The sequence below is a fragment of the Confluentibacter flavum genome (assembly GCF_002843175.1).
In the GTDB taxonomy this organism is placed as follows: Bacteria; Bacteroidota; Bacteroidia; order Flavobacteriales; family Flavobacteriaceae; genus Confluentibacter; species Confluentibacter flavum.
Genome location: NZ_PJEO01000016.1, coordinates 173,014 through 221,710 on the forward strand (window position 1 = coordinate 173,014; position 48,697 = coordinate 221,710).

Annotated in this window: 39 protein-coding genes and 1 tRNA gene; 19 read left to right on the plus strand and 21 right to left on the minus strand. The window is 33.6% G+C overall.

Annotation, left to right across the window (positions count from 1 at the left end):
• Positions 1-122 precede the first annotated feature (122 nt).
• Positions 123-341, minus strand: a complete 219-nt coding sequence (locus CSW08_RS05890; protein ID WP_106658975.1) for a helix-turn-helix domain-containing protein — start codon at positions 339-341, stop codon at positions 123-125.
• 118 nt (positions 342-459) lie between these two features.
• On the opposite strand from CSW08_RS05890, the gene CSW08_RS05895 reads away from it, so the two are divergent.
• The 5 genes from CSW08_RS05895 to CSW08_RS05915 all read left to right on the plus strand — a co-directional run bounded on the left by CSW08_RS05895 (position 460) and on the right by CSW08_RS05915 (position 3,861).
• Positions 460-1,335, plus strand: coding sequence for a hypothetical protein (locus CSW08_RS05895; protein WP_106658976.1), 876 nt, complete (start codon positions 460-462; stop codon positions 1,333-1,335).
• 18 nt (positions 1,336-1,353) lie between these two features.
• Positions 1,354-1,707 carry a hypothetical protein gene (locus tag CSW08_RS05900; RefSeq protein WP_106658977.1) on the plus strand — a complete coding sequence of 118 codons (354 nt, stop codon included), beginning with the start codon at positions 1,354-1,356 and terminating at the stop codon, positions 1,705-1,707.
• A 675-nt stretch (positions 1,708-2,382) separates the two neighbouring features.
• A complete protein-coding gene (locus CSW08_RS05905) occupies positions 2,383-2,601 on the plus strand; it encodes a helix-turn-helix domain-containing protein (protein WP_106658978.1) in 219 nt (72 codons plus the stop codon).
• Positions 2,598-2,933 carry a HipA N-terminal domain-containing protein gene (locus tag CSW08_RS05910; RefSeq protein ID WP_106658979.1) on the plus strand — a complete coding sequence of 112 codons (336 nt, stop codon included), beginning with the start codon at positions 2,598-2,600 and terminating at the stop codon, positions 2,931-2,933. The genes CSW08_RS05905 and CSW08_RS05910 overlap by 4 nt, the downstream gene beginning before the upstream one ends.
• Positions 2,923-3,861 carry a HipA domain-containing protein gene (locus CSW08_RS05915; RefSeq protein ID WP_106658980.1) on the plus strand — a complete coding sequence of 313 codons (939 nt, stop codon included), beginning with the start codon at positions 2,923-2,925 and terminating at the stop codon, positions 3,859-3,861. Before CSW08_RS05910 ends, CSW08_RS05915 begins: the two co-directional genes overlap by 11 nt.
• A 62-nt stretch (positions 3,862-3,923) precedes the next feature.
• On the opposite strand, the gene CSW08_RS18180 is transcribed toward CSW08_RS05915, so the two are convergent.
• The 12 genes from CSW08_RS18180 to CSW08_RS05970 all read right to left on the minus strand — a co-directional run bounded on the left by CSW08_RS18180 (position 3,924) and on the right by CSW08_RS05970 (position 19,336).
• On the minus strand, positions 3,924-4,100 hold the full coding sequence (locus CSW08_RS18180) for a MerR family transcriptional regulator (protein WP_162495542.1): 177 nt from the start codon (positions 4,098-4,100) through the stop codon (positions 3,924-3,926).
• A 29-nt stretch (positions 4,101-4,129) separates the two neighbouring features.
• Complete coding sequence (locus CSW08_RS05920) at positions 4,130-4,648, minus strand: glycoside hydrolase family 15 (RefSeq protein WP_106658981.1); 519 nt, start codon at positions 4,646-4,648, stop codon at positions 4,130-4,132.
• A 1-nt stretch (position 4,649) separates the two neighbouring features.
• Positions 4,650-6,836 (minus strand): AAA family ATPase, encoded by a 2,187-nt coding sequence (locus CSW08_RS05925; protein WP_106658982.1) that lies wholly within the window; start codon positions 6,834-6,836, stop codon positions 4,650-4,652.
• Complete coding sequence (locus tag CSW08_RS05930; RefSeq protein ID WP_106658983.1) at positions 6,833-7,063, minus strand: hypothetical protein; 231 nt, start codon at positions 7,061-7,063, stop codon at positions 6,833-6,835. The genes CSW08_RS05925 and CSW08_RS05930 overlap by 4 nt, the downstream gene beginning before the upstream one ends.
• A 10-nt stretch (positions 7,064-7,073) precedes the next feature.
• A complete protein-coding gene (locus tag CSW08_RS05935; protein ID WP_106658984.1) occupies positions 7,074-9,281 on the minus strand; it encodes a DEAD/DEAH box helicase family protein in 2,208 nt (735 codons plus the stop codon).
• Entirely contained in the window at positions 9,274-10,416 is a 1,143-nt protein-coding gene (locus CSW08_RS05940) for a cysteine desulfurase family protein (RefSeq protein WP_106658985.1), read from the minus strand. The genes CSW08_RS05935 and CSW08_RS05940 overlap by 8 nt, the downstream gene beginning before the upstream one ends.
• Positions 10,417-10,427: 11 nt before the next feature.
• The gene (locus tag CSW08_RS05945) at positions 10,428-11,363 is read right to left on the minus strand and encodes a hypothetical protein (protein ID WP_106658986.1); all 936 of its coding nucleotides are present in this window, start codon (positions 11,361-11,363) and stop codon (positions 10,428-10,430) included.
• Positions 11,364-11,367: 4 nt separating this feature from the next.
• Positions 11,368-12,480, minus strand: coding sequence for a hypothetical protein (locus tag CSW08_RS05950; protein WP_106658987.1), 1,113 nt, complete (start codon positions 12,478-12,480; stop codon positions 11,368-11,370).
• 6 nt (positions 12,481-12,486) lie between these two features.
• Complete coding sequence (locus CSW08_RS05955; RefSeq protein WP_157831431.1) at positions 12,487-14,079, minus strand: hypothetical protein; 1,593 nt, start codon at positions 14,077-14,079, stop codon at positions 12,487-12,489.
• Between the two features lie 64 nt (positions 14,080-14,143).
• On the minus strand, positions 14,144-15,247 hold the full coding sequence (locus tag CSW08_RS05960) for a phosphoadenosine phosphosulfate reductase family protein (protein WP_106658989.1): 1,104 nt from the start codon (positions 15,245-15,247) through the stop codon (positions 14,144-14,146).
• Positions 15,244-18,465: a hypothetical protein gene (locus tag CSW08_RS05965; RefSeq protein ID WP_106658990.1), complete on the minus strand. Its 3,222-nt coding sequence runs from the start codon at positions 18,463-18,465 to the stop codon at positions 15,244-15,246. The genes CSW08_RS05960 and CSW08_RS05965 overlap by 4 nt, the downstream gene beginning before the upstream one ends.
• The gene (locus CSW08_RS05970; RefSeq protein ID WP_106658991.1) at positions 18,455-19,336 is read right to left on the minus strand and encodes a DUF4007 family protein; all 882 of its coding nucleotides are present in this window, start codon (positions 19,334-19,336) and stop codon (positions 18,455-18,457) included. The genes CSW08_RS05965 and CSW08_RS05970 overlap by 11 nt, the downstream gene beginning before the upstream one ends.
• Before the next feature lie 390 nt (positions 19,337-19,726).
• Between CSW08_RS05970 and CSW08_RS05975 the strand changes: the two genes are divergently transcribed.
• Positions 19,727-20,773 carry a hypothetical protein gene (locus tag CSW08_RS05975; protein ID WP_106658992.1) on the plus strand — a complete coding sequence of 349 codons (1,047 nt, stop codon included), beginning with the start codon at positions 19,727-19,729 and terminating at the stop codon, positions 20,771-20,773.
• 172 nt (positions 20,774-20,945) lie between these two features.
• Here the strand turns inward: CSW08_RS05975 and CSW08_RS05980 are convergent.
• Positions 20,946-21,019, minus strand: a tRNA-Ile gene (locus tag CSW08_RS05980).
• Between the two features lie 55 nt (positions 21,020-21,074).
• A complete protein-coding gene (gene mce / locus CSW08_RS05985; protein WP_106658993.1) occupies positions 21,075-21,476 on the minus strand; it encodes a methylmalonyl-CoA epimerase in 402 nt (133 codons plus the stop codon).
• 101 nt (positions 21,477-21,577) lie between these two features.
• On the opposite strand from mce, the gene rbfA reads away from it, so the two are divergent.
• Both rbfA and CSW08_RS05995 read left to right on the plus strand, forming a co-directional pair.
• Positions 21,578-21,982 carry a 30S ribosome-binding factor RbfA gene (gene rbfA, locus CSW08_RS05990; protein ID WP_106658994.1) on the plus strand — a complete coding sequence of 135 codons (405 nt, stop codon included), beginning with the start codon at positions 21,578-21,580 and terminating at the stop codon, positions 21,980-21,982.
• Between the two features lie 86 nt (positions 21,983-22,068).
• Positions 22,069-23,283, plus strand: coding sequence for an ABC transporter permease (locus CSW08_RS05995; RefSeq protein ID WP_106658995.1), 1,215 nt, complete (start codon positions 22,069-22,071; stop codon positions 23,281-23,283).
• Between the two features lie 17 nt (positions 23,284-23,300).
• Here the strand turns inward: CSW08_RS05995 and dusB are convergent, their stop codons facing one another.
• Positions 23,301-24,296: a tRNA dihydrouridine synthase DusB gene (gene dusB, locus CSW08_RS06000; RefSeq protein WP_106658996.1), complete on the minus strand. Its 996-nt coding sequence runs from the start codon at positions 24,294-24,296 to the stop codon at positions 23,301-23,303.
• Positions 24,297-24,430: 134 nt separating this feature from the next.
• Between dusB and lepA the strand changes: the two genes are divergently transcribed.
• The gene (lepA, locus tag CSW08_RS06005; protein WP_106658997.1) at positions 24,431-26,227 is read left to right on the plus strand and encodes a translation elongation factor 4; all 1,797 of its coding nucleotides are present in this window, start codon (positions 24,431-24,433) and stop codon (positions 26,225-26,227) included.
• Between the two features lie 217 nt (positions 26,228-26,444).
• On the opposite strand, the gene CSW08_RS06010 is transcribed toward lepA, so the two are convergent.
• Both CSW08_RS06010 and CSW08_RS06015 read right to left on the minus strand, forming a co-directional pair.
• Positions 26,445-27,119 (minus strand): response regulator, encoded by a 675-nt coding sequence (locus CSW08_RS06010; RefSeq protein ID WP_106658998.1) that lies wholly within the window; start codon positions 27,117-27,119, stop codon positions 26,445-26,447.
• Positions 27,120-27,128: 9 nt separating this feature from the next.
• Positions 27,129-29,174 carry a tetratricopeptide repeat-containing sensor histidine kinase gene (locus tag CSW08_RS06015; RefSeq protein WP_106658999.1) on the minus strand — a complete coding sequence of 682 codons (2,046 nt, stop codon included), beginning with the start codon at positions 29,172-29,174 and terminating at the stop codon, positions 27,129-27,131.
• 308 nt (positions 29,175-29,482) lie between these two features.
• Here CSW08_RS06015 and CSW08_RS06020 point away from each other — a divergent pair, with 308 nt between their 5' ends.
• The 4 genes from CSW08_RS06020 to CSW08_RS06035 all read left to right on the plus strand — a co-directional run bounded on the left by CSW08_RS06020 (position 29,483) and on the right by CSW08_RS06035 (position 36,624).
• Positions 29,483-30,889: a glycogen synthase gene (locus tag CSW08_RS06020; RefSeq protein ID WP_106659000.1), complete on the plus strand. Its 1,407-nt coding sequence runs from the start codon at positions 29,483-29,485 to the stop codon at positions 30,887-30,889.
• A 6-nt stretch (positions 30,890-30,895) separates the two neighbouring features.
• On the plus strand, positions 30,896-32,161 hold the full coding sequence (locus CSW08_RS06025; RefSeq protein WP_106659001.1) for a glucose-1-phosphate adenylyltransferase: 1,266 nt from the start codon (positions 30,896-30,898) through the stop codon (positions 32,159-32,161).
• A 3-nt stretch (positions 32,162-32,164) separates the two neighbouring features.
• Positions 32,165-34,075 carry a 1,4-alpha-glucan branching protein GlgB gene (gene glgB, locus CSW08_RS06030; RefSeq protein WP_106659002.1) on the plus strand — a complete coding sequence of 637 codons (1,911 nt, stop codon included), beginning with the start codon at positions 32,165-32,167 and terminating at the stop codon, positions 34,073-34,075.
• Positions 34,076-34,218: 143 nt separating this feature from the next.
• Positions 34,219-36,624 (plus strand): glycoside hydrolase family 31 protein, encoded by a 2,406-nt coding sequence (locus CSW08_RS06035; RefSeq protein ID WP_106659003.1) that lies wholly within the window; start codon positions 34,219-34,221, stop codon positions 36,622-36,624.
• A 179-nt stretch (positions 36,625-36,803) separates the two neighbouring features.
• On the opposite strand, the gene CSW08_RS06040 is transcribed toward CSW08_RS06035, so the two are convergent.
• Positions 36,804-38,642, minus strand: a complete 1,839-nt coding sequence (locus CSW08_RS06040) for a cation:proton antiporter (protein ID WP_106659004.1) — start codon at positions 38,640-38,642, stop codon at positions 36,804-36,806.
• A gap of 148 nt (positions 38,643-38,790) precedes the next feature.
• On the minus strand, positions 38,791-40,548 hold the full coding sequence (locus CSW08_RS06045; protein ID WP_238987209.1) for an SLC13 family permease: 1,758 nt from the start codon (positions 40,546-40,548) through the stop codon (positions 38,791-38,793).
• A 107-nt stretch (positions 40,549-40,655) separates the two neighbouring features.
• Between CSW08_RS06045 and CSW08_RS06050 the strand changes: the two genes are divergently transcribed.
• Positions 40,656-42,440: a cation:proton antiporter gene (locus CSW08_RS06050; RefSeq protein WP_106659006.1), complete on the plus strand. Its 1,785-nt coding sequence runs from the start codon at positions 40,656-40,658 to the stop codon at positions 42,438-42,440.
• Here CSW08_RS06050 and CSW08_RS06055 read toward each other — a convergent pair.
• Positions 42,437-42,769 carry a DUF202 domain-containing protein gene (locus tag CSW08_RS06055; protein WP_106659024.1) on the minus strand — a complete coding sequence of 111 codons (333 nt, stop codon included), beginning with the start codon at positions 42,767-42,769 and terminating at the stop codon, positions 42,437-42,439. The genes CSW08_RS06050 and CSW08_RS06055 overlap by 4 nt on opposite strands.
• A gap of 211 nt (positions 42,770-42,980) precedes the next feature.
• Between CSW08_RS06055 and CSW08_RS06060 the strand changes: the two genes are divergently transcribed.
• From CSW08_RS06060 to CSW08_RS06075, 5 genes are all read left to right on the plus strand, one after another.
• Positions 42,981-43,841 (plus strand): MBL fold metallo-hydrolase, encoded by an 861-nt coding sequence (locus tag CSW08_RS06060; RefSeq protein WP_106659007.1) that lies wholly within the window; start codon positions 42,981-42,983, stop codon positions 43,839-43,841.
• 30 nt (positions 43,842-43,871) lie between these two features.
• Positions 43,872-45,476, plus strand: coding sequence for a S8 family peptidase (locus CSW08_RS06065; protein ID WP_106659008.1), 1,605 nt, complete (start codon positions 43,872-43,874; stop codon positions 45,474-45,476).
• A gap of 13 nt (positions 45,477-45,489) precedes the next feature.
• Positions 45,490-47,319, plus strand: a complete 1,830-nt coding sequence (locus tag CSW08_RS06070) for a M1 family metallopeptidase (protein ID WP_106659009.1) — start codon at positions 45,490-45,492, stop codon at positions 47,317-47,319.
• A gap of 108 nt (positions 47,320-47,427) precedes the next feature.
• Positions 47,428-47,862 carry a transposase gene (locus tag CSW08_RS18235; protein ID WP_203226826.1) on the plus strand — a complete coding sequence of 145 codons (435 nt, stop codon included), beginning with the start codon at positions 47,428-47,430 and terminating at the stop codon, positions 47,860-47,862.
• On the plus strand, positions 47,862-48,697 hold an 836-nt coding region (locus CSW08_RS06075; protein ID WP_203226825.1), incomplete at its 3' end, for an IS3 family transposase. The genes CSW08_RS18235 and CSW08_RS06075, both read left to right, overlap by 1 nt.

The following is a 48,697-nucleotide window of genomic DNA, read 5'->3' on the forward strand; positions in this document are numbered from 1 at the left end:
TAGTTTTAAGAGTTAATTATATGATTTTAAAAGTATTAGTGAAATTAAAGACTAGTTTTTAAACTGCGTTAAGAAAAATGGAGTCGTTATTAAAAAAGGGAAGTTCATCTCTTTCTATAACCTCATTCAAAAAAGGAAATTACTTCCACTCCGATTGCCTCTGAAATTTTCAACAATGTCAGTGAAGTAACATTCTGTCTCCCATTTTCAATACTTGATAAATTGGGCTTCTCCATTTTAATTATGGAGCACAAATCTAACTGACTAAAACCTTTCGCCTTTCTCAGTTTAGCGATATTTGCTCCAATTTTTTTAAGGAATATTTTCTCTTCTTCAGTCATATAAAGTTCAATTTCTATAAAAAAAGAACACAAAAGGTTATGATATATCATAACCTTTTTTTAAATTTGAATATCCTTCGAATTTAGAAATATAATCTACCATCCTAATACAAAAGTCATGAAAGCAAATACACAAACAAAATTCTATTTAGAGTCAAAACTCATAGGTTTATTGAAAACAATATTACCATTACATTCTGTATATGTCATCGGTGTGAATAAGGAGAAAAAAAATAGAGCTGTTTTTTTATCCCCTGTATATGCCGATAAACAAAAAACGGTCATTTATACTTTGTTGATTATAGGTGACAAACCCATGTCCAAGGGGTTGAATGAATTTATGGACGGTATCTATAACCAAATGCAGCAAAGTTGTAAGGTCTATGTCATTTATTACACATTGGCAAATGCGATCAAGCGATTGGATTATGGCAATAATTTTTTGTTAAAGACCATTTTCCAAACGCCCTGTATATATAGGGCGGATGACACCCTTTTAAGATTTAAAAAGTATCAGATATTGATCCACCCAAAGGTCTATGAAGACATCCAAAAAATATGGGACGCTAGAATGAAACGTGCAGCTTATCTACTGTCCATTTTGGATAGCATTGAACCCACAGAAGATGTCACTTCCAGACTGATGACCATGCACTATGCCATTGAACAAATATGTTTAGGACTGTTGTATGCATTTTGGGAATTTAAGCCACAGCACTACGCCCTTACTTATATGTTGCACCTTTGCAGCCATTTTAGCAATTTGCCACAGACCATATTCCCAAAAGAGACTTATGGACTGCACCGGATGCACTATATCCTATGCAATGCCCACCACATCATGCGCTTTAAGGCAGAAAATGAATTCTCGAATAGGGACTCGGACAAAGCCTTTAACCGCTGTGAACGGTTTTTCGAAGAAGCTATGGACATCGGAGACAAACACCTAGAGGAGCTTAAAAAAATCCATTGCCATACCAACAAATTAGATTAACACAATAATTCGAAGCTCATGAAAAATAAAAAAAAGAAATTAAAAGCTATAAAAAAGTTGATGGGTCAATTTTCTGGTGTACAAAAAGAAACCTATGGAAAAAGGATTAGAAAAACCATAAACTTTGAAGTAGAAGATAATGAGGATATCACAAGCTCAATTTCTGCTCTTTTAGAAGTATGCTATTATGCATTAGATGGTAATGGTGGTTTTGTATCACCAAAACATGAAAACAAAACCCAAATATCAAGCGTCACAAAAGTGTTAGAAATAATCATAGACCTATTACCTCACGACCAAATGTTTTGTCTGCAAAGGATAGAACAGCTTCTGTCTGAACAACAAAACGTCAAACCAAACAAACAAGCTTAAAGCAGGTCATAATTGATTTTAAAGTTATAAAATCATTTACTTATTATATCTTGAGCGTTTTCCTTTTCTTTTTTAATCTTAAGTAGAAATAACAATGAAAAAGAAAAAGGAACACCATGAAAAGGCATTATAGCATCCTTTCCATATCATTTACTTCCCATAGCGCCCTCGCTGTTACCTTTTCCAAACTGTTACAACTTAAAATTTGGAGCTCATAAAGATTTATAAAAAGAGCGAAGTATGAGCCTGATTATGCAATCTGTTGAGAAACAAATTTTATAACTTTCTTTGGAAAAGTTCCAAGCTCATTGGAATAATTAGGATGCCATTTCTAAATTTCAATAGAAATTCTAAATTGCGGGCGGGCTAAAAATATTGGTTATGGCATTTTAGGTTTTATAAATGAAATATCCTAAAATGCCATAACTAATATTGCGCGGAACTGTAAGCTCTTATTTTTTATAGAATGAAGTTTTTTTTGCTGAATGAAAGAAAAAATATGTGCTGGAAGTAGGGCTTATTCAACTTGGATTAATAGCTTTAAGACTTATTTTATATAACACAAACATATATATTTATACGTATAAACATATAAAAACATATTTTATACACTAAATATACGCATTTGCATATAATTTCATTATATTTGGCTAAAATTATATTTAAAAACATATAATGAACGAGTTGTCAGAATTTGTAAAAACCCGTAGAAAAGACGTCAATCTTACTCAAGAAGAGTTTGCAGAGCGTGCTGGCGTTGCATTAACAGTGGTTAGAAAAATAGAACAAGGTAAAACCAATCTAAACATGGACAAGGTAAATCTTGTATTAAGCATGTTTGGACATGAGCTTGCGCCCGTAGATTCAAAAGTGCTTAAAAATCATTTAAAATGAGAAAAGCATCCATATATTACAACGAAATAGTTGCAGGTATTCTCACAGAAACTGATGATGGTGATTACCTGTTTGAATACACTAACAATTACATTAAAAATTATAGCAGTCAATTTATAACCTTTTCAATGCCAGTTAGAACAGAGCGTTACAAAAGCAATCGTTTATTTCCGTTTTTTGAAGGTTTAATTCCCGAAGGTTGGCTCTTAAGCATTGCCACTAAAAATTGGAAATTAAACCCTAACGATCGTATGGGTTTATTACTTGCTTGTTGCCAAAACTGCATAGGAGCCGTTAGTGTACAACCAATAATAGAAGACAATGAAGCATAATTGTTTATACTGCTACAAACCACTTGACCATGAAACAGACTTTCATAAAGCATGTAGCTTGTCTTTTTTTGGAACAGAAACACCCCCTAAACTAGAATATTCATTAGACCAAATGTCCGAACTCGCAAAGGACGTTATTGAACGCAGTGTCGCTGTTCCAGGCGTACAGCCGAAATTATCTCTGTCAATAGTAAATGATATGACCCAAAATACCAACTTTCGATTAACAGTTGTTGGAGCTTTAGGCGGAAATTTCATTTTTAAACCCCCATCAAAAGACTATCCCGATATGCCTCAAAATGAACATGTAACCATGCGTATTGCAGAAGCCTTTGGTATACAGACAGTCAAGTCTAGTTTAATTCGTTTGCAGTCTGGAGAGTTATCTTATATTACAAAACGCATTGATAGAACAGATGATAATGAAAAGATTCATATGCTTGATATGTTTCAAATTACCGAAGCATTTGACAAATACAAAAGCTCCATGGAGAAAATTGGGAAAGCTTTAGGCTTGTATTCAAGTAATACAGTATTGGATAAAATTTTCTTTTTTGAATTAGCAGTATTTAGTTTCCTAACTGGCAATAATGATATGCATCTTAAAAACTTCTCGATGATACAGTCTAATTCTGGCTGGTTATTATCCCCTGCCTATGACTTGCTGAATGTAACCATAGTAAACCCTGATGATAAAGAAGAAATGGCGTTGACTATTGAAGGTAAAAAAAGCAAGCTTACACGTTCTAATTTTGAAGCTCTAGGTCAAAGCTTAAATTTGACCAATAAACAAATCGCTGGTGTTTTTAATCGTTTTAATAAAAAGAAAAGCATTGTTATAAAATGGATTAAAAACTCATTTTTATCAGATGATATGAAGGTCAGGTATATTGAGTTAGTATTACAGCGTTATACAAAAATCGAATAAATTTGTTATCTAAATTTTATTTAAAAGCATAAAAATACTTTTAAGTAGTGGATAAACAGAACCTATAACAATGCCTTTTTATAAGCTTCTAAAGATTCTCTTTTATAAAGGAAAGCATTTCCTTTTTTTATGAATTTTAATTTTCCAGAATTTCTTATATGAGCCAACTCACAATCTTGAATTTTAAGAAATTCCTTGGCTTCTTTACTTGTTAAATTTTGCTCATCCCTCGACTTCATCTTTTTTACCTTTTCTTATTTTTAAGATTTCAGAGGTTTATATCAAGTATCATATTCAAAAATGAAGTCGGTTGAAGAAAATAGTTTGGGTTTTCCTCTAATTTTTCCTTTATCAAAATCAATCCTCCATTGGTATAAGATTCCATTGTTTTGATTAAAGATTTTACTGCTTCATCTTCTTCCAATTCCCCTTTTTCAAGTGCAATTAAGTCTATGTCCGTTTCTGCTACAAGTGCAATAAACATATTTTCTTGTAAGTTGGTAAAGTCTTGTCGTGTTGTCACAGTTGATTTGCTGCCCCAATACTGAATATGATGACTAAAATCCGTTTTCTTTTCCCCATCAGCGATTGGAGCAAATTCATTATTGTAAAGTCCTAAAAAGAAAGCATACATATATAGTTCATAGTTAGTGCTGAAATGCTTACCAAAGTTAATTTTCTTCTCACCTTCTGCCCCAAATTTTTGAGAAAGTGATATAAATAAGTCTTTATGAACCTCACTGTATTTTGGGATTTTAGTTTTCCATTTTTCAAATAGATTCTTCATATTATAATGAGTTTACTTCAGTATTAATAGTTGATAATTCTCTTTTATCAAATGGTCTTTCTAATTTGACCCAAAAAGCCTTATTCCGCTTTATAGAATTAAATTCTTCTTTGATAAATAGATCTTTAATTGTACCATCAGAATTTTTAATTGAACCAATGAAGTCTTTTAGGAGTATAATTTTTTGATTTGAAGTATCATTAATTAGATTTAAAAAATCTCCTGTCTTAGTTTCTCCAAAAGAAGAGGTTGGTGCATCAAATATCATTGGATAGGTTTCATCCCTAACTTCGTTAGCAAGTTCTGAAATTGCCAGCAAAATAGAAATATTCATCGAAGTTCGGACAGCCGTACCTGGAACAAAGTATCTGCCGCCTGACTCTAAAAGTGAAACTTCAATTTTTATTCTATCGCCACCAATTTTCTTTTTTGAAAATTTAATCTGTCCTGTAAATGCTTCAACATTAATTTGATTTAAATATTTATTTGATTTACTCTCTAGCTTGTCAATAAATTCTTCAAATTTCTTTTCTTTAGTTTGGATAAATATTGTTTCAATATGTCGCATGAGATCTCTTGTTTTTAACAAGAATGAACTGGCAGAATTTAGATCAATCTTATCTTTTTCATCTTGTTTTAACTTGATTTGGCTTTGAATATCTTGAAACTTTGTATTCAGTTTATAATAGTCTTCATTAATAGACTTCAAGTCTTCTTGCCAAAAGGTATAATTCTTAAATACATTTAACAATTCAGATTCATTAGCGATTGTTGAATTACCTAATATTCGATTTCTATCCTCCTTTTCTTTTTCTAAAAGTTCCTCAAGTTCCCTCTTTTCTTTTTCTCGTTCATTAATCAACTCAAATTTGTCTTTAATGTCAGATTTAATTGATCTTAGGTTTTTAAGATTGTCTTCATGACTAACGCTCAAATTCTCAAGCCTATTGGTATAATCAAACTTAAATAATGGCTCATTTTTTTCAGATTCACTTTCTTTAACAACTTGACTTTCCAAATAGGATTTTAGCCTTTCCATCATAAAATTATAGGCTTTAATTTCTTCTTCCGAGCCTTTTGCGTGGGCAGGTCTATTACAAACTTTACAAATTTTCTCTTTGAGCATTTCCTCCATATGCGATTTTGATGGTACACCAATTGGAAGAGGAACGGCATTATTTAATAATTCTGCCTTGGCTTTCCTCTCTCCTTCTTTAAAGCCTAAATGTTTGTCATATTCAGATTGTAACTCTCTATGCATTATACTGTGGGAAGACACTTTATCCGCAAATTTTTTATGGAAAGGTTCGAAATTCACTAAAATCCAATTTTCATCAAAAAGTGATGTAGTGAAATTGTAGTCAATTATTCTATCTGATAATGAAATTTTATTTTCAATATTTTCTATTCTTGTATTTATTGTTTGAAGTATTTGGGCATTATTAGCATACTTTTCGGCTTCTTTAATATTTTTTTCTAATTTGTTTTTTTCTTCTTCAGTACTATTAAGATGAATCTTTAATCTGTCTCTTTCTCTATGGAGTTGCATTATTTCTCCTTCTAATAAATCATAAGCTCTTTGATTTTGTTGATTTTGCCTTGTCGATTGCTCAACAGCTTTTTCAGCCTTATCTCTTAAGAATAAACCTTTTTCAGTATATTTTTCATAGTGTCTAGCATCTGAAAAGAGGTTTATTAAATTGGCTAAAGCTTCGTCATTGTCAAAAATATTAAGTTTAGTTTCACCTTTGAACATTGAATACTTCCGAATTTGAAATGGAAAAACTCTATCAAGTAAATTTTGTGCGTTTTTCGGTATTCTTTCTCCTGTATTTTTATCTTTTTCTTCACCCTCGAAAACAACAACTGAAGTTTCAACATCATTATTCAATTTTTTTTTAACTGTAAAACTTCTTGTAATCTTAGATTCAGTATCATATTGTTCAACAATCATTGAGACGCTTACCTTAAAGCTATCACCTGAACTTATTTCATTAAGTTTTTTAGCTGATATTAAATTGATTACATCAATAAAATTACCATTAAATAACCATTCAACCGCTTCAAAAAACTTAGTTTTCCCTTCATTATTTTCACCTAAAATAATGTTTAGGCCATCCTCAAACGGGAATGAATTTACACTATGGTAACAAAGATAATTCTCTATTTGTATCTTTTTAATAATCATATTGCAGTATTTAAAAACTGAAGAACACTGTTTCTTAATTCATTATCTGAGGCAGTGGGCGATTTTTCTAAGCCTTCTACGATCAATGCAATTGCCTTAACAATAGGTTTATCTGAGTTTAATGCTTCCCTTACCGTATTAGGGAGTTCTTCTTTTTTAAGTTCATACTTGGATTCAAGTAACTCGTGGGTTAAAAAACTTTTGAGTATATCGTCTTTTCTTGCCATAAGAATATTATTATAAATCGTTTAGGTTCAAATTATAGTAGTCCAAAATATTTTTAAGCGTTTCGTAAGTATCGGTTTTATTCATTGCTAAATTAGCAAAGTCGACTACTCGTTCAAGTTCTTTCCCTACTAAACCTCTTTCCATTTCAAACGTATTTTCTTCACCCCCGACTTCGGGAACTACTACTAAATCGTGAATAGTCGCATGAATTTTATCTTTGTGCAATCGCAAAACCCTACCTCTTCTTTGGATAAATTGCCTTGGATTTCCAGTACTAGCACAAAATATGGCTAGTTCGGAACGAGGTACGTCAACACCTTCATCCAAACATTTCATTGAGGTCAAAACGTGAATTTTTCCATCTTCATAGTTCTTTAAGATATCCTCCCGGTTTTCTGAATTAGCTGTAAATTGTTTCACCATCACGGAATCATCTGTATTGCTAACCGCTTTTGTGTATTCATTTATCAATCTATTTTCATCATCCGTTTCAACACTAAAATCTGTTTCGTCAAAATTTGCTTCTATGCCCTCAGGAACATATATCAATGTATATTTCAGATTCTTGCGTTTATCAAATTCACTTCTTAGAATCGCTTTGAATGCTTCTAATTTATTGGCTGCTTTGTGAATGATTCGTTTTCTTTCTAGGAGTTTCTTTTCAATTTCAGGAGTACTTCTGAAATTGCCAGTTTCTTTATCAAATAAGCCCATTCGTAACAGTTGGAGAGAAAGTTCCTTGTATTTTTCCATCTCTTGGTCTGTTAGCTTTACAATGTGAGGATGATAGGTGTATTTACACAACCAACCAATATTCAACGCTTCTTCCATTGAATACGAAACAATATAAGGCGGCTCATCATTGAAAAACTCTTGAATGGCTTGATTACCTGCCTCATCAAATTTTCTGTGTGGCGTTGCAGATAATCCAATTCGTTTTTCAAGTTGGATATTTGGCAACAATCTTAAATGTCCTTGCGAACCTAAGTTGTGCGTTTCATCAGCAATTAAAATAGTGTCTTTAGGAAGTTGCGTAAAGTAGCTTTGAAACTTAGGTCTTGGTAATGAAGCATAAGTAACAATGACGATATACGAAGTGTCAATCAGTTTTGAAGCGGTATTGAAAAACGCAAGATTCTTATCCCAATTCTCTTTTGAACTGACCGTAATAATGTTTTTAAAATTGAATTTGGCACATTCATTTTTCCATTGTTCAACCAACGCTGTTGTTGGTACTGTAATAATCGCTCTATAAATTCCTGTTTTTTTGTATTCGTTCAGCAGGCAGTTGAGGGAAGTAATCGTTTTACCTGTTCCTGTTGCCATTGCAAACATTCCCTTGTAATTATTGGCTACCCAACTGTTGTAAGCATTAATCTGATATTCTCTTGGGCCTTCTGAATATGGGAATTTTGGAGTTCGTCTAATAATCTCAATTTCACTAAAAAGCTTGGTAATTGTTTTTTTGAGCTTGGGGTTTGAAATCAAACTCTGCTTTTTCCTTAGTAGTTGTTCTTCCTGCACTAACAATTCATTGATATCCTTTTTACCAAATCTGTCTTTTAGTACAACTTCAATGTCACTAACGGAGATATATTCAACATCTTCATCTTTTTCAGTAAAATAGTCGTCAATTAATTTAAGTTGCTTTCTGATAAGCTTATTTGACCTGCCATTTTCCCAACTCAAAAAAGCTTCAAGTTGTTCTATGTTTTCAGAAAGTCCATAATAGGTAAAATTGCAAGATGCTTGATAGCCGACAGCATCTTGACCATCACTAAAAACCCCTGATTTATAATGTGCTATTCCCTTTCCGTTTTTGGGCTTGACAACTTTTATCTCAATTCTCTTTTCAGAAATGAGATAAGCCAAACATTCAAAAAAGTGTGTGTCATATTCATCAAGAACTCTACCTAGCGAAACAATATCGGTTAAATCAAACACTCTTATTTCATTGGGATTTTCTTCTACTCGGGAAATTGCTTCTTTATCCTTTGCCGAAAGCAAATGATTGATAACCATTTTCATTTTGCCACCTTTGCTGATAAAAGTTGCGAAACCAACAGAAAGCAGATTGATAGCGGAAGAACTGAAATAACCCAACAACAAACTAAACTCATTGCTATTGGCTAATCCGTCCAAATAGAATTGCAAGGGTTCGTTTTCTGAACCAGTTTTGTAATCTCTATCTAATGACCAATCGCAATCTTTAAGCATAATTAAAATTTGGTTGTGTAAGTTCTTTTATTTTTTGAATCACAGTTTCGACATCTTCTATTGTGTTGAATTTACCTAGTGAAAATCGTAATGATGCAAAAGCATCATCATCACTTAATCCCATAGCTTTCAAAACGTGTGAGGGCTCAACAACTGCTGATGAACAAGCAGAGCCATTGGAGATTGCAATATTTTTCATTCTGCCAATCAAAACATTGGCATCCTGTCCTTTGAAACAAATGTTGGCCGTGTTGTAAATTCTATTTTGTGAAACACTATTTAGAGAAGTGTTAGGTAGCTTTAGTAATTCTGCTTCCAAACGATCTCTCAATTCAGAAATAGTATTTTGATTCTGTGTCATTTCTTGATTGGCTAATTCACAAGCTTTTGACAAAGCAATAATTCCAGGAACATTTAATGTTCCACTTCTTAAACCTTGTTCGTGACCACCTCCGTGAATTTGTGAGGTGAGTTTTGTTTTATTTCTTACATACAAGGCTCCGATTCCTTTTGGAGCATACATTTTATGGCCACTAAAGCAAAGTAAATCAATGCCTAAATCATTAACATCAATCTCTAATTTACCGACCGCTTGTGTGGCATCTGTCATAAATAAAGCCCCCATGTCGTGAGCTATGGTTGCAATTTCTTTAATGGGTTGAATTACTCCAGTTTCGTTATTGACATACATTACAGAAACTAAAATAGTATCGGGTCGGATGGCTTTTTGAAGTTCTGCTAAATCAATCAAACCACTTTGTAAAACTGACAAAAAAGTAACTTCAAAACCTTTTCGTTTTAAGTCTTTGCAAGTGTCTAAAACCGCTTTGTGTTCAGTTGAAACCGTGATGATGTGTTTTCCTTTATTAGAATAGCTTTCTGCAACTCCTTTAATGGCAATATTGCTAGCTTCGGTTGCTCCACTTGTAAAAATAAGTTCATTTGAATCTGCATTGATAAAATCAGCTATTTGTTCACGAGCTTGTTTTACTTTTTCATTAATGCTTTGACCAAAATGGTGGGTGCTGCTTGGATTGGCGAAGTTGTCTTGTAAAAAAGGCAACATTGCATCAAGCACCCTTGGGTCGATGGGGGTGGTGGAGTTGTTGTCGAGAAATTTAACTTTAGAGTTCAAGGCTTCAATTATTAACTAGCTATTAAATCATTCCATTTATAAATTCTTTGGGCTTCTATTAATCTATTTGTCCTTTTTATTTTTTCTAATAGAGTTTCAGATTGATTATTTGACTCAATCTGAAAAACTGAATAATATTGTTTTATGATTTCAAACAATTCTTTGCATTTGGTTTTATTAACTTCAAAATATTCAAAATAAGATTGAATGTTTTGAAGCTCTAGCTTTTGAAGTTTATTTATCAAGTCTTTTAGTTTGAAGGCAATCTCCTTTTTAGACTTTATAAAAGCACCATTCACTTTTTCATTATGAAATTTTACTAAGCGTTCTTTGAGCAAGGCAACTTCAATAGCATATTGGGAATAAAGTTCGCTTAAAACTCTGTTCAGTTGACTTTTATTAAAATCATCATCTAACCAGTAAATTAGAATTAAAAAATCTACGGTATCTTTTATTTGACCTATTTGTTGAAACTCAAAATACCCTGAAAAAAAATCTTTAGCTGGATAATCGTCGGTATAGAAAAAAACTTTTTTCTCATCAAGCCTGCTCAGATATAAGGCATATGCGGTGGAGCATAATTCACCATTTATTTTCTTGGTGTATCCAACCTGATTTTTAATTTGCTCATAGTACTCATTTCCTAGTTCGCTTATCATTTCTGCACTTCTATTCTTTTTACCTCTAAAAAAACTAAGCTTTTGATCAATTTCCTTTCTTATTCCTCCAATCCTACTTGAATCAGAAAACTTGGATAATCCACTTTTTAATCTATCATTGACATTTACTTGAATCTCCTTAAAAACAAGTTCATCAATAAGAATTTCAATAGGTTTTGACTTCTTTAATTCTAATGATTTAATCTTTTTTAATAAGAAATCGTCTTCATCAATATGAATGAGATTAATCACAGTACAGGCATCCAATAAACAACATACATTTCCCATAACATTAACCTTTATCCCAAATTATATCATCCTTATATTCTTCATAAACTTCCATATTTATAGGGCATTTATTGTCCATATCTGAAAGCTCAATTAATAAAGATAATGATTCGTTAAAGCGTCTTAATGAAACACTACCTAGCTCTATAATTAAACTATTAATTACACTTTCTTCAAATGGAAAATAAGGGTTTTGATCATTACCTTCTCTAAAGATTGCTATCAACTCTCTCAAATATTCCTTAAATATATCAGGATTTGGAAAATCAAAGCTGATTCTTTCTTTTATCCTTGATTTAACGCTTTCATAAACGTATTGTCCTAAATCTTCCACAGAAATTAATGCTGATTGAGTAAGATTCAAAAACAGTAGCAAATTGTTGGGTACGGTATCTAAAATCTCTCTGATGAAATTATTAGTCTTGTCAATGTTCGAATTGTTTAATACTGCAATGTCTTCAAACTCATCAATCCAAAGAATTACACACGAAAACTTTTGTTTGTTATAGGTTAAACACGAAAACAATCCCGCTAAAATTGAACTGTAATCGGTATCGTCTTTTAATGAACGTAATATACCAGATGCATTTAGTGATTTCAGCTCAGTGGCATTCATATTCCCGTACAAATACTTTTTAATGTCTAAGTGCTGTATGTCAGAATTAAAAACAGCCTTCAAAACACTTTGGATATGAAGGTTTGAGCCGATTGAATCAATATAAGCATTCAAATCACCAACAATATCAGAAAAAGTGTTTCTTAACTCTTCAATGTTAAGTTTGTCAATTATAGAAATGTAAATGCTGTAAATAGGTTCTTTACCTTTGGGTAATGATATAACCGCTGAATAAGGAATAGCCTTTCCAGCTTTATCTGCAAGTGCTTGTAAAACATCTTTCTTGTTGAAAAATCTTGCAGCGTGTGTTTTACCACTTCCATATTCCCCCCAATTTAAAACCAAAGTAGAATTAGGTATTCTAATACTACGTTCAATTCTTTTTTCAAATTTCTCTTTTACATCTTTGAACCCTGCCCAAACTAATTCGTCAGGGTTTGTTGCAGGTGTTAAACGAAATGGATTCGTTTTTAACTTGTATGTTGCTTTGAAGTCTGCCATTATTTATTATTTTATTTGGATGTAGCCGTCTTGATACTGTTCTTGATATTTGAATATGAATTTATCTTGTTCTTTCTCAGACAACTTATTTAGTATAAAGCTATAACCCACTTTTATTTTATCGTCCATATAAAGTTTATATTTGGTGTAGTTAGCTGCCTGTGAGGCTGTAACCCTATTTGGGGCGAGCGTTTTAAAAATTTCAAAACTATTTTCAATGTGCTTATAAATTCGGTCCAATATTGACTTTATATCGTCCGGATTAGAAACAATATTGTTGTTAAAACAGTCATCAAAAAGATGAATCATAAAATTGTCAAGAAATTTAGATGGTGATATTATTTTTTCAGTATTAATATCATTCCATATACATAAATGCTTAAATAAGTTATCGCCTATTTTTTCTATATTATATTCATTTTTTGAATTATCAAAACTGATAATTCCAAAATCCAACATCCAATTTAACCTAGGCATAATTAAATGTTCCAAATACACTTCCGCTTTTTCCCATTTTCTAATTCTGTTTAAGATAATGTCAAGCTTACTCACTACCTTTCTATCTGAGTTATATGTTGGGCTTTTATATCCCTGAAAAGAGTATTGATTTTGTTTTTTATATTCTTCCAAACTTTTAATTAACTTGGATTGAAACTCACTAACTATTTTTGAGTAGGTTGCTTTTCCTTCAATATAAATTAACTCCAACAGATTGCTGAAATAGAAATAATCATATCTTAAAATACACTCTAAAAAATACATTTTGTCAAATGTGGTTAATTCAAAAATATTTGAAGATTTACTATAGTCATTTTTTAATGCTTGATATACTTTCAAAGATTTACCAACATAGAGTATGTTATTTATTTTGTTTAACAATTCAATGTCAATTGCCATTTCTAGGTATGGCTTAGCTGAAATCCCATTTTTAGTTTCTTTAATTAACCCTTTGTTAAATTCACTATTATCTAAAACATCCTTATATTTTAAACAGAAAGTTTCAAATCTCTTATTGATATTACTAGTAGGAATCTGCTTATTTTCATCAAGGAAAAGGGATAAAATTTTGAAATAACCTAAGCGTCTAACTTTTGTATTTGTAGATAAAATTGGTAAAGACTTGTCATCTTTTATCGGCTGATTCTTGCGAAAAAAGATTGTATAAAATTCAGGGACGACAATTGAATCAATTTTTATTTTCACAATATGTTTTGCAAATTCAACATCCCACCAGAACTTTTCAGAAATTTCTATTGAAAACATATAATTTCCTGCATCTGGACACATTGCATCACCATACTTTATATCTGTATAATGGTTTTGAATAGCATTTTTTCCATATAAGTTGATTTGCTTAATTAATGAATACATTTCGTTGGTGATAGACTTACCTTCTGTCAAGTCTTCTCTCCATCCTAGGTATTCATAACCTTTAATTTCAAATGACGTAAATTCACTTATCTCGTCTAAAAGACGTTCGATTTTTGAAGTATCATCTAAAGTATTGTAGGAATAAAAGTCTTCATCAATTTCTTCTTCAAAATCATCTTTTATATCAAACGTAAAAGTATAATGATATTCACTAAACTCAAATATCAATTCGTTTTCGTGTATCATTGCTTGGTAGCAATTGTTTAAATATAAATTAAATACCTCTTTCATTTTATACAAAACAAGCCGCACAACCTTCTCCTTCGACATCATCCAAGATGTCCACTAGGTAAGGTGATTTGGCTTTTGATTTTTTTTCCATTCTTTTAATATACTCTTCTTTGATTTTCTCCATTCTTTCTGGTTGAATCAATTCTTCCAAGCTTTCAAATTGTCCCCAAGTGTAGCCGTCTTTCTCGTACTCCATAGCTTTCTTGTACAAATCAGGGTGTTGTTCGTACAACCAAACCCATTCAATTTTTTGTTGAAAAAAGCAAAAGAAACATCCCGAACGACTTCTTGCGTATTCTCCTTTTTTTCCGTTAACCTCAAATTCAATTTTGTTGTAGTAGGCAGGAACACCTACACCGCTTTCTTCTAATATTTTAAAAATATCGTCTCGCACTAATACTTCATCATTTTCTAAAAGTGGAAATGTAGCTTCGGTTGCTAGAGGATAATCCGTTGTTTTCAGAAAATCAAAAACCAAATGATTAAATGCTTTCACATTGGCATCCAATAAAATATTTAGCTTTTGGTCTAGTGTGAAACTTGTATCCACTTTTCGATTAATTGTTTGAAAAGCTTTTTCTTGATTTTTGCCAAAGTCTATATTCTTGGACATTGCTAAAAGTTGCTCCATGTTTTGGTTGGCTAACAATTTGGCAACAACATCTTGGCTCCAAATATTCTTGCGAAATGGAAATATGGATTGAATATTCTTTTTTGTAGAAATATAGCCTTCTCTTTCTTCATCACCTCGAATTCCAACATAAGAAATCACCGGGTCAGAACCAACATAGTTTTCAAAAGGGTCTAGTTTCAGTTTTTTAGTGCACCAACGAGCATTGGAAGAAGGTAAAAATCCACCGTACATTTTTAAAAAGTGGTCAAATGGGTCTTCTGAACTTTTTTCAGCACCCTGCAAAAGCTCAATCTTGATTCCGAGATAAACCTCCAAATTTTTTATTAATTGATAGGTTTCATCTAGTTCCTTACCCGTATCACAGGTATAGAATTCTAAATCAATGGACGGATATTTAGTTTTGACATAAATTGCCAAAGCAGCACTATCTTTCCCTCCTGATATACCTAATACGTGTCTTACTTTGCTCATTGTAATAATTCTTTAAGTAGGTTCAAGACAGCCGCAACGTTTGAAGTATTGTCTTTACCTAATTTATTTCTAAGCTCATTTTTCAATTGCTCAATTTCTTTGCTTTTGTTTTTTGGAACTCTTACCACTTTTGGGTCAATTTTACTAAAGAATGAATCTATTTTAACACCAATCACTTCTTCTTTGCTTTCATCAATATCAGACTTTGAGATTTTAGTTAAACTATCGAGAGCTAAAATCATTGCTTTAAACTGTTCATAAAGCATAACTTCATCCTCATCAGAAAAGTTCTCAAGTGTTTTTCCCATCACAGCTTGTGCTATAGAGTTTAGCCAAGCTTTTCGGTCGTCTAAAGGCGAATCCAATCTTTGCACAAAAGTCTTTTGATTACTCAAAAGCATATGCTTTTTCAATTTTGTGAATCGCTTTTGTAAATACGCTTTGTATTCTTCAAAGTCGGAAGTTTGCCCGACAAATTCACTACAAATGAAATCCTCAAAACGCTTTACCAATTCATCATAAGCAGTTCGTAGTTCTCTTACGGAATCTTGTAAACTAGTTGTAAAGCTTTGAAGTTTAGATTTATCTTGTTGTAAAGTGGAAAGCGTTAAACCTAAAGCACTCGGAAAAGCATCAAAAAATGTTTCTTCGGGGTCTTTACTTGTTGCAATAGCTTTTCTAATTTTTATTGCAGATGGAGAAAGTCTTTTTGTGTTTTTACTGTACTCTGGCAATTGTTTGTAGAAAACAATGAATGGTTTTATGGTTTCAATAAAAGAGTTATTATCGAATTTTTGTTCAGTTGCAATGTTTAAGAATGTTCGATAACTATTAAAAATGTCCAATTTTACACCTTCAATATGAAATGTTTTTATAGAATAATCATTGGGATATTTTGAAATCAATCCTAAATTCTCCTCGGATAGTTGAGGGATATAACCATCTTCATTAAAGATTGCAAAATCGTCACGTTTCAAAAACAAAAATGTAGGAATCCAAAAGTCAATTAATCCTTGTTTTAGTTTGAAAGGTCTTTTGCTCAGCAATTCACTTAATTCTGAGATTTTGAGTTGTTCAGATTTGGCACTTTCTAAAAAGTCTTCCGATGCTCTCCATAATCTATTGAAAGTTGAATTATCATGAATGGAAATTACATCCAAAGAGTTTTCTCTTATTGGTGAAATGCCATTTTCCTTGAGAAGGGATAAATAGATTGTCTTTTCAGGTGGAAATTTTGAATCTTCAAAGCCTAAATTTTCTTTATCCCAATCATTCGCCAAAGCCTTAAAATAATTCTTTTTAGCAGTATGAATAGAAGATGAAATTTTATGCTTGTTTACCAATTCATTTTTGAAAACAGGAGTGGCATCATACACAATGCTACACACTTGAGAAAGTAGTTTATTGAAGTCCTTTTTATCATTAATTTTCTTTTCTGCTCCATTAAAAAACCACTTCACATCTTTACTGCCTGAATAAATGCTATCTGTTATATAGTGGTTTAATAAACGTACTTGCGATGAATTAATACTTTCCAATTCTCTAATTGCAACTTTATCTTTTTCATTTTCTAAAATTACTTTTTGAATTTTTTCAATCTCAAACAATAGGTTTTTAATCTCAATAGAGTTTTTGAAAAAACAGTAAATTACTGCCTCCTCTTGTTGTTTGGATTTATTTTGTATGTCGCTTTCTTTTAACTTACCGTTAAAAACAAGATTTACAAAGCCGTCAATTTCTCCTTCGGGAGTTTCATTAGTTATGGGGTATTCAGTAATTCTAAATTGAAAATACCTAGGCGTTCCTGTAGAAAATGAATATTGCTTTGCAAAGACTGGATTAAATTGAATATGCCTATTTAAAAGTGTAGTAATATCTGCAACTTCCGAAATTCTATTACCAGCTTCAATCAATGCTGTTTGAATGTCCAAATCTGTTCCTTCGAACAGAATGAATCGTTTTGAATGTGAACGATAACGAATAATATTTTTTGTCTCTAGATTCTTAATGACTTCTTTGGCATCTGATACACCACAAGTAGTTTTTAAATAATCAATAAAGAAACTCAAATCCAAGATTGAACCACTTGCAGAGAAGATATTTAAAAGTCCAATTGTTTTGACTGCTTTGATGTAATCGTTGATATTTGAGTCAAATGCTCTTTCCACTTCTTCGATTGATGAACGAATGGAACTCCAAGCAGAAAAGTCAGGGTTATATTTTGATGTTAAAAACGAGTAGAAATTGAAATTTAGGTAATCGTAAACATTTGACAAATTGTAAAACGGATTTTCCTTTTTGTTGAATTTTGCCAATCCTGTATGGTCTGATGATTCAAGAAAAGAAAATAATGACCTTTCATTTTGTCCGTATCTCTGCAATGAAAGTGTAAGAATATTAGCTGAAAGAATATCAAGCGGATATAGCTTAGAAGCAATTTCTTTCAGGAAGTCTTTATTGAAATTAAATGCCTTTGTTTCGGTGGTTAACTTCAAACATTTATCAATTTCTGATTTTGAAGTCTTGGTTTCAAAATTCTCCGAAATGTGTTCAGATGCCAAAAACAAAAGTTGTTCAACAGGCTCGTTAAAAGTAATTTCACGGAAACGTCCTTTTACTTTTGTCCATTCTTGTTGTTGAGCTTTACTTAATGAATAAGCATAAGATTCTAAACTTTGGTGGACAGTCGTGATTAAAACAATATTGTGTTTTGGATTATTACAGAACTCTGCCAATTGCTGAACAAAATAAAGCTCTTTTTCAGGATTGTGTTTACTTGCGTACTCCAAAAACTTACCAAACTCATCAATTAGAATAAATAATAGCTTGTTTTCCTTTCCAATTGAATGATAACGATTGAATATTTCTGAAACAATATTTTCCTGTTGATTCTTGTTAGTTTTAACCTCAAAAGCATCTGCAAACAGTTCTACTATGGAAGCGTATGAGCCAACAATTTTTACAAAATCGTATTTAGGTTTTATTATGAAATTCGGTTCAAAATAGCGTTTCGTTCCTCTAACACTCTGTTCAAACGCCAAAAGAAAGGAAGATTTACCTGTACCATAAGTGCCAACGATATTAAAAGAACGAATTCCTTTTTTAAAGTCGTTAACTATTTGGCTAACAACTTGACTAGCATTGGGAGTTGGGATGTAGTTGAAATCCCTATCAGTGTCCCTGATAATATTTACCGATGTTGTGAAATTATTTGCCATAGTATGTGTCTAATATTTTGTAAGCGCCTGATTTATTCTTGAATTGCAACTCTTTAATCCCTGCTTGGTCAGTAAAAGTGATGTCTTTAAATTCACTTACTATTTCAGAAATTTTATTCATCAAGCCAGAGCGATTTAAAGCGAAAATTGAACCCGGACTATTCAAGTCAAACTCCAAGGAATTCAGACTTATAGAGTTTCCGTAGTTTGAATTATCAAGTATTGTGAACAATACAATCGCTTCGGGGAGATTATCTCTTTCAGAATTTTCAATGTAAAATTGTTCTTCTTTGCCTTTTCCAGTTGTCTTTAAAAGTTCTATTTCAGAAAGAATGCCAGAAAAACTATCCTCAACATCCTTACTTTCAGGGTCATTTTTATAGAGGTTTGCGAAAACAATAAAGTCTTTTGCAACCGTATTTTCATTGAAATTCAAATCGGGATTGCTCTCACCAATTCTCTTCACATAGTTTACAAAGGTTTCTTTGTTAAAGAACAGTTTCTCTTTTCTGAACTCATTAAAAATGATGGAGTAAATAGTAGCAAAACCATTTTTCACTAATTGATAATGCAGAAGCCAAAGGCTAGCTTCATCTTCCAAAAAAGGATCATAACCAGTTTCATCATCAAATAATCGCCTGCCAAATTCAGTTGGAATGTCTTTGTTGTCAATAATATTGAAAGCTTTCAGCCAAAAACGAATGGATGAAACCATATTTTTCCCAACTCCAAGTTGAACAACTGCATCTTCTTCATTAAAATTCTTTCTTTGCTGCACATAGTCATAACCCTTTTTAAGCCAAAGCTGACGGCACTGAAAAGAATCGTGGCCAGAAAATGTATATTTTGTGATTTCTGAACTTTCTATCATTAATTTTTCTTGTGAAAACCTGTAATTTTATAAAACACAAAGTAACCAATTTTTTACTGTTTTTTAAGCCGAAAAAACACATATTATCAACACCTAAATTATAGTTAACAGCAATAGATCGTTTTTTTATTTGCAATTACAATATTCAATTGAAATGTTTTACCCGTTCTAAAGTTTTTAATTTTCGTGCAAATATTTATTTAATAGTAATGTAAATATTTTTATAGTGTTATGAAGTAATTCAAGGTTAAGAACTCCATAAACCGTTAATGCTAGTTTCTAACTTAGAAAAAGTGAGCTCGCTTTTATGCAACCAGTCTAATCAACAATTGTAAATGTAGAAAGTATTAGTAAAATTTGCTAATTATCTCGCATTTTTACTAAAAAACCATGAACTACAAAGAAATAACTCGCAAAAAACTTTATGATTTTGTATGGTCTATACCTAAGACTACGCTATCTAAACAATTAAATGTGAAAGCATCTCACATAAAAAAGGTGTGTATAGATTTTGACATCCCTACACCAAAGAATGGCTATTGGTCAAAACTAAAACACGGAAAAAAAATTGAAAAATCATTATTACAGGGAGATTTCAATAAAGTCATTAAACTAGAAATTAATAAACAAGCTAAAAGCAAACCTATATTAAAAGTGCCAAAGAAGCTTTCAAAACCAGATGACCTAGTTACTATAGCCAAAAAAGATTTGTCAGGCAAAGAAATATCTCATTGGCACAGAGCCAAAGGTATGGTTACAACCTCAAAAGGAATATTAAATATTACGGTAACACCAAAACTTGTATCGAGGTCTCTAATTTTTATGGATACCTTCATAAAATTAGCTAAACAACGAGGTCACACCATATCCCATAAAGAACATTATGGGACTATTATAACTGTTTATGGAATTGAATCTACAATATACCTAAGAGAAAAAAGTAAACGAATTATTATAAAAAATAATGGTCTTTGGAATGAAACAGAATTAGTGCCTATTGGAGAATTAGTTTTCAAAAGAGATGATTATCCTGATAAGGAATGGTATGATTCTAAAAAAGTTAAGTTAGAAGCTAAAATTCCAGATATAATACAATATTTCGAAGAACAGGCTATGCAAGAAAGAGCTAATGATATTGAACGTGAATTAAGAAGAGAGCAACAACAACGCCAACAAAAAATAGAAGAAGAAATAAAACAAATTAGGAAAAACGAAATTGAAAAATTTAATCGTCTACATGAGGATTCGTCGCGTTATAGAAAGGCAGAACAAATAAGGGCTTTTATTAATGCAAAAAGAGAAAATGCTATTAGGAATAATTATCTAGATGCATCTTTAGAAAATTGGATAGAATGGGCAAAGGCTAAAGCAGATTGGCTTGATCCAATTATATCAAAAAAGGATGATACTTTAGGTGAATATGACGATTATAAATAATAGATAGTAGGTCACTAAGAATAAAATGCCAAAAAAGAAACAGCAACACCCAAAACAAAACAATACCCACGAAATTCTGTTAAAAAATGTTAAATTTTATGCTGTTTGCAAATTGTTTGCAAATAAAAAGGCTTCAAAGAGTTAAAACTCTGTAAAGCCTTGATTTTACTAGTGGTCCCACCTGGGCTCGAACCAGGGACCACCTGATTATGAGTCAGGTGCTCTAACCAACTGAGCTATAGGACCGAAATTGGCTGCGAATTTAATACTAATTTTATAACTCTACAAGAAAATAATTTGTTTAAATAATTTCTTGGCAAAGCTCTATTAATACACCATTGGAACTTTTTGGATGCAAAAAAACAACTAGCTTATTATCAGCCCCTTGTTTTGGCACATCACTTAAAACAACAAACCCTTCGTCTTTTAATCGTTTTATCTCGTCATTAATGTTTTCAACCTCAAAAGCGATATGGTGTATACCCTCCCCTTTTTTTTCTATAAACTTTGCGATTATACCATTTTCATCCATGGCTTCCAGCAACTCAATTTTATTGTTTCCTACTTTAAAAAACGATGTTTTAACGCTTTCGCTCTCTACAACTTCAGTTTTATAAGATGGTTTCCCAAATAGTTTGGTATACAATTCGTTAGCGTCATCTAAGTTTTTAACCGCTATTCCTATGTGTTCTATATTTTTCATTACAAATCCCTTTTTAAGTAAGATACAAATTTTGTTACTAAAAGTAAGCTTATCTTTAAATATCCTGTATTTTTGCGGTATAAACCTTTAATAGGTATTAAATGAGCAACGTAGAGGAAAGTCAAAGACAAAAAAAAATAGGATCTGTATTACAACGCGATTTAGTTGATGTACTTCAAAATGCCGCCACGCAAGGGGGCATGCAGGGTATATTAATATCGGTGTCTAAAGTGAAGGTAACGGTAGATTTATCAGTTGCTAAAGTATATTTAAGTATTTTTCCAAATGATAAGGCTAAAGATCTTTTGGTAGGTATAAAATCGAATACGCCTTTAATCAAACACGAACTGGCACAACGTACCAAACATCAATTAAGACGCATGCCGAATTTGGAGTTTTTTGTTGATGATTCTTTAGAGTATATTGACCAAATTGAAAAATCCTTAAAAGGCACTGAAAACCCTATTAAAGACCCAACTATTTTAGAAAAAAGAAAAAAATCTTAATTGAATTTAATCTGGTGGTTGTTATTGTTTTTTAATGGACAGCTTGAACATTCATTTAATAATTATTTTTTCATAATATTATCGTTATGAATGTTTCCTTATACATAGCAAAACGTTATCTCCGTTCTAAAAGCAGTAACAATGCTATTAATTTTATTACCATCATTGCCGCTGTTGGTGTTGTTTTAGGTGCTGCTTCATTATTTGTTGTGCTGTCTGGGTTTGCTGGCTTAAAAGATTTTACACTTCAATTTTCAAGTATCGTAGACCCTGATTTAAAAGCTGAAACAGCTGTTGGTAAATCCTTTATTTTAAGTGATGAGGACATTTCAAAATTAAATGATATTGAAGCTATTGCGTCTTACTCTAAAATTATTGAAGAGCGCGTTATTATTGGGTTTGATGAAAAAAACTACTTGGCAACTATTAAAGGAGTTGATGAACATTTTCAGCGTGTTAATGCCATAGATTCCGTTATCGTACAAGGTAAATGGTTTGAACAGGACACCAATCAAATTGCTGTGGGTTGGGGCATTTCAGCTAATTTATCGTTTGGAGTTTTAGATTATGCCAAAGCCATAAACATCTATGTGCCCAAGCCCGGTAAAGGACAAATTACCTCCATAAAAAGTGCGTATAGTTCTGTAAATGCTATTAATGTTGGCATTTTTGATATCAATGAAACTTTGAATGATACTTATGTGTATGCACCGATTAGTTTAGTCGAATATTTGCTTAATTATAAGCCCAATCAAATATCTGCCATAGAATTTAAGTTGAAAGACGGCGCTGATAGAACGGATGCCATAACAAAAATACAAGTGGCTTTAGGTGATAAAGTTGTTTTAAAAACCAGGGAACAGCTTAATGATAAACTCTATAAAATGTTAAATACTGAAAATTTAGCGGTGTATTTAATCTTTACATTGGTTTTAATCATTGCCGTATTTAATGTGATTGGCTCTATCATCATGATGATTTTAGATAAAAAGAAAACATTAAGTACCCTCTTCAATATGGGAGCAACGCTTAAGGATATTAGGAAAATTTTCTTTTTTCAAGGCAGTTTAATGAGTATTGGTGGCGGTGTTATAGGCATTTTAATTGGGTTAGTGCTCGCAGCAAATCAACTTTATGGACCTGAGTTTCTTAAAATTTATATCACACCAAGTCTTCCCTATCCTATTACAATTAAAGCGATAAACGTGTTGATTGTATTTGTTACTATTTCAATATTAGGTGTCATAGCATCTAAAATAGCATCTGTTCGAATTACTAAAACGCTCGTGGAAAATCATTAGTTTGAAAAAACTAAGAACTACTCCGTAAACTGATAATCAGAATACTCTTCAAGAACCTCATCGAAAGCAGCAAATACATCATCTGCATCGTCGCTAGTGACCATTTTGGTTCTGTAATCTTTAAAATGCGGAATGCCTTTAAAATAGTTGGTGTAATGACGGCGGGTTTCAAATACACCTAAAGTTTCGCCTTTCCAATCTATCGCCATTTGCAAATGTCTGCGCGCTGCGTCTACACGGTCTTCAATAGAGATTGGTGCTAAATGTTCTCCGGTTTTAAAAAAGTGCTTTACTTGCTTAAAAAACCAAGGGTTTCCAATACTGGCACGTCCAATCATCGCACCATCCAATCCGTAAATATCACGCATTTCCATGGCTTTTTCAGGCGTGTCTACATCGCCATTCCCAAATACAGGAATATGCATGCGCGGGTTGTTTTTGACTTCGGCAATGGGTTTCCAATCGGCACTTCCTTTATACATTTGAGCGCGCGTACGTCCGTGAATGGCAATGGCCTTACAACCAACATCTTGCAATCTTTCGGCAACCTCAACAATTCTTATGGAATCATGGTCCCAACCTAAACGGGTTTTTACGGTAATTGGGATGTTTGTGCGTTTTACCATTTCGGCCGTAAGCTGTTCCATCAAACAAACATCTTTTAAAATGCCTGCGCCGGCACCTTTGCTAACGACTTTTTTAACTGGGCAACCAAAATTAATATCTATTATATCTGGATTGGATTTTTCAACAATATCAATGGTTTGGAGCATACTTTCTAAATTCGCACCAAATATTTGAATCCCTACTGGGCGTTCCCTTTCATAAATATCGAGCTTCATAATGCTTTTAGCAGCATTACGAATCAAACCTTCGCTAGACACAAACTCGGTATAAACCACATCGGCGCCTTGCTCTTTGCACAATGCACGAAACGGTGGGTCGCTTACATCCTCCATAGGCGCTAAAAGCAACGGAAAATCAGGAAGTTCTATGTTGTGTATTTTTATCAAGCCATTAATTTTTGTGCAAAATTAGTGTTTTTATTTTATCTAACTAAAACCAAGGATATCATGTTTTAAAAACCAGATATTTGCAGATAAAAACATCTATATTTGCAAATTAAATCTAGGTGTAGATTACTTTTATGAAGAACATTAGAAACTTTTGCATTATTGCACATATAGATCACGGAAAAAGTACGCTTGCAGACCGTTTATTGGATTTTACTGGCTCGGTTACTGAAAGAGAAAAGCAAGATCAACTTCTAGATAACATGGATTTGGAGCGCGAACGTGGTATTACTATTAAGTCGCATGCCATTCAAATGGATTATACATATAAGGGCGAACAATATATTTTAAACCTTATTGACACGCCTGGCCACGTTGATTTTAGTTATGAAGTATCTCGTTCAATCGCCGCTTGCGAAGGCGCTCTATTAATCGTTGATGCTGCACAAAGTATTCAGGCACAAACCATTTCCAATTTATATTTAGCTCTGGAAAACGATTTAGAAATCATTCCAATTCTTAATAAAGTGGATTTGCCTAGTGCCAACCCAGAAGAAGTCACTGACGATATTGTAGATTTATTAGGTTGCAAACCAGAAGATATCATCCACGCCAGTGGAAAAACAGGGTTTGGGGTCGATAATATTTTAGCGGCCGTTATTGAACGCATTCCTGCTCCAAAAGGGAATCCAGACGCACCATTACAAGCTCTGATTTTTGATTCTGTTTACAATACGTTTAGAGGTATTGAAACCTATTTTAGGGTATTTAATGGCGAAATTAAAAAAGGACAAAAAATTAAATTTGTTGCTACGGATAAGGAATATTATGCTGATGAAGTCGGTACATTAAAACTTTCCCAAGTTCCCAAACAAAGTGTTAAAACAGGCGATGTTGGATATTTAATAACAGGTATAAAAACAGCTAAAGAAGTTAAAGTAGGCGATACTATTACCGATTTCGCAAATCCAACCATCAATATTGTTGAAGGTTTTGAAGATGTGAAACCCATGGTATTTGCTGGTATTTATCCTGTTGATACAGAAGATTATGAAGAACTGCGCAGTTCTATGGAAAAACTGCAATTAAACGATGCCTCGTTAGTGTTTATTCCAGAAAGTTCTGCCGCATTGGGTTTTGGTTTCCGCTGTGGTTTTTTAGGCATGCTTCACATGGAAATTATCCAAGAACGTTTAGAGCGCGAGTTTGATATGACCGTGATCACCACGGTTCCCAACGTATCCTATAACGCTTACACTAATAAAAATCCTAATACCCCTTTTGTAGTAAATAACCCTTCAGACTTACCAGATCCTTCTACCGTAAATCGTGTTGAAGAACCTTATATTAAAGCAACCATCATTACTAAATCTGATTTTGTAGGGAACGTGATGTCACTTTGTATTGAAAAAAGAGGCATTGTTGCTGGGCAAACCTATTTAACACAAGAACGAGTTGAGTTAACGTTTGAAATGCCTTTGGCGGAAATTGTCTTCGATTTTTATGATAGGCTTAAAACCGTTTCTAAAGGCTATGCGTCTTTTGATTATCACCCCATAGGTATGAAAACGTCCAAACTGGTTCGTCTTGACATTTTACTCAATGCACAACCTGTTGATGCGCTTTCCGCATTGATTCACGCCGATAATGCACAAAATATTGGCAAAAAAATGTGTGAAAAGTTGAAAGAGTTAATACCTCGTCAACAATTCGATATTCCTATTCAAGCTGCCATTGGGGCAAAAATTATTTCACGCGAAACAATCAAAGCGCTTAGAAAAGATGTTACCGCGAAGTGTTATGGTGGTGATATTTCGCGTAAACGTAAATTGCTTGAAAAACAGAAAAAAGGTAAAAAACGTATGCGCCAAGTAGGAAATGTTGAGATTCCGCAAGAAGCTTTTATGGCCGTTTTAAAATTGAATGATTAAAAAAATGAAGCGGCATAATAATAAAATATCATGCCGCTCTTTTTTTAAATCATCTTTAAATATATTAATTCTTAAAAGATGTTCTCGAGAGTTCTATCTATTCTCGATTTTATTAATAGCATCACAAATATAAAAGGTGTGTAATTGCAAGGCTAAAGGTTTTCCCTCAAAATAAGTAAGGTCATTCCGTAATTATGCTGTTAAAATACGCTTGTTGTTAAATAAACCCTTTTTCTTCAGCAATTCTGAAAAGATCCCTGTCTTCTTTATCGGTTAAATTAAAAATCTCTTTAAGCACACGTTTTCTTTTTTCTAATGCAGAGATAGATAATGGTATGATGTCAGGCAATTGACTCATTTTTGTGCCTTTGGACAACTCATACAATAACTTTCTGTCTATAGCATCTATTAAAAAATCATTAGACGTTAGCTTACGCATTAATTCAATTACCGATTTACTATAATAAGGATTGCCTTCAATTATGGATTCCATAGCCAAAACCAGTTCATTAGGGTTTAGATCATTCTTTATTAAAAACCCTTCTGGATTTAAGCTTTTAAAAATAGAATTAATTCTATAATTATCATTAAATGTCGTTGATACTATTATTTTAGAATTAGGCAATAATTCTATTATTTTAAGTCCCAAATCTTCCCCAGATAATAGTATACCTTCTTTAGATGGCGGTAATTTAATGTCTAACAAAATAATATCCAGTCCTTGTTGCTTTGAAGCTTCATTAATCTTTAAGTATGCGGCATCACAATTATTAGCTGTACTAATTTTGAAATTTAATTTGGGGTTCTTCAAGCTAATTTGAGAGAATGCCTTTTTATAAGCTTCTGTTATTAGCGGATGATCTTCAATAATTAAAACATGATATGTATTCATAACTAAAAATTAAACCGGGATAATTATGTGTATTACCGTTTTTTTATTTGGTATGGTATCTATTTTAAAAGAACCCTTTAGCTTTTGAACTCTTGATGCTATATTTTTTAAGCCAATACCTTTTTTGTCACTACTAACATCAAAACCCACCCCATCATCTTCTATAATCAAATTTAAACGTTCTGCTTCTAAATAAAAATTAATCAGAACATGATTGGCTTTTGAGTGTTTAATAATGTTTTGTATGGCTTCTTGAAGGATTCTATACATATTAACTTTTGTAAAATCATTAATGTTATCAAATAAAATACTTCTATTTATAATTTCATATTTAAAATCACCTATAAGACTTTGGTTTTTTAAATATTGATCTATTATGGATTCAAAATTTGTTTTTGTCAAGGCTTCATCTCCTTTGAGCTCATGGGACAATGACCTGATTTCCTTTTCAATCTTTTGGATTTCGTCTAAAAACCGATGATAATCCTCTATAGTGTCATTATCCCCTTTTAAATCCAAAAAGCCCAAATTCATTCGGGTCCCTAGCAGCTGGCTCAATATCCCATCATGTAAATCTTCTGATATTCTATGGCGCTCTTGCATTCTACCCTCCTCCAATTTGGCTTGCTGCCTAAGCATTAAACCATAAATTTCTTGATTGGCCTCTTGTTGTTCTTTGTCAAAAAGAAGCCGTTGGTTCTTTCCTTGTTGTAGCCTTATAAAATATAGTAACCCCAAACTTAGTATAAAAATGACCGCTATAATGGATATTAATATGTTTTGCGTGCTTAGGCGTTCAGTCTCTTTTATATATTCATCGGTCTCAAATTGTATTCGAGCAAATTTGTTTCTGTTGGCCCGCTCATTCGTTATTAAGCTATCAGTAAGCGCTATGTATTCATATAAATAGGCCTTGCCCTCATCACCTTTTTTTAGTTTAGACAGCTGTTTTAAGGCACGTAATTTTTCTTCATATCTACGAGTACTTTTGCTTACCCTGTAAGCCTTTTCGGCATAAGAAAGAGCTTTTTCTTTTTTGTTAATGGCCTCGTAGAACTTAGACATATCATTACTACTAGCGGATAGTTCATAGGGTAATTGTAAATCCTCAAAAATGCGATGGGCCTTGTTGAAAAGGGAATCAATCTTTTTTACATTTTTATCTTTGTCCAAAAACATGGTATAGGCTATATTGTTTAGAATAGCGCCATATGAACTAGGGTCTTTTTTGGATAATTCGCCGTCCTCAAGTAATTCGTAATATATAATAAGAGCCTTTTTGTAATTACCCATTAGTTTATAAACTTCCGCCATGTTGATTAATGCATATAACTTATTTTGATATTTATTTGGTATTATATTACTAATCTCCAATGATTTTTGAAAGTAATCTACTGCTTTCTGATATTCTTTAAGGTCTTTTAAGTTCAATCCCAATAAATTATATGCATCTGATAAAAATTCTAGGCTTTCTTGGCTTTCTGGAACCGTTAAAATTAAATTAATTGCGTTTATTATTGTCTCTTGACTTCCGACATAATCCTGTTCGACTTTTTGCAAATTAGCTATGTTATTGTATATATCTGCTTGGTATATTTTATATTTATTTTCTTCATATGAGGAACTGTTTTCAATATACTTTATAGCATTGTAATAGTAATAATAAGCACTATCATTTGCTTTTTCGGAACGAGCATATATATATCCTAATCTCATAAATGTATGATAGATATTTAATGTGTCATGTAAAGCATAGGCGTCTTTTAGGTTTTTATGTAGCAATGTTTTTGTTTTATCAAAATATTTACCATTATGTAAATAAACCCAAGCAAGAATACTGTTCGAATTTAAAACTAACGAATCTATACCCATACTTTTTGATAATGCCACAGCTTGTTTTGCATAGGTTATTCGCGTTTCTAAATCAAACTCGTTTTTTTTAGAAAGATGCCTCAATTTTTGTATACTATCTAATTGCTTTTTGAATGTATTAGTTTGGGCCCCTAAACTAGAAACATAAAATAAAAGAAATATATAAAGGTATCTTTTGCGCATATTTTAATAAAGAACAGAACAAATATAGAAACTAAAACACTCAAGTTATCATTTAAATACAAAAGGCATAAAAGTGTTTTTTTAAGTTATAGAGTATTAAATAAGAAAATATTTAAATTCATCAATAAGATTTTATGACCGTTTTAAATTTAAAAGATTAAGATTTCTTAAAGCTTTTGGCTTTTTATGCTATATTATTATAGAAAATTTTGATTAAACTTGATTCTGTAATATTTTCTTTAAAAATAAAATTTAGCTGAAAAAATGTATAATATTTTTGTATGTTTATAAACTAAGCTAAATTTCAAATGAAGATTATTCACGTAAGTGCAGAATGTTACCCTGTTGCAAAAGTTGGAGGACTTGCAGATGTTGTTGGAGCATTACCAAAATATCAAAATGGTCCTAAAATCTCTTCCCAAGTTATCATGCCTTTTTATGATAATGCGTTTACTAAAGAAAATCTGTTTTCAACCATATATAAGGCAAATCTAAATTTAGGCGGCACGTCTTATGAATTTAGAATTTTAACCCTAAAGGAAAAACCTCTTGATTTTGATGTTTTCTTTGTTGATGTTCCAGGACTTATTTTCAAAGAGTTTGTCTATTCATTTAATGATACCGAGCGTTTTTTAGCGTTTCAAATCGCTACTTTAGATTGGATGCTTACATGGGATACATTTCCAGATATTATTCATTGTCACGATCATCATACAGGGCTTATCCCATTCATGCTCCAAGAAAGTTATAAGTATGAGGCTTTTAGAAAAATCCCCAACATTTTAACCATACATAATGCGCAATATCAAGGTTGGTTTTCTCATGAAAAAGTAGGCTTAATTCCTCCCTTTAATTTTAACCATGTTGGTTTATTGGATTGGGGCGGAAATGTAAACCCTTTAGCAGCTGCCATAAAATGTGCTTGGTGGGTTACAACGGTCTCGCCTAGCTATATGGAAGAATTAAAAATAGCCGCCAACGGTTTAGAGAGTTTACTAAGCGAAGAAAGCTCAAAATGTTCTGGTATATTAAACGGTATAGATTGGAACGTTTGGAATCCTGAAACCGACCCTTATATTATTGAAAATTACAATACTAAAACCGTTGAATCTGGCGCTTTGGCTAATAAAAAATATTTGTGTGATACATTTAATTTAGATTTTGAAAAACCTCTTTTTGCATTTATTGGAAGATTGGTTGACGAAAAAGGGTCTGATTTATTTCCTGAAGTATTCAAATTGGCTCTAGAAAAAACCAATGCTACTATATTATTATTGGGCTCGGGAAATAAGTTTGTCGAAAATCAATTAGAAGCTTTAAAAAATGATTATATTGGAACTTATAACGCTTTTATTGGGTATGATGAAAAGCTATCACATATTATTTATGCGGGAGCCGATTTTTTACTAATGCCTTCTCGAGTTGAACCCTGCGGTTTAAATCAAATGTATGCTTTAAGGTATGGAACCATTCCTGTTGTAAGAAGCATTGGAGGTTTAAAAGATACCGTTATAGATATTTCAGAAAAAAATGGGTTTGGGATATGCCATGAAGAGGTTACTGTTTTAGACATAATAAATGCTATGGATAGGGCTGTCGCTCTTTATAAAGAGGAATTAAAATATAAAAAACTAAGAAGCAAAATCATGGAAATAGATCATTCCTGGGATGTTTCCGCACAAGAATACATAAATTTATATAACTCCATAAACTAACTAATTATGATTAACAATAAGGTTTTAGCCATCATATTAGGTGGCGGTCAAGGTTCCAGATTGCACCCGTTAACAGAAAACAGATCTAAGCCTGCGGTACCTATAGCAGGAAAATACAGATTGGTAGATATCCCTATATCTAATTGTATTAATGCCGACATTAAACGTATATTTGTGTTAACCCAGTTCAATTCGGCCTCATTAAATCGCCATATTAAAGATACTTATCATTTCAGTTTTTTTAGTAGTGCATTCGTTGACGTTCTTGCGGCAGAGCAAACACCTGCAAATAAAGGCTGGTTTCAAGGAACTGCAGATGCTGTTCGCCAAAGTATGCATCACTTCTTAAGATATGATTTTGAATACGCTTTAATACTCTCTGGTGACCAATTATACCAAATGGATTATGATAAAATGATAGAAGCTCATGCAAAAAATAATGCAGAAATTTCCATTGCAACCATACCTGTTAATGCAAAAGATGCTACTTCTTTCGGTATATTAAAATCTAACGAAGAGAGTTTAGTAACCTCTTTCATTGAAAAACCAGACGCTAGTTTATTACCTGATTGGGCTTCGGATGTTAGTGACGAGATGAAACGTGAGGGGCGCCATTATCTAGCCTCTATGGGTATTTATATATTTAACAGAGACCTTTTAGTCGAATTGATGAATGACTCGTCTACAATAGATTTTGGAAAGGAAATTATCCCGCAATCTATAGAAAAACATAAAACATTAAGTTATCAATACGAAGGGTATTGGACAGATATTGGAAATATTGATTCCTTTTTTGAAGCAAATATTGGTTTAACAGACAATATTCCTAAATTTGATTTATACGATAGAAATAAACGTATTTATACCCATGCCAGAATGTTACCAACTACAAAAATGGCAGGAACAACTTTAGATAAAGCGGTAATTGCAGAAGGGTGCATCATTAGTGCAGCTAAAATTGAACAATCCGTCATTGGTATTCGATCCAGAATTGGTAAAGAATCTACAGTTATAAAAACCTATATGATGGGTAGCGATTATTATGAAACACTAAAAGAAATTGAAGAAAAGCAAATAAGAATCTTAATGGGCATTGGTGAACGGTGCTTTATTAAAAATGCTATTCTCGATAAAAATTGTCGTATAGGTGATGACGTAAAAATAAATGGTGGTGATCACTTAGAAGACACAGAAACAGAAACCTATGCCATAAGAGATGGTATTGTAGTAATTAAAAACGGAGCAACTATTCCTCACGGATTTGTAATTTAATATATGGCACAAGTAAAAGTTTATAGTCTATTTACAGACTTCGATATCAACCTTTTTAAAGCGGGTAAACACTATAGGCTTTTCGAAAAATTTGGATCTCACATAGTTACTGTTGATGGTATTGAAGGTACTTATTTCGCAGTATGGGCACCTAGCGCTAAGCAAGTTTCTGTTATTGGTGATTTTAACTTTTGGGCAGAAGGCGAGCATCAATTAAACGTGCGTTGGGACAGCAGTGGTATCTGGGAAGGATTTATTCCTTTAATTGGAAAAGGCAACCTATATAAATATAAAATTGAAAGTCATAATAACGGCATAAAAACTGAAAAGGCAGACCCCTACGCCAGACGTAGTGAGCACCCTCCAAAAACAGCTTCGGTTGTTTGGGAAGACTCCTATAAATGGAAAGACAGTGACTGGATGAAAAAACGCAAAAAACACAATGCGTTAGACGCTCCATATTCTGTTTATGAAGTGCATTTAGGTTCATGGAAAAGACACGTAGAAGAAGACCGTTTCCTGTCTTATTTTGAGTTAGCGGATGATTTGGTTACCTATGTGAAAGACATGAATTTCACGCACGTAGAACTCATGCCCATCATGGAATTTCCTTATGACCCATCATGGGGCTACCAATTAACTGGCTATTTTGCACCCTCATCACGATTTGGTTATCCTGAAGAATTTAAATATCTAGTAGATAAACTACATCAAAACGATATTGGTATTATTTTAGATTGGGTACCTTCCCACTTCCCTGAAGATGCGCATGGTTTAGGTTTTTTTGATGGCTCTTGCTTATATGAACATCCCGACAAAAGAAAAGGTTATCACCAAGATTGGAAAAGCTTGATTTTTAATTATGGTAGAAACGAGGTAAAATCGTTTTTAATAAGTAATGCCGTATTTTGGTTAGAACAGTATCATACAGATGCTTTGCGTGTAGATGCTGTAGCTTCTATGTTGTTTTTGGATTATTCCAGGGAAGAAGGCGAATGGGAACCAAATATTTATGGTGGTCGAGAAAATTTAGATGCTATTGCGTTTTTAAAAGAATTAAATGAAGAAGTTTATAAATCGTTCCCAGACGTACAAACCATTGCCGAAGAATCTACCGCCTTTACTGGCGTTTCTAAACCTGTTTTTTTAGGCGGTTTAGGTTTTGGAATGAAATGGATGATGGGCTGGATGCACGATACCCTTGATTATTTTTCGAAAGACCCTATTTATAGGCAATATCATCAAAACGACATTACGTTTAGTTTGGCCTACGCATTTACCGAAAATTTTATGCTTCCATTATCCCATGACGAAGTGGTGTACGGGAAAAATTCTATTTTAGGAAGAATGCCAGGCGATGAGTGGCAACGCTTTGCAAACCTGCGTCTGCTTTACGGTTATATGTTTACGCACCCAGGAACGAAGTTGTTGTTTATGGGAAGTGAATTCGGTCAATATAACGAATGGGATTTTCAAGGTAGTTTAGATTGGAATTTGCTGGATTTTAAACCGCACAAAGATTTAAAAAACTATTTTAAAGCTTTAAATACATTTTATAAATCCCAATCTGGTTTATTTGAAAAACAATTTAGCCACGATGGTTTTGAATGGATTAGCTATGATGACCACCAAAACTGTGTCATTAGCTACATAAGAAAAGGAAACAATCCAGAAAATGATGTTGTGGTTTTGTGTAATTTAACACCTACCGTCTATAAAAAATATAAAATTGGTGTTCCTGTAACAGGTAAACTGGTAGAAATATTTAATAGTGATGCTGTTGAATTTGGAGGTAGTGGTGTTTCAAATAAAAGGGCGGTCACCATAAAAAATGACTCATGGAATGGCAAAAAAAATTCAGCTCAAATCACGTTGCCTCCTTTAAGTATGGTCGCTTTTAGTATAAAATCATAGAAACATTTTGAGATTTATACAATTATACCGTTGATAATTTATGCAAGCCATAAATTATTAACGGTATTTTTAATGAATAGTGACAACAAAAGCTTATTAAATTTATTATTTTCGATAATTAATTATACCTTTTAATTTTATATATGATATTAAACACCGAATTAGAATTTAAAGGGAACTTATTTCCCACCAAAATAATATCTTACGTAAAAAACAGGGACACTTTAACGTTTACTTCAGAAAACGGAGTGGCACTACAAGTTACCGTGGTTAGAGACAGTGTATTGAGATTCAGATTTACCACAACATCTGTTTTTGAAAAAGATTTCTCATATGCCATAACAAAATATGCTAGTAGAGGCTATAATTTTCTTGAAGTAACAGAAGATGATGCTTTTTACATCATTACCACATCAAAATTAATTTGTAACATTTCAAAAACCGATTTAAGAAGTTTTATTTATGATGCTAAAGATAAAACCCTTTTATGTGAAGACGAATTAGGTTTTCATTGGGAAGAGAATTATCACTTTGGCGGTAACATTGTTAAAATGTCTAAAACATCGCAAGACAGTGAAAGTTACTATGGTTTGGGCGATAAACCTACAGACAACAATCTGAAAGGCAAACGTTTTGAAAACTGGGTAACAGATTCTTATGCCTTTGGTAAAAATACAGATCCTATATACAAAGCCATTCCTTTTTATACCGCTTTACACCACGGCAAATCGTATGGAATCTTTTTTGACAATACGTTTAAAACTGAATTTGATTTTTGTCAAGAAAGAAGAAATATTACCAGTTTTTGGGCGCATGGTGGCGAAATGAATTATTATTTCATCTATGGCCCTGCCATGTCTGACGTAGTTGCTAATTATACGGATTTAACAGGGAAACCACATGAAATGCCTGCGCTTTGGACTTTAGGCTATCATCAATGCAAATGGAGTTATTACCCTGAGTCTAACGTAAAGGAAATTGCCAATAAGTTTAGGGAGTTGCAAATTCCCTGTGATGCCATCTATCTGGACATCGATTATATGGAAGGATTTAGGTGTTTTACTTGGAGTAAAGAATATTTCCCCGACCCTAAAAGAATGGTCAAGGAATTAGCAGACCAAGGCTTTAAAACCATTGTTATTATTGATCCGGGAATTAAAATAGATAAAGATTATTGGGTTTACCAAGAAGGCATAGAAAATGATTATTTCTGTAAGCGTGCCGATGGGCCTTATATGAAAGGTAAAGTTTGGCCGGGGGAGTGTTATTTCCCAGATTTTACAAACCCCGAAGTTCGCGAATGGTGGTCCGATTTATTTAAGGAACTTGTAGAAGATATCGGCGTGAAAGGCGTTTGGAACGATATGAACGAACCTGCCGTTATGGATGTGCCAGGAAAATCGTTTCCAGATGATGTAAGACATGAATATGAAGGCAACCATTGCAGCCATAGAAAAGCACACAACATTTATGGTATGCAAATGGCTCGTGCTACGTATCAAGGGCTTAAAAAGTTCTCTTACCCAAAGAGACCTTTTGTTATAACTCGAGCTGCTTACGCTGGCACCCAACGTTACACGTCTAGTTGGACTGGTGATAATGTAGCATCTTGGGAACACCTTACCATTGCCAATGTACAAGCGCAACGCATGTGTATGTCTGGTTTTTCATTTATTGGATCGGATATTGGTGGGTTTGCCGAACAGCCAAACGGAGAATTATATGCCCGATGGATACAATTAGGTATTTTCCATCCATTTTGTAGAACACATTCCTCTGGAGATCATGGCGACCAAGAACCTTGGGCTTTTGGTAGAAATATTACCGATATTGTTAGGAAATTCATTGAGCTAAGATACCAGTTACTTCCTTATTTATATACCGCTTTCTGGAAATATGCCAGTGAAGGTATCCCCATTTTAAAATCGTTGGTGCTATTTGACCAAGAAGACCGCCATACACACCATAGAAATGACGAATTTATTTTTGGTGAAAAAATACTTGTTTGTCCTGTAAATGCCCCCAACTCCAGAGGAAGACGGATGTATTTCCCTAGAGGAAATTGGTACAACTTATGGACAGATGAATTGGTTGAAGGTGGGCAAGAGCTTTGGGTAGATGCCGATTTAGACAGTATGCCAATCTTTATTAAAGAGGGAGCCATGATTCCTAAATACCCGGTACAACAATATGTTGGAGAAAAAATTATTGATGAATTAAAGTTTGATGTGTATTATAAACCCGGAAAGGAATCGTCTCAATTATTTGAAGATGCCCATGATGGCTATGATTATATTAAAGGCAGATATAGTTTTAGGGAATTTAATTTAATTGGTAAAGAAAAAGAACTCATCATCCAACAACATAAATCGGGGAAATTTGATGCCCCGTATCAAACGTTTAAATTAGAACTTCATGGTTTACCGTTTAAAGCTGCAAAGGTTACAATCGATAAAGAAGGGTTCATCTGTGAGGAAATCGTTGTTAATGGTGAAACAACCATCATCGTTGATAAAAACTTTAGGGAAGTCGTTATAACAAGTTTATAGATCGCAACGCCATGTTTCAATTATTAATGAATGGCATCCGAAAGGATGCCATTCATTAATATTGTTCAAGAATAATTTAAAGTAAAGTGGTTTACTAAAACTAGCCATTTCTATTTCAGGTGTCGAAACCAGTATTTTTTTAATTTATTAATTCATCGGAAAATCTTGTTCCTTTTCAATCACACTTTTTCAATATCAAACGGCTTCCCTAAATAGACAAGTTGATATCCCTGTTTAATGGATTTTAATACCTCTAGTTTGCGCGAAGAAATAATATGAAGCTCACCTTCAGGATCTTTAACAAAAAGCGGAATGATTTCACCATCGTTGTTAGTTGTCTCTATTAGCTTTTCAAAGTGTTCCTTATCTTCTAAATCAATTTCTTGTATGGATGGATATTTTCTAGTCACTTCAATTAGAGAGCCAAAATCGTGCTTGTAAGAAAACAAACCTTCCTTAGGGATGTTGTTATTGTTAGATATTTCCTCTGAAGAAATCAATCTAAAGGCCCCGTTTTCACCAAATTGCCTGCTAAATTTATTGATAGCGTACAAGTTAATCTCTGGGTTCCCTGTTAATGCTAATAAATAACCAACATCACTTAACTCTATGTTATCCACTAAATTATCTGAATAAATATCCGTTATTGAAGCTTCCAAACCCAATTCTTTGGCTTTCTCAATGTTTCTCTCGTTACTATCAATTAATACTACATGTCTATCATTGGACACAAGGTAATGCCCTATTATTCTTGATACTTTTGAAGCTCCTACAATTAAAATACCTTTTGAATCTTTAAGAAAAACACCAACCAGTTTAGCAAACAAACGTGCAGTCGTGGCATTAAGCAAAACGGTGCCCAAAACAATCATAAATACCAAGGGTGTAATATATTCTGCCCCTTCAACACCTTGTTTTAAGAGCTTGCTTCCAAAAAGAGATGCAATACCGGCAGCAACAATGCCACGAGGTCCAACCCAGCTTATAAATACCTTTTCCTTTGTTTCTAATTCAGAGCCCATAGTGCTTAAAAAAACAGCCAATGGTCTTAATAAAAAAACAACTGATGCGAAAAGAATGACTGTTTTCCAAGTGTAAAGCAGCATTAAGTCCTCCATATTGATGTTCGCCGCAAGCAAAATAAACAAGATTGAGATAAGTAATACGCTTAAACTCTCTTTAAAATAAAGAAGCTCTTTAATGTTTTGAAGCTTTCCATCTCCTAAAACCATGCCCATTACAACCACAGCCAATAACCCAGATTCATGTGCAAAAATTTCAGATTCAACAAAAACCAACAATACCGTTGATAGCGACACAACATTTAAGAGGTAATGTGGTATAAAATTTTTGTTTATGGCAAAGGCCAAAGCGCGGGCAAAAGTAAACCCAAAAGTGGTTCCAAACAATATAATTTTACCAAACTCCATTAAGGCTGTTTGTGTAAAACCGCTACGTCCTCCAACACTAATAAACTCAAACACCAATACAGCAACTAACGCCCCAATGGGGTCTATTAAAATACCTTCCCATTTCAGCACCGTTGAAATGTCTTTTTTTAAAGGGATATTTCTTAAAATTGGTGTTATTACCGTAGGCCCCGTTACTATAATAAGAGCAGAGAATAAAAACGACAAATCCCAACTTAATCCAAAAATTAATCTTGCCAATAAACCTGCGCCAAAAAAGGTAACTGCCGATCCTAGCGTGATTAATTTGGTTATAATAGGGCCAACTGTTTTAATTTCAGCACGCTTTAATGTTAAGCCTCCTTCAAAAAGTATTATACTAATGGCCAATGAAACAAAGTAGTATAATCCATCGCCAGGAAATAGTCCTTTTTTGCCGTTCCAAATAGGCTCAATCCACTTAGATCCATCTTTACTTAAAAACTCTGCTGCTATAGGGCCCACCAGCAACCCTATTAATATTAAAGGCAAAATTGCTGGGATTTTCAACTTCCATGCTACCCATTGAGCCAATATCCCAAAAATGATGATTCCCGCTAATTCTATCATAAACTATATTCGGTGTTAAATTACAATTTTATTCTATTTTATCAGGCTTATTTATGGCTAAGGGATATGTTTTAATTCCTTTAATCAAATCTATCCGGTAAAACGCCTAGGCTTTACTAAATAAAATCTTAATTTCTTTTATCAGTTTTTAAAAAGGAAAAAAATAAGGAATAACAAAGGATGCGGCTATCCAAATTATTAAATTTAAAGGGGTTCCTACTCGTAAAAAATCATTAAACTTATAGTTTCCAGGCGCATATACCATGGTATTTGTTGGATAGCTCATGGGCGTCATAAACGTTAGTGAACAAGCAAACATAACGGCCACCAAAAAAGGGCGTTCGCTAACTTCCATGATGGCTGCTAGGCTTATAACAACAGGCGTTAGTAATGCGGCTGTGGCTTTACTAGAAATAAGGTTTGTTGAAATAAAGGTTATTAAATACAATAAACTTAACGTAATGTGCGGGTTGTATTGCCCCAATGTGTCTTGTATAAAACTAGCAATAAGTTGATCTCCTCCTGTTTTTTCTAATGCCGTTCCCATAGATAATACGCCTGCCATCATAAAAATAACTTTCCATTCTACAGCGTTATAAGCCTCTATAGGTTTTAATATTCTAGTTAAAACCATCAATAAGGCTCCCACCATGGCGCTTATTAATATCGTAGTGAGATTAAGGGATGCTGCTAAAACAACGCCTATTCCAATTAACACAGCGGGTATGGCTTTTTTTAAATCAATCTTTTTCTTTTGATATTCTGAAAGTGTTACAACAAGTTTCTTGTCTTCTAAATTTTTGAGGTCTTCTTTTTCTCCTAAAACCAACAACATATCGCCTTCCATAAGCTTTACTGATGATAATTTATCGAATATAATCTCTCCTCGGTGACGAATTGCCAACACCGACATGTTATAGCGTCTATTAAACTGCATGGATCTTAAAGACCCTTCAGACAAATCGGATCCAAAGGGAATAATAACCTCATAAACATTATAATTGTCGGAGCTGTTTATTAGTTTACTTCCTTTAATCTTATAGCCCTTAACATCCAACAATTTATGAACCATTTGTGGCGGTAAAACGACTTTTAAAACATCGTCTTTTAGAATGATGGTTTTAGGTCCCAAATCATAATTTAAAACCCCTTCTCTCATGATGGACATGATATTTACATTGTAATCTAAAACCAGTTTTGAGTTTACAATGGCTTTATTAATGTCTATACTTCCTTCTACCATAACTATTTCAATAACATATTCCTCTACTTTTTTAGTAAGCTCATTATCTTCTTCTTTACGCTTTGGAAGTAAAAAAGGAGCAATAAAGAAGATGTATAGAAATCCTATAACCAACAAACAAAGCGCAGCAAGACTAAATTCAAACATCCCAAATTCTTCCAATCCATATTTTTTAGCATAACTGCTAACCAAGATATTGGTTGATGTGCCTATAAGTGTGCAAGTACCTCCAAAAAGTGCTGCAAACGATATGGGCATTAATAACCTTCCTGGACTAATATTGGTTTCCCTACAAACCGTTAAAGCTATTGGTAGCATTAAGGCCACTATGGCCGTATCGTTTATAAAGGCTGAAAACACGGCGGTAATAACACAAAACACCACAAGTGCCACTACATAATGAATTTTAGCTAATTTGATAATATGATCGCTTAATCCATTTAAAATACCTGAATTAAAAACGCCACCACTAACAACAAATATACAGCCCAATGTTAAAGTGGCTGGATGATTGAACCCCGAAAAACCTTCTTCTGGATTTAGTACCCCGGCAACAATGAACAAGACCATGATAAGAATTGATGTTGTATCGATAGAAAAATAATCCTTCACGAAAAGAAATACACCTACTAAAATGATTGCCAGAGTTAAATATAAATCCATATACATTAATCGATTGACCGCTAGGTTTCGTTTTCACGAATATAATTAAATCCACCATATATTCTATTCTTAGCGCCTTTTTTGTAAGTTTACATAAAAGGTTAAATATGGAAGGTTATGATATTTTAAGTATCCTACTTGTTTTAATATCTGCCTGGATAGGAGGATTTGCTATGAAAAGAATTGGTTATCCAGCTATTTTAGGTGAACTGCTTGTTGGTATTCTTGTAGGACCCGCTCTACTGGGGTGGATTGATAGTAATTCAACTATTGATGTACTAGCAGAAACGGGCATCATTATGCTCATGGCCTACATTGGGATGGAAATTAACTTTAAGGATCTTGGTAAGGCATCTAAAGCGGGTTTGCTGGCAGCTTTGGGAGGATTCTTAGTCCCATTTATTTTAGGTTATTATGCCATTACCATAAATGGTGGCACACAAATATCAGGATTTTTTGTTGGTATTGCAGTAGGCGTTACTTCTTTAGCTACTAAAAGCAGGATACTCGTTGATCTCAACTTATTGGATACACGTATTGCATATGTGCTAATGGTAGGTGCACTTATATCTGACACGATTGCACTTATTATTTTTGCAGGCCTTAGTAGTTTTATTGATGCTGGTTCTGTAGACACTATGGGCGTTATTATGGTAGCCGTTAAAGCTCTATTGTTTTTTGGCCTTACTTCAGCCTTGGGATTTTATGTACTTCCTTATGTTGGTAAGCTATTTACCAAATACAATATAAAAGATAAAACACTGTATTTTACCCTCTTGCTTGTTATTGTTTTTGGTTTTTCTGAATTAGCTGAAATCGCTGGTTTACATAGCATTCTAGGAGCTTTTATGGCTGGCTTGTTTGTTCGGGATGGTATTTTTGAGAAACAAATAACCAAGCAAGTTAATAGTGTGTTCCATGATGTTTCTATTGGGTTTATGGCACCTATCTTCTTTGTTTCTACGGGATTTCAAGTTACTTTGGACGTTTTTAAAACAGACTTAAACCTCCTTATTTTAATCTTGGTAATTGCCTTTGTTGGTAAAATTCTGGGTACTGTCTTATTTTATTTACCAAGTGGGCACGGTTGGAGAGAGGGTCTCGCCGTTGGTGCCGGTATGAATGGTCGTGGCGCCGTAGAAATTATCATTGCTGGTATTGGCCTACAAAAAGGTGTTATCACTCAAGAAGTGTTTTCTATTTTAGTGTTCATGGCCATCCTAACAACGCTTTCTGTTCCAATCATGCTGACCTGGACTACAAATTGGCTTCAAAAAAGTGGAAAACTTGTTCGACAAAATACAAGAGAAGGTTTTCTTATTATGGGAGCAAACTCTCTGGCTCTACTGATATCAAAATATTTAAAGGACTCTAATACAGTGACCCTTATTGATTCAAATAAAGATCTAGTAGCATCGGCAAAAGCAAATGGTTTTAATTGTATCCATGGAAATGCTCTGGAGTCAAATATCTTGGAAGAAGTTGGAGCAAAAAATTTTAAAACCTTTTTAGGTCTAACCAGTAATAGCGAGATTAACCTTTTGGCTGCCCAACTAGCCTATGATGCTTTTTATATACCTGAAAAACATATAGTTTTAACCTCAGGGGAAGGACGAGCAGGTATTAGCCTTCTTAAATCAATTTCAACATCTACACTTTTTGCGTCAAAAGCAAATATAGATAACTGGATTAAAAAAGTACAAAACAATGAGCATAAAGAGGTATTTGAAAAAGTAGTTCAAAAAATGACCACAAGGCAATGGCTAAAGTCTAAATTAAATGAAAATGTAAAGATTTTACCCATTTTGATTATTGATGAAAATAAAAACAACCGTCCTTTTCATTACAATGACACTATAAATATAGAAGAAAAGGTTCTTTATATTGTTTAACCTTCTTTGTCTCCAATATTGTGTTTTCGCCTTTCTTCGTCTAGAAAATAGACCCTTTTTAAACTTTTTTTAAGTAAAAGAAAGCGATATACCCCTATCACTAAAAAAACAACACTTAAAATTAGCGATAATAAACCCAAGTATTTTATATTCTCAAAACTGTCCAGTTGTAAAAAGGCTATTCCTCCTAAAATCAAATACAACGAAGACCTAATATAAGAGAGTAATGTACGCTCGTTCGCTAAACGTGTGCGCTCAATGGCAAGATAATCCCTTAAAATAACTTCCTCATCAGGTTTGAAATCACGACCGAACCGTAAGAGATCCATTTTTTTTATTTTTAATGGTGCTTCGATAATCCGTTTTAGCTTCATATTAAAAAATTATTTTTATAAATCTAATTGAATTTTTGAAGGATTCAAAAGAATGTTTTGTTTAATTAAAATATAAAAATGTTAAAAAAATCTAATAAAAGTAATGATTTTTGACTTCACATTAACGTTTTTAGTAATTTGCAAGATATTTTACTTTTAGCCCTAAATGCAATTATATCCAATAAATTCCGGAAACTTCAAGTTAGATGGTGGTGCCATGTTTGGCGTCGTTCCAAAATCCATTTGGCAACAAACCAACCCTGCCGATGCCAATAACATGATAGATCTTACCGCCAGATGTTTGCTTATTGAAGATGGTAACAGGCTTATATTGGTCGATACAGGCATGGGCAACAAACAATCTGATAAATTTTTTGGCTATTACTATTTATGGGGTGATGCTACTCTTGAAAAATCACTTAAAAAAAACGGTTTTAGCACCGATGATATTACCGATGTGTTTTTAACTCATCTTCATTTTGACCATTGTGGGGGTGCCATCAACTGGAACAAAAACCATACAGGTTATGAGCCCGCTTTTAAAAATGCCCGTTTTTGGAGCAATAAAAACCATTGGGCATGGGCAACCCAACCCAATAAACGGGAAAAAGCATCGTTTTTAGAAGAGAATATTCGTCCTATTGAAGCTAGCGGACAATTAAAATTTTTATCTCTTCCAGAAGACGATTTACTTAAAAATTCCGAATTGGGTTTTGATGTTTTTTTTGCCAATGGACATACCGACAAACAAATGATTCCCTTGATTCAATACAAAGGAAAAACCATTGCTTTTATGGCCGATTTACTACCTACTGTGGGGCATTTGCCATTACCATTTGTTATGGGTTATGATACAAGGCCTCTATTAACCTTAAACGAGAAAGAAAAATTTCTTAATATAGCGGCAGATAATAATTATTATCTATTTTTAGAACATGACGCTCACAACGAAATAATAACTGTAAAACATACCGAAAAAGGTGTAAGATTAAATGAGGTATTTACTGCCCAAGAGGTTTTCAGTTAACAAACAATAGACTAATTCAAATACATAAAAATGAACAGATTTAAATCATTATCAGTAGCGGCTTTTGCAGCCGTATTAATTTATGGCTGTGGTAGTACCGCGCCAATCCTCTCAACACCTATAGAAAATATAGATACTTCCCCACTAAAAGTTTCGGCTTTGACAGAACAGGAAAAACAAACATGGGGCCACCTAGATTTGGTTAAAGACACCATACCAGGAATGAGTGTGGATAAAGCCTATCAAGACATTATTAAAAACAAAAAAGGAGAAACGGTTATCGTTGCCGTCATTGACACGGGCATTGATATAAACCACGAAGATTTAGATGGTGTTATGTGGACCAATCCAAAAGAAATTCCCAACAATGGCATTGATGATGACAAAAATGGTTATGTAGACGACATCCATGGTTGGAATTTTTTAGGAGATGCCTATAATGAACAATTGGAATTTGTTCGTATTTTAGCCAGCAAAGACACCAATAATCCAGATTATGCTAGGGCAAAAGCCGAGTACGATGAAGAATATCAAAAATACACAGAACTTAAAACGAATTACGAACAGTTTTTACAACAATTAATTACTGCTGATGACATTGTTTCAACGCATTTGAACAAAAAAGAATATACACAAGCAGAGGTTAGTGCCATAAAAGCCGAAAACGAAAAACTGCAACAAGCGGTTGCGCTTATAAAATATGTTTATAGTTTAGATAATGACAGCGTTGCCGAATTTAAAGAACAGCTAAACGAAGGCATCGAACAATTTAATGACCGCCTAAACTATAATTTAAACCTAACATTTAAAGGGCGTTTAAATGGAGATGACCCTGACGACATGTCTACAAAGTATTATGGCAATGGCAATGTGAAGCCAAGTAAAAAAGACGAAAGCCATGGCACGCACGTTGCGGGTATTATTGCTGCAGAACGCAACAATGGCAAAGGTGCCAATGGCGTTGCCAACAATGTAAAAATCATGTCTGTTCGTGCCGTTCCTAATGGAGATGAATACGATAAAGATATTGCTTTAGCCATTCGATATGCCGTTGATAATGGTGCTAAAGTTATTAATGGAAGTTTTGGTAAATACTACTCGCCACATAGTGATTGGGTAAGGGAAGCCATTGCCTATGCAGGAAAACATGATGTATTAATTGTAAAAGCTGCCGGAAATGAAGGTGAAGACTTAGATAAAAAAGCCGTTTACCCTAACGACCAAGTTAATAACGGCCCTGAAGTGTCGGATACGTTTATCACCGTGGGGGCGTTGGAGCCAAAATATGGCGCAAATATGATTGCCGATTTCTCAAATTATGGAAAAATTAACGTGGATGTATTTTCCCCTGGAGCAAAAATATACTCCACCACACCACAAAACGAGTATGATACCAAAGGAGGCACCTCTATGGCAGCTCCTGCAGTTGCTGGTGTTGCTGCGTTAATTCGTTCACTTTATCCAAAATTAAAAGCATCACAAGTGAAAAAGATTCTTATGGAGTCTGGATTACCAATTAAAGCAAATGTAGTCGTTGGTGGTGATACAGAAAATGTAAAGCCGTTTTCAAATTTAACCTCATCAGGAAAAATAGTTAATGCCTATAATGCGTTGATTATGGCTTCTAAGCTATAAAAACCACTATTTAATGAAGAGACTATTTTTATACACTTTATGCTTAACTGTTTTATTTATTTCATGTAAAGGGACTTCGCAAGCCCCGTCAAAAGTTTTGGTTTCTGAAAACCCTTACTATTGGCAACAACATGTAGATTATAAAATGGACATTGATGTGGATGTAAACACCTATCAATACAAAGGAAAACAACAATTAGTTTATACAAATAATTCACCCGATGTGTTACATCGGGTGTTTTACCATTTATATTTTAATGCCTTTCAACCGGATAGCGAAATGGATGTGCGTTCTAGAACCATTCCAGATCCAGACCGTCGGGTTAAGGATCGCATTAGCAAGTTACAGCCCAACGAAATTGGCTATATAAAAGTGAATTCCTTAAAACAAAACGGTACAGAGGTTACACACAAAACCATTGGTACCATTTTAGAAGTTAATTTGGCCAAGTCTATACAACCGGGAGAAAGCGTCGCGTTCGATATGCTTTTTGATGCACAAATTCCAGTGCAAATACGTCGTTCAGGCAGAAACAATTCAGAAGGTATTGCCTTATCCATGGCGCAATGGTATCCAAAATTAGCGGAATATGATGTAGATGGTTGGCATACCGATCCATACATTGCTCGAGAATTTTATGGTGTTTGGGGCGATTTTGATGTAAAAATAACCATTGATAAAAATTATACCATTGGCGGAACGGGTTATTTACAAAACCCAAACGAGATAGGTCATGGTTACGAAACTGGGAAACTAAACGTGCCAAAAACTGATAAGCTCACTTGGCATTTTAAAGCACCCAATGTACACGATTTTACATGGGCAGCCGATCCCGATTATACGCACGATACCCTGCAAGTTCCAAATGGGCCATTGCTTCACTTTTTTTATAAAAGCACCATGCCCCAAAACAAATTGGACAATTGGAAAAAAATACAACCCAAGGCGGTAGAGTTTATGCAATATTTCAGTAATCATATTGGCGACTATCCTTACGAACAATATTCCATTATTCAAGGAGGTGACGGTGGTATGGAATATGCCATGTGTACCCTTCTTTTAGGTGAAGGTACTTATGAAGGCATCATTAAAGGCGTCATATCTCATGAAATGGCACATACGTGGTTTCAGTTTTTATTGGCCACCAACGAATCAAAACACCCTTGGATGGACGAGGGTTTTGCAACCTATGTAGAATATAATGCTGTAAATACCATTTTTAATGAAGGGAAAGTACACCCTTTGGAAGAAGCGTATGACAACTACATATACCTTGCAAAATCGGGAAGGGAACAACCGCAAACAACCCAAGCAGATCGTTATAATTATAATGCGGCTTACAGTATTTCTTCCTATTACAAAGGCGCCGTGTTTTTAGCACAATTGGGTTACGTTATGGGCGAAGACGCTTTACAAGAAACCATTAAAACCTATTTTAAAGAGTGGTCTTTTAAACACCCAAACCCTAACGATTTTATTCGTGTGGCAGAAAAGGTCTCTTGGCTAGAGTTAGATTGGTATTTAACCGATTTTGCCCAAACCACCAACACCATCGATTATGGGGTAAAATCTATGGAGGGGAACACCGTAACCCTAGAACGTATTGGTTTAATGCCAATGCCTATAGATGTTACCGTGACGTATACAGATGACAGCACCGAAGATTTTTACATCCCCTTACGTATGATGCGGGGCGAAAAACCAACCACCGCAACCAAAAAAACCGATTGGGCTTGGGCTTACCCAACCTATAGTTTTGAAACCAAAAAAGCGGTTAAGAGCGTGGTAATAGACCCAAAAAATTTGATGGCGGATATTAATAGGGAGAATAATAAAAAGTAAAATAATTCCTGTTTCTTGATATTTTAAAAACGCCCTCTTTATTAAGAGGGGTTTTTATTTTCTTTGATTTGTCTTGTCCTGAAATAGCGATACACAAAAAGTATCCTTATGGAAAACCACCAAGAAAACCGCTATGTAAAGCGTACACAGAAAGACTACACAATGTCTTTTAAACTACAAGTAGTTCAGGAAATTGAACATGGCAAGTTGTCAACTCATGAAGCTTGCCGCAAATATGGGATCCAGGCACGTTCAACAATAGTTGAATGGTTAAGAAAATTTGGTAGCTTTGATTGGGAAAACAAAACGCCCTCCAATATGCCAAAATCCCCTGAACAAAAAATAATGGAACTGGAAGCAAAGGTCAAGCTACTTGAAAAGCAAAAAGCATTTTTAGAACAGCAAGCTTTCGTTGCCGATAAGAAGGCCATCATATTCGATATGATGATTGATATTGCCGAAAAAGAATATCAAATTGACATCCGAAAAAACTCGTCACCCGAACAATCGACCATTTTAAAGAACAAGAAAAACAAACAGTAATGTTTGCCTGTACTTTGTTCGGGGTAGACAGACAGGTTTATTATCGAAGTATAAAACGTCGCATTATCAAGCAGGACAAGGCAGCATTGGTTGTGAAAATGGTTTTAGAAATCAGAACACAAATGCCAAGGTTAGGAGCCAAAAAGTTGTACTATTTACTAAATCAAGATTTAAAAACATTGAAAATAGGAAGGGATAAATTTATTGATATACTAAGGGCCAACCACTTATTGATCGTTCCAAAGCGTTCGTACCACATAACCACAAACTCACACCATCGCTTTAGAAAGTACAAAAACCAACTACTGGATTTACAAATAACCAGGCCAGAACAGGTTTGGGTGTCGGACATCACTTATATCGGAAAACGAGAGAAACCTTGTTATTTAAGTTTGATAACTGATGCTTATTCAAAGAAAATAGTGGGCTATAATGTGTCTGATAATTTAAATACAGAAAGCAGTTTGGTAGCTTTGAAACTAGCTGTTAAGCAGAGAGGAAACACGGGATTACCGTTGATACACCATTCTGACAGAGGATTGCAATATTGCGCCAATGAATATCAAAAAGAACTCAGTAAGCACAAAATAAACCCAAGTATGACCCAAAACTCTGATCCCTACGAAAATGCTGTGGCAGAAAGAATAAACGGCATCTTAAAGCAGGAATTCAATATTGACAAATACAACAAAGACTTACCAATTATGAAGCAAATAATTAAAGAAACAGTAGCGATTTATAATGAAAAAAGACCGCATTTATCAAATCATATGCTGACTCCAAATCTAATGCACCAGCAAAACAAACTTAAAATGAAAACCTATAAAACTAAATA

Bases quoted from the DNA above. Each gene is read 5' to 3' on its own strand.
- CSW08_RS05995 (WP_106658995.1), top strand. From the start codon at position 22,069: ATGAATGTTTCCTTATACATAGCAAAACGTTATCTCCGTTCTAAAAGC.
- CSW08_RS06055 (WP_106659024.1), bottom strand. From the start codon at position 42,769: ATGGATCTCTTACGGTTCGGTCGTGATTTCAAACCTGATGAGGAAGTT.
- CSW08_RS05905 (WP_106658978.1), top strand. From the start codon at position 2,383: ATGAACGAGTTGTCAGAATTTGTAAAAACCCGTAGAAAAGACGTCAAT.
- CSW08_RS06050 (WP_106659006.1), top strand. From the start codon at position 40,656: ATGGAAGGTTATGATATTTTAAGTATCCTACTTGTTTTAATATCTGCC.
- CSW08_RS05895 (WP_106658976.1), top strand. From the start codon at position 460: ATGAAAGCAAATACACAAACAAAATTCTATTTAGAGTCAAAACTCATA.
- CSW08_RS18235 (WP_203226826.1), top strand. From the start codon at position 47,428: ATGGAAAACCACCAAGAAAACCGCTATGTAAAGCGTACACAGAAAGAC.
- CSW08_RS05945 (WP_106658986.1), bottom strand. From the start codon at position 11,363: ATGGGAAATGTATGTTGTTTATTGGATGCCTGTACTGTGATTAATCTC.
- CSW08_RS06040 (WP_106659004.1), bottom strand. From the start codon at position 38,642: ATGATAGAATTAGCGGGAATCATCATTTTTGGGATATTGGCTCAATGG.
- rbfA (WP_106658994.1), top strand. From the start codon at position 21,578: ATGAGCAACGTAGAGGAAAGTCAAAGACAAAAAAAAATAGGATCTGTA.
- CSW08_RS06015 (WP_106658999.1), bottom strand. From the start codon at position 29,174: ATGCGCAAAAGATACCTTTATATATTTCTTTTATTTTATGTTTCTAGT.
- CSW08_RS05925 (WP_106658982.1), bottom strand. From the start codon at position 6,836: ATGATTATTAAAAAGATACAAATAGAGAATTATCTTTGTTACCATAGT.
- mce (WP_106658993.1), bottom strand. From the start codon at position 21,476: ATGAAAAATATAGAACACATAGGAATAGCGGTTAAAAACTTAGATGAC.
- lepA (WP_106658997.1), top strand. From the start codon at position 24,431: ATGAAGAACATTAGAAACTTTTGCATTATTGCACATATAGATCACGGA.
- CSW08_RS06065 (WP_106659008.1), top strand. From the start codon at position 43,872: ATGAACAGATTTAAATCATTATCAGTAGCGGCTTTTGCAGCCGTATTA.
- CSW08_RS06025 (WP_106659001.1), top strand. From the start codon at position 30,896: ATGATTAACAATAAGGTTTTAGCCATCATATTAGGTGGCGGTCAAGGT.
- CSW08_RS05900 (WP_106658977.1), top strand. From the start codon at position 1,354: ATGAAAAATAAAAAAAAGAAATTAAAAGCTATAAAAAAGTTGATGGGT.
- CSW08_RS05950 (WP_106658987.1), bottom strand. From the start codon at position 12,480: ATGGCAGACTTCAAAGCAACATACAAGTTAAAAACGAATCCATTTCGT.
- glgB (WP_106659002.1), top strand. From the start codon at position 32,165: ATGGCACAAGTAAAAGTTTATAGTCTATTTACAGACTTCGATATCAAC.
- CSW08_RS05975 (WP_106658992.1), top strand. From the start codon at position 19,727: ATGAACTACAAAGAAATAACTCGCAAAAAACTTTATGATTTTGTATGG.
- CSW08_RS06060 (WP_106659007.1), top strand. From the start codon at position 42,981: ATGCAATTATATCCAATAAATTCCGGAAACTTCAAGTTAGATGGTGGT.
- CSW08_RS06035 (WP_106659003.1), top strand. From the start codon at position 34,219: ATGATATTAAACACCGAATTAGAATTTAAAGGGAACTTATTTCCCACC.
- CSW08_RS06070 (WP_106659009.1), top strand. From the start codon at position 45,490: ATGAAGAGACTATTTTTATACACTTTATGCTTAACTGTTTTATTTATT.
- CSW08_RS06045 (WP_238987209.1), bottom strand. From the start codon at position 40,548: ATGGATTTATATTTAACTCTGGCAATCATTTTAGTAGGTGTATTTCTT.
- CSW08_RS06010 (WP_106658998.1), bottom strand. From the start codon at position 27,119: ATGAATACATATCATGTTTTAATTATTGAAGATCATCCGCTAATAACA.
- CSW08_RS05930 (WP_106658983.1), bottom strand. From the start codon at position 7,063: ATGGCAAGAAAAGACGATATACTCAAAAGTTTTTTAACCCACGAGTTA.
- CSW08_RS06020 (WP_106659000.1), top strand. From the start codon at position 29,483: ATGAAGATTATTCACGTAAGTGCAGAATGTTACCCTGTTGCAAAAGTT.
- CSW08_RS05890 (WP_106658975.1), bottom strand. From the start codon at position 341: ATGACTGAAGAAGAGAAAATATTCCTTAAAAAAATTGGAGCAAATATC.
- CSW08_RS05960 (WP_106658989.1), bottom strand. From the start codon at position 15,247: ATGAGCAAAGTAAGACACGTATTAGGTATATCAGGAGGGAAAGATAGT.
- CSW08_RS05910 (WP_106658979.1), top strand. From the start codon at position 2,598: ATGAGAAAAGCATCCATATATTACAACGAAATAGTTGCAGGTATTCTC.
- CSW08_RS05920 (WP_106658981.1), bottom strand. From the start codon at position 4,648: ATGAAGAATCTATTTGAAAAATGGAAAACTAAAATCCCAAAATACAGT.
- CSW08_RS05970 (WP_106658991.1), bottom strand. From the start codon at position 19,336: ATGATAGAAAGTTCAGAAATCACAAAATATACATTTTCTGGCCACGAT.
- CSW08_RS05935 (WP_106658984.1), bottom strand. From the start codon at position 9,281: ATGCTTAAAGATTGCGATTGGTCATTAGATAGAGATTACAAAACTGGT.
- CSW08_RS18180 (WP_162495542.1), bottom strand. From the start codon at position 4,100: ATGAAGTCGAGGGATGAGCAAAATTTAACAAGTAAAGAAGCCAAGGAA.
- CSW08_RS05915 (WP_106658980.1), top strand. From the start codon at position 2,923: ATGAAGCATAATTGTTTATACTGCTACAAACCACTTGACCATGAAACA.
- CSW08_RS05965 (WP_106658990.1), bottom strand. From the start codon at position 18,465: ATGGCAAATAATTTCACAACATCGGTAAATATTATCAGGGACACTGAT.